The sequence below is a fragment of the Bacillus sp. B4EP4a genome (genome assembly GCF_006680105.1).
Lineage (GTDB): Bacteria > Bacillota > Bacilli > Bacillales > DSM-1321 > Peribacillus > Peribacillus simplex_E.
This window is the reverse complement of record NZ_VHIK01000067.1, coordinates 57,672-114,308: the sequence shown is the minus strand read 5'-3', so window position 1 is coordinate 114,308 and position 56,637 is coordinate 57,672. Positions and strand designations below refer to the sequence as shown.

Here is a 56,637-nt window from a genome sequence, read left to right as displayed (position 1 = left end):
TCATTCTGGTCGTTTAATAATGTTCCGTCTAAATCTATCGCAATGAAACTCATGCTATATAGCCCCTTTTCTCATTCAATCTATAAAATTCTCTTTCTAGCTTTTTTACCTGCTATCAATAAAAATCCAATCAAAAAAGAGAGAGAACTCCCTCATCCATCTCGATATGTCCTTTTATGGATTGACTATGCTTGAATCCAATTGATCTCCTCTAATTTTGAATGATTTCTCCATTCCTCTGGAAATGGTTGCTCGCAGACAATCACATCGACTTTTTCTAGAGGACAAACTTTACTAAATGTGTCGACACCAATTTTAGAGTAATCCGTTAGCAATAAAACTTGCTTTGATACCTCGACCATCTTGCGTGAAACTAATGTTTCATGTAAATGATAATTACTAACCCCACTTTGAATGGAAACACCACCAGCTGAAATGAACGCTTTATCAATATTAAATTGATTTAACATTTGTTCAGTGAGACCGCCGCTTATAGATTGATGCTTTGGATCAATTTGTCCTCCTAGTAATAGAATTTGTCCTGTAAACTTATTTTGATTGAGCAATTCGGTTAACATAGACGACACAGGAAGAGAATTGGTTAATATCGTAATGTCTATTTTATTTTCGATACACTGCGCAAATTCAAGCATGGTTGTCCCTACATCAATGGCAATCACATCTCCGTTAGAAATGAGTTCTACTGCTTTTTTCCCAACCTTGATTTTCGCTTCTTGATTCACCGTTGTACGCTGTGTAAATGGAGGCTCCTCGAATTCAAAGACTGTTTTAATCGCTCCACCGTAAACCCTCTTTAAAAGTCCTTTTTCCTCTAATATCATCAAATCGCGTCGAATCGTTTCCTCTGAAACATTAAATTGATCAACTAATTCCACAACTTTTACTTTTCCCATTTTGTTAAGTTCTTTTAAAATTTCATTCTTTCTTTCTTCTGGCAAAACAGACATATTACTTCCCCCGTGATCATTAATAATTTATAAAATAATGCATTCTTTCTTCGGTATAAGAATATTAACGCGTGCTCCTTGCTCAAACATTTCCCCTCGGTGGTGAAGATAGTCTACAAGGAAAGCGGACTCATCTGTTTCTACTTCATATCTTAAAACATTCCCTGTCATAGAAACATCTTTAATAAACCCTTTAATTCCCCAGTTCTCTTGTAAATCCAAGCTATCCTCACCCGCAGAAACTAATTGTAAAACTTCAGGACGAATGGCGACCTCATTCCCTTTTAATTCTGTGCTGCGAACAAGTTTATGGAAAACTTCCATATTACAAACATTATAATTTCCGATAAATTTTGCAACAAATGTATTGATTGGAGAAGTATAAATTTCTGATGGAGAACCGGATTGTACAACTTTTCCTTTATTCATGACAAAAATTCGATCAGACATCGTCATTGCTTCTTCCTGATCATGAGTAACAAAAATAGTTGTAATATCTAATTCTTTCTGTATTCTCTTTAATTCTTTTTGTAAACTTTTTCTAATTTTAGCATCCAATGCGCTTAACGGTTCATCCAAAAGCAGTACTTTCGGCTCCATGACAAGCGCACGGGCAAGAGCAACCCTCTGCTGTTGTCCACCAGATAATTGATGAGGATACGATTCTTCTTTTCCTATTAAATCAACCATATCAATCATATTTTTCACTTTTGATTTAATATTTTTTACCTTCTTCATTTTAAGGCCGTAAGCGATATTGTCAAAAACGCTCATATTTGGGAAAAGCGCATAAGACTGAAATACCATACCGACTTCACGCTGACGCGGTGATAAATTAGTAATATCTTTTCCATCAATTAAGATTCTTCCTACATCAACACCTTCAAGCCCCGCAATGGAACGTAATAATGTACTTTTCCCGCATCCGCTTTGCCCAAGAAGTGTAGCAAATTCTCCTTTTTTTAATGTTAAAGAAATGTCATTTAGAACGACTTGATTTTCATACCCCTTAGTCACTTGATCGATGGTTACATAGCTCATTACTTTTCACCTTCTATAGCAGTATTTTTATTACAGTGTTGTTTTTTAAAAAATGAAAGAATTCGCTTCTTATTTGACACGACAGGATTTTTTTCGTTTCTAAACGTAAGTTTTAATACAATCCCCGTTAATAGTAAAATCATTGAATAATAAGTAATAACAATTGCACTTGTTAAGTGACCACTGCTGTTTAGTTTGTCGGCAAGATAAATTTGAATGGTTTCAAATCGGCCCCCGACAAGCAAATTAGCAAAAGCAAACTCACTAAATAAAAGAGCGACTGATAATAAGGTAGACACTAAAATACCAGATATAATATTTGGAAACACCACTGTGCGAAACGACTGGAATTTTGTAGCACCCAGTAATTCAGCTGCATCAACAAGCTGCACGGCATTAATCGTACGAAGACTGCTACGAATACCTTGATACATAAATGGCAGAATCGTTATGAAATAGGCACCGATTAAAATCCAAGGTGTACCGGCAATTTGAATCGGTCCATCTGAATATACCTTGATTAATCCTACAGCTCCAACAATGGGAGGAATTCCATAAGGAAGCATAGCTGCTGCTTGAAGTAATCCTTCCCATTTACTGAAATATACCGTGATGATAAAGATAGTCGGAAGCATAATAACAACACTAAGACCTACAGACATGACAATTAAAAACAGCGTTCGTCGAAAAGCATCATAAAACCGTTCATCTTGAAATAATTCAATATACCAATCCATTGTATAACTCTCAGGTAAAATGGTATGATCCCATTTACCGGCAATCGAGAATAAAAATGTTCCTACAAGCGGAATTAATAAATATATAACTAGTAACCCAACAATCACTTTATGAAAAGTCAATGAAGATTTCATCGTAAATCCCTCCTAATGCGGCGCATCATTCGTTCATTGAACCACATCGCCCCTATCATTGTCGCTGCTAGAAGAACTCCCATCGCACTACCTAGCTGCGGCTTTAATGCAACGTCACTAGCAACTAGAGAGGCAATTTGCAATGACAATAAGTTATAGTTGCTGCCTACTAATGCATAGGCAGTAGCGTAAGCTCCCATCGAATTAGCAAACAAAATACTGAAAGTACCTACAATACTAGGTAAAAGAACTGGAATCCCAATGTGAAGCCAAAATGATAATGTTGATCCTCCTAATAATGAAGAAGCTTCTTTCCATTGTTTCTTAATTCCTTGATAAGACGGGTAGATGAGCATAATAGCAAGCGGAATTTGAAAATATATATAAACAAGAATGAGGCCTGTCCATGAATATAAATTAAAATCCGCAAACACATCCCCACCAATCTTTGAAAAAAGCAACGTAAACAACCCATTGTTTCCAAGTAAAATAATAAATGAAAATGAAAGGGGAATACCCTCAAAGTTCGACGTCATATTAGCAATCATCAGTAAGCGATTTTGTATTTTTTGTGAGAACTTTGTAATCGAATAGGCTGCAATGACTGCTATAATCACAGAGGTTACAGCAGAAAATAAAGAAATGACAAGGCTATTTTGAATGGCTTGTAAGTAAAATTTACTTTTAAATATGGTGATATATTGATCAATCGTAACTTGAATTCCATCGTCTGCATAAAAACTATTTTTAATCATAGCCACTAATGGTCCTATTTCAAATCCAATCACAAACAAAATAAATGGCAGTAAAAGAGCTAATAAGTAAATTTTTTGTTTTTTTATTTTTCGCAAGACTTCTCGCTCCTCTTTGTTCTCTAACAATTTAGAAAAATTCGGGAATTGATTTAACAGTACGTTCGTTAAACCAATTCCCGTCAACCTTCATTCTTCATTTTAATGTTGAATAGTGTATCTTTTTTAAAGGGTATTTTTTCCTTTCAGACCTGGAAATTGATATGAAATCATTTTATTGGACGGCTCAATATTTAAAAGTTACAAACGAGCGGTGCAAAAGCTAATTGCGGAACTACTTCGCTGTAAACACCAGGCTCAACTTTTGGACTCATGATAAAGAGCGGTACATCACGCTCACCATCAGTTATGCCGCCATGGTTGCCATATTCACTCATGCCATGATCAGATGTAATTAAAATGTGGTAACCTTCTTTGATCCAAATTGGCAAAAGTTGTGCCAACAAGCTTCCCATTTTTAAGATTTGTTCACGATATTCTTTCGATTCCGAACCGAAAATTTCTCCTTTTACATCTACACCGAGCGGATGAATATATAAAAAGTGTGGGTCATACTTTCTGCGCAAAGCTTCTGCATCCATTAACACATGGCTGTCTGGATAGTCATCATCCCAATAAAATTTTCCATATTGAATCGGCTTAGATTCATCCTCTTGCTCACGATCTTCAATAAAATGGAATGGCGCGCGATTATAAAGTTCGCTTACCCAGTAATAAGATACCGTTCCGTTTCTTAAGCCGTTTTCTTTCGTAAGATGAAAGAGACTTTTCTCAGTAGATAGGCGAACGGCTTGATTGGACGTAATGCCGTTCACTGATGCCGGTGTACCCGTTAGTAACACCTCATATAATGGACGGGAAAGACTTGGGAGTTCCGACTTTACTTTGTAAAGTGCTGCCTGATTTGTTTCAACTAGATGTTGAATAAATCCAAGAGCCTCACATGCTTTATCATATCTCATACCATCAACAACAATTGCTATTACTTTATTTGACATGGACTAACACATCTTCTTGCCAAAGCTGCGGTAAATTTTTAGCCGTTTCTTCCCAAGCTTTGTAATCTTCAATTGGTTTTGCATTTTTGTACTGTTCTTCTGGAACCATTTTTTCAGCTACTTCTTTCGGTAGTTCTACATCGCGAATTGGACGGGCAAATCCTTTAGCTAAGTTAATTTGTCCTTCATCGCTTAAGATATATTCTCTAGTTGCCATCGCCGCATGCGGATGCTTTGCATTTTTGTTAATAATAGTTGCGTAGCCGCTTACGACTGAACCTTCACTTGGAATGGCGACGTCAAATTGATCGCGGTTAATTTGGTCAGCGTAACCAAGAGCATTGAAATCCCAAACAAGGGCAACTTCCACTTCCCCTTTTTCGATGTTAGCCGGCTTGGCATCAGTTAAGCTAAGGCGGCCTTGCTTGGCAAGCTTAGCAAAAAAGTCAATTCCTGGTTGGAGATTTGTTTCATCACCACCGTAAGCCTTAGCGGCAGCAAGAACGGCCATTTGGTTCTGTGTACCACGCTGAACATCTCCAACTGTTACTTTATAATCTCCTTTTAATATGTCATCCCATGATTTTGGCGGGTTATCTACTAATTCTTTATTAGTTAAGAATGCAATCGTTCCTTGGTAGCCAACAACCCAATCTCCATTGTCATCCTTTGCCCAGTCAGGTACCTCGTCCCAATAGGAAGTTTTATATGGCATCGTTAATTCTTTTTGTTCCGCGATGGGCCCAAAGGAAACCCCTACATCGCCGATATCAGCTGTTGCATTCTCTCCTTCAGATTCCATTTTGGCAATCTCTTCGGCACTGGATAAATCTGTATCATTGTGTTCCAATGTATATTTTTTCATCACTTCATTCCACGTTTCTCCCCAGTTAGCCCATGAATCAGGCATACCGACACTATTAATTGTCCCCTCTTCTTTTGCCTTTGTTTCAATTTCTTTCAGGGTTAACGAACTTGGATCCTTAACAACTGGAGCAGCCTCCTCTTTAGTAGCTCCACAAGCAGCTAATCCTAGTACACTCACTCCTAACATCACAGCTTGAATAGACTTGTAACAATTCTTCTTGAATGTGTAATTCATAAAAAGTGCCTCCATTTAATGTGGAATTTTTAATGTTTATTACTGTTTGTTACGGCTTAATCATAATCATTCAATATAAATCCCACATTAATCCAACGTTAAGATTTTGTAAATCAGTTCTTTATTTGTTCAATTCATCATCAGCTTTTATGTTCATACAATTGAAAAGGATAGCCTTTTAATAGTTTCGCGGGATTTGGTAGGTTGACATTTTGCATCGTATCGACGGCAAGCTCCTTTGCTTGTTTTTTATTCAATGAGGTAGTACCTTCCTTTGTTTAAGTTCAAAATTATTGTCCTTTACAAAGGGGGACCTAAAGTTAACTGAATGGTAGTTGGCATACGATATGTAACCTCGTCCCAGTGAGCCCAAAAAGTTAGACACTTTATTTAAATAAGCACAGCTTTGAGGGCATGAACCCGGAAATCTACCGGGCTCATGCCTTTTAATCTCTTCAGTTACCTAATCCCGCCATTTGCGAAAAAATGGTATATTATAGTTTATGACTTCAATGGTTTAAGACAAGGAGTGATGAAGTATCCGTAAACGATGGATCATTTCAGCAATTGTTGGATTATTGCTTATTTGTTTAAGTGTAATCGCCTTCAATTATTTCGGGAGCGATAAAACTGAAAAAGGGAAAAAAGCGGAAGCCAAGGAGTCCAAAATTCCTGAGGTGCAGGAATATGGCGGGACCCATCTAAAAAAAGTCGGCGATAAGGTTCGCCAAAAAAATTGGGGAACCTTCACATTGCTAGAAACGAAGTACATTAATGAGTCATTTGAATTGGCACCCATGGTCATCACAATCAAGGATATCCGTAGGATTCAATTGTCTTCACTCACAGATGAAGTAAAGGCGGAGCTCAAATCCTATACGGGATTGAGTTTTGAAGAGGCCTATTCGATATATTATAAAGAGAATTTATCCATGGAGGAAATCGATCAAAAGGCTGCGTTGTCTAAAACGGATATTGATGAAGAGGTTTCCTATCTAGAGATAACTTATTCCGTGGAAAATAAAGATTCGAAGGAACTTCAGTTCTTCAGCATGGAAAATGTTACTTTCAATGATGATCTTACATATGATGTGCTTCTGAAACTTTCATCCATTCCGGAGATACTTTTATGGGGACAAAAAAAGTAAGCCGATCAGATTACCAACCAGGAGAAACAAGAAAAGGCACAATTGGCTTATTGGTTGATCCCGAGGAAAACTTCGATCGGCTCGATTCCTTTTCATTCACTACCGATGATATAGCGGATGGTGAGTCTCATGAATTTTTGGTGGAGGGGACTTCATTTGAAATTCCGCTAAAAGGAAAGTAGTTTTATAGTCTATAAAAATATGATGGAAACCCTAAATAAGGGGAACCTCGAAAAAAGGCTTCACTTATTTAGGGTTTCCTATGAGTTCCCTAACGATAAATGAAATGCTTATCTCTCCCCGACAGTAGGGTTCTGTGTTACTTCCTCCATTAATATTCTGCGCAATATTTTCCCTACAGCTGATTTTGGCAGTTGTTCCCTGAACTCAAAACTTCGCGGCACTTTGTATCTGGCCAATCGTTGCACGCAAAACTCCCTGATTTCCTGCTCCGGGACTGACTTTCCTTTCTTTAAGACGATGGCCGCTTTTACCGTTTCCCCACGGTATGAATCCGGAACCCCATATACACATGTCTCTTTTACGGCTGGATGCTGGTAAATAATATCTTCAACTTCGATTGGATAAACATTATAACCGCTTGCAATGATCATATCTTTCTTCCTGCCTACGATATAAAAATATCCGTCTTCATCCATCGTCGCGATATCCCCAGTGTAAAGCCATCCATCCCGCAAAGCCGTTGCTGTTTCCTTTGAATTCTTCCAATATCCCTTCATTACTTGCGGACCTTTAATAATCAGTTCGCCTCTTTCACCTGCTGGCAATTCATCAATGCCTGTTTTTAGGTCGACGATTTTAGCGTCGGTATTTGGGTATGGAATTCCGATACTTCCTGGTTTTTTCAGTCCTATGACTGGATTGCGGTGGGTAGTGGGTGAAGTTTCTGACATTCCAAACCCTTCCAATATTGTAACCCGTAATTTTTTTTCGAACTGATGAATGATTTCTATCGGGAGCGGGGCTGAACCACAACTGCAGTACTTAAAGCAGCTTAAATCGTCCGCCGTTAAATCCGGGTGATTCAGTAAAGCAATATACATGGTCGGGACACCTGGAAAAATGGTTGGCCGATGTTTTCGAATCAAATCCACCACCTTGTTTATTTCAAATTTCTCTAATGTGATAAAAGTCGATCCGGCATATATGGCACTATTCAATCGTCCATTACCAAACACATGGAATAATGGGGTCAATCCAAGCATCCGTTCCCCAGGCCTTTGGAGTTGAAGGGCATTTGCCGTAAAGGCAAAGTCTTGATAAACATTCGAGATCAAATTAAAGTGCGTGAGCATGACCCCTTTTGATTTCCCTGTAGTCCCCCCTGTATATTGAAGTACAGCCACAGCTTCCTTCGGATCGATGGCCAGAGCAGGAAGTTCCTTACCTTTCCTTGATAAATCCGTTCCCGTTTCCATTAATTGGTCGAATGGTATGAACGTTAACCTATCAGAAAAACTTGTTAGCAATAATTTTTCCCGTTGTTCCTCACGCCCAATGAACCAATTTGCTTCGGAATCCTGTAATATATAATCCAATTCACTCGACTGATACAGCGGGTTCACTTGAACGACCACACCTCCCAAACGATGAATGGCATAATAGGCAATGATATATTCTAGACAATTTGGCAGCATGATTGCTATACGATCGTCTTTTTGAAATCCACGGTTGTCTAAATTCACAGCAAAACGATCTGAGGCATCCTTTAATTCCATATATGTCATTTCCCGATCCCTGTCTATTACGGCTTTGCAGTTTGGGTAAAGTCGGGCTGAACGTTCAAGGAGTCCATATAATGACAATACTGGAATGTCAATTTCAGCAGGAGTTTCTTTCGGATAAAATCCATGCCAAGTTCTAGTCAATTTTTTTCACACCTCATTCTTTTCTATTAAAATGGAGCATAGTCATTTGTCAGCCAACTTAATCATCCTTGCCTCATTTATCACGAATGATTTTAAAAATTCCTGTGCCCTTTGCAATTGTGTTGCCTTCAGTATCTTTTATTTCTCCTTCAGTAAAGGCAATTTTGTATCCTTTTTGAAGGACTTTTGCTTCCGCAAATAGTTCGCCGCTCGATATGCTGGCTAAATAATGTACAGTTAAGCTTGTCGTCACGACTTTGGATTTGGTAACGGAACGAGTCACCATTCCTAGAATGGTATCCAGCATGGTAGCATGAATACCGCCGTGCAGTGTTCCATTAACATTAAGCAAATGTTCTTCTATGTTCAACTTTATAGTAACATTCCCCTCTTCAAATCGAATGATTTCAAAACCTATATGTGAAAAGAATGCACTACTTTCGAATTGATTCCGAATATCTTCCACTTCAACAGGCAATCTTCCTCCCCCTCACTTTGGCACGATTCAACTTATATACGGAAAGGAGCAGAAACGTATAGGGTTTCCACTCCTTAATCGTTGGCCTATACGGCTTCAATCATGATAGCCATTCCCTGTCCGCCGCCAACACAAAGTGTAGCAACACCATATCTTTCTTTCCTGCGAATCAGTTCATATATTAGCGTTGTCACGATCCGTGCGCCCGTCGATCCGACTGGGTGTCCAAGAGCGATCGCTCCCCCATTTACATTAACTTTGTTTTCATCTAGCGATAAATCCCTGATTACTGCCAATGCCTGTGAAGCGAACGCTTCATTTAATTCGAAAAGCCCAATGTCCTCTACTTTTTTCCCGGTGCGCTCCATAAGTTTTTCGACGGCTGGTACTGGACCAATTCCCATCACTTCAGGCGAAACTCCCGCAGTCGCCCAATCTACAATCTTTGCGAGTGGTTGTATTTGTAAACGTTTCGCTTCACTAGCTTTCATTAATACCACTGCAGCAGCCCCGTCATTACGGCCACAAGCATTCCCTGCAGTGACGGTTCCGTTTTCCATGAATGCCGGTTTTAAGCTTGCAAGTTTTTCCATTGTGGTTTCCGGACGTGGATATTCATCCGTTTCAATGGTAACCGTACTCTTCCTGTCAGAGACTTGAACAGGAACGATCTCATCTTTGAACTTTCCTTGTTCTATCGCTTGCGCCGCTCTTCGTTGACTTTCCACTGAAAAGGCATCTTGTTCTTCCCTGGAAATGCTGAATCGTTGTGCGACATTTTCAGCGGTGATTCCCATCCCCAAACTTTTTCCGTAAATTTCTTGAGGCTGCTGTCCTGCTTCAGTATTAGAATCCACTAGCTTGGTCCTGTCTCCCCCAAAACGGGCACTTCTTAAATAAAGCGGTGCGCGGCTCATGCTTTCCGTACCGCCGGCAACGACTATATTTGCTTGACCTGAGCTTATCTGCTGTGCTGCTGAGGTGATGGCCTGCATTCCAGATGCACATAACCGGTTTACCGTAAAAGCCGGTGCAGAATCGGGAATCCCTGAGCGCAGAGCTGCCACTCTCGCGACATTCGAGGATTCGGTCGTTTGCCTAACTTCCCCGAAAATGACTTCATCCACTTGTTCTGCTACAATATTCGCTCGCTTGATCGCTTCTTTGATGGCTATGCTCGCCAAATGACCGGAACTAATCTCTTTAAATGCTCCACCGTACCTTCCAATCGGTGTTCGAACAGCACTAACGATTACGATATCTTCTCCCATTTCGTTCCTCCCCCTTGAAATTCCAGATTCATAGGCAAAAGACTACCTGCCCGAATCAAACAGTAAGAAATTAACACTCTTCCAAGACATTCCTTGCTATGATTAAACGTTGGATTTCGTTCGTTCCTTCATAGATCTTCGTTATGCGGGCATCCCGATAAAAACGTTCAACTGGATATTCAGCCATATATCCCATTCCCCCATGAATCTGGACCGCTTTATCCGCGACCCGATTAAAAACGTCTGAAGCGAACAGCTTTGCCATTGATGCTTCCTTGATCACTTTTTTTCCTTCATCAATCTTTTGTGCCGCCATCATCGTCAATGCTCTTGCGGCTTCCGTTTCGGTTGCCATATCAGCAAGCATCCATTGAATCGCTTGGTTGTCCGCTATTGGTTTGCCGAATTGAATGCGCTCTTTTGCATATTTGGCTGATAATTCAATCAATTTACCACTTGATCCCACTGATCTTGCAGCCAAACCTACACGCCCTTCACCTAAAATTTTCAGGGCAGAGATATATCCCATTCCAACTTCGCCGATAACATTTTCTTCAGGTATGATACAATCCTCGAAAATTACTTGTGAGGTATATGATCCCCTTAACCCCATTTTTTTGTCCTTTTTGCCGACAATTAAACCGGGAAAATCTCTTTCTACTAAAAAAGCTGTAATCCCTCCCTTTGCTCCTTTATCTTTATCCGTTATAGCAAATACGGTATAAACATCAGCTATCGGCCCATTCGTGATGAAATGTTTCGTCCCGTTCATCACCCAGTAATCACCCTTCTTTTCTGCACTTGTTGCCAAATTGGTTGCATCAGATCCCGCTCCTGGTTCAGATAAAGCAAAGGCGCCAATTTTCGTGCCTGCTGCCATTTCAGGTAAATATTTATTTTTCAAATGTTCGGATGCAAGCTTAACAAGACCTGTACTGCCAATCCCGGTGTGGGCACTTATTAATGAAACAAATCCATTATGGGTCCTTCCTAACTGCTCTAATACGGTAGCCTTTCCAACAGCATTCAAGCCAATTCCACCGAATTGTTCGGGAATGCTTATTCCGAATAAGCCAAGGTCTTTTGCTTTTTCCACCAAATGCTCCGGGATAGCATCTTCTTCTTCTATTTGTATCGCGTACGGCTCCACTTCCCTTTCAACAAAATTACGGATCATTTCCTTCATTTGCTGCATTTCCTTGGTTAAAGTGATTGTCATCAGTTTATTCCTCCTTAGGTATGTTCATAAGTAACCATTTATAAGTTTTCTTCATAGGGCATATAGGGCTGTTATCATCTAATCATTCAATGGAATTCATTGTATTCTGGTAAATTAGAGTCTTCACTCTTACAAAATCAGGCTTCACGTTCAATTATCGTAGCAATTCCCTGCCCGCCTCCAATGCAAGCCGTAATTAGAGCAAACCTTCCGGCAGAACGCTTCAATTCATAAACCGCTTTCGTAATGAGGATGGCACCCGTCGCACCTAGTGGATGTCCATGTGCAATGGCTCCCCCGTTCACATTCACTCTTGCGGGATTCATATCAAGCTCCCTATTACAAGCAATGACTTGAGCGGCGAAGGCTTCATTAATTTCAATGATGTCCATTTCATTTAAGGAAAGCCCTGATTTTTCCATTACCTTTCTTATAGCGGGAACAGGTCCTATTCCCATATAATTTGGATCTACCCCTGCAACAGCCTGTGCCCTGATCTTCGCCAAAGGTTTAATCCCCAATTCCACCGCTTTTTCCCTAGACATTATGACCAGGGCCGATGCGGCATCATTCAATCCCGAACTATTGCCCGCAGTCACGGAACCGCCTTCTAAAAACGCAGGTGCTAATTTGGCTAGCCCTTCTTTCGTTATTTGCGGACGTGGATGTTCATCCAATTTAAATTCAATATCGTCGCCTTTTCTGACGGGAATGTGAATAGGCGCAATTTGCTCATTGAAACGGCCCTCTTCCACGGCTCTGGCCATATTTTTTTGGCTTTGTAGTGCGAATTCATCTTGTTCTTCCCTGCTGACCTCATATTTTTCCGCTAAGTTTTCAGCCGTGATTCCTATCGGGGGATCGCCAATCTCTTTTGGGGACAACCGGGATTTTCTGAACTGCGGTGGCTTTGCATTGTATGCTTTTTCCGGGCGATCCATCAAGTATGGCGCCCTGCTCATGCTCTCGACCCCACCGGCGATATAGACATCGCCTTCGCCTGCCCGGATCGCTTGTGCAGCCAAGTTGACAGCATTTATTCCCGAGCCGCATTGACGGTCGACAGTCAGTCCGGGAAGATGAATCGAGAGGCCTGTTTCCAGCGTCGTTAACCTGGCAATGTTTCCACCTCCGCTTAACACATTCCCCATGATTACATCATCTATCATTAGGGGTTCGACATTCGCTCGTTTTATGGCTTCTTTCATCACTTCTGCTCCAAATGCGTGTGCGGGAACCGATGCAAGTGCACCTCCCTGTTTTCCAATTGCTGTTCGAACTGCAGAAACTATGACGGCATCTCTATTCATTTCCCATCCGCTCCTTTTCCTTTTTTCACACCCAGTTGATGGCATTCCTTCATTTCACTAGTTTCATTGAATGTAAGCAGTTGTCCCCTTGCTTATGAGAACTTAAGATCAAAGTTATCCGAACTTTTATTTTTATGTTTCCCTTTTGATTTGGCTGGTTTAACGAATATCGCAAACAGGATGCCAAAAGCCAGGACAAGGATGGCCATGAACAATATCGATAAGTTATATCCCAATAATTCATTTCCTCCTGCTAAACTTATGATATAGCCAGTTAATAGAGGTGCAATAATGCCTGCTATATTTCCTGATGATGTTAGGATGCTTGTCATCAATCCCCCCCGCTCTTGCATTTCATTAATCATGATCGTTGGTCCGATCGGTAAAATTGCATATGTAAGGCCCTTTGCTAAACACATGGCGACTATCACCCAGATTGGATTTTGAAATAGCATGATTGAGGAAAAGAACAATGCACCAAGAATCATAGCGCCCGCGACGACAAATACCCTCGATGACCGCCAATTCTGATTCTTCTTGAATAAATGATCAGACACCATCGAAACACCCATATAAATACATACGGAAACGACTCCGATTATCGCAACACTGGTTCCCATTTGACCTGGAGTCATTTTTACGGCTTCCACTAAATAAATCGGGAGCCAAACGGAAAACCAAACAACTAAAATATACGTTGAAAAATATGCAAGCGTAGTAAACAAAGCAGTAGGTGATGCGAGTAGCAGCAAAAAGTCTTTCACTTTAATTTTTTCTAGTTTCACTTTCTTTTTCTTTTGTATGTTTTCATATACTTCAACTGGATTTTCCTTTGTTAAAAATTGAAAGAGGAAGAACCAAACAAGGCTTGCGCCGCCAAGGGCGGCAAAGGCAGCTTTCCAGCCGAATATCGTAATTAAAGAAACGAGGATCGGTGCCACGATCATTGCACCAACGGTTCCTCCGCCAACCACTACCGAATTAGCAAAGCCTTTCAGTTTCGGCGGAAACCACTTATCGGCATGACTGTAAGCGATTGGGCTATAAGGCCCTTCGAATGCGCCCAGTAAAATCCTGTATAGAATCAATAATGGAAGAGCGGTGATGGCTAAAACGCCGAATTGCAAAACAGTCCATGTCAGCATGATGAACCCAAGCACTTTTTTAGCCCCCAGCCGATCAGCCCATGCTGCCCCAAAAATCCCTGTTACTGGGTAGAGCCAATAATAACTGCTTCCAACAAGACCCCACTCCGCATAGCTAAGATTGAATTCTTTCATGATGGGAACAGCTGCGAGACCCACGATCGATTTATCTGCAAAATTGATGACGGCTCCAAAGAATAATAGAATGAGAACAACCCAACGCATATAATTCCCTCCCCTGCTTCATTTTTGTTCACACACTGATCTACCCATCCAACTTAGGTTTCATAAATGAAACCACATTCCCTTCTTTCAATCCTTTTCCAATTCTTCTTTAACTAACAATCTTTTTAATAGTTTACCCACTGTATTCCGCGGAAGTTCTTTTCTCAATTCAAATACTTTTGGTACTTTATAAGGAGTCAATTGGGAATAACAATATCCTTCTATTTCTTCAAGATCCACGGAAGCGCTTTCTTTAGGTACGATGAATGCTTTCACAATTTCGCCTTTTTCTTTATGGGGGATGCCCACCACAGCTGCCTCTTTTATTGCCGGATGTTCATATAGAACACCTTCTACCTCCTGCGGATAAATATTGAATCCGCCGACGATGATCATTTCTTTTTTCCTGCCGACTATATAGAAATATCCTTCATCATCCATCACCGCAAGATCGCCAGTATATAGCCAGTCATTCTGTAAGGCCTTTTTGGTTTCTGCTTCGTTATTCCAATAACCCTTCATGATTTGCGGGCCTTTTATGAGCAACTCCCCGACGCATGTGTTAGGCACTTCATTATTTTCATCGTCAATGATCATACAGTCCGTGCCTGGAAAAGGGATGCCAATGCTTCCGATTTTCCTTTTTCCAAATGGCGGATTACGATGAGTGGAAGGAGAAGCTTCAGACAAACCGAAACCCTCTCCGATTTTGGCACCTGTCAGCTCCTCAAATCGCTTGATTACTTCAACCGGCAGAGGCGCCGATCCACAAGAACAACTTTTTAAACAATTCAGTCCATAGTTTTCAATTCCAGGATGATTGACGAAAGCATTATACATCTTTGGAACTCCTGGAAAGAAAGTCGGACGGTACTTTTTTATTTTTGCAAGTACATCTTGAAGTTCGAATTTTGGAAATAAGAGGATGGCAGCTCCAATATAGATACCTAGATTCATCGCACTTGTCATGGCATAAACATGGTAAAGAGGCGTAGCTGCCAAAACGATTTCTTCACCAGGTTTCAGGGAATCCCCATACATTTCAAAACTCTGCACGACATTGGAGGTTAAATTATAGTGAGTAAGCATGACACCCTTCATCTTCCCAGTTGTGCCGCCAGTATATTGGATGACTGCAGTATCTTCATACGGGTTTATCATTTCGGGCTTCTTAATGGCATCTCCGGTTTGAATCATCGTTTGAAGGGAACAGGAGCCATTTTGATCATTTTCCATATCAATGTAAACATCAAATTCATATATCGCTTTCGTTTCTTCGATTGTATTTGCGGCCGTTTGGTCAAATACAATATTCTTGGTATCTGAGTCTATTAAAATTTGCAAAAGTTCCCGCGGTTTATACAGGGGATTAATCTGTACAACTATCAGACCCAGTGCCTGTGCGGCGTAATAACTGATTATGAAATAAGGGTGGTTGGCCATCATCAGACCAATACGTTCACCTTTAACAAAGCCCATTTCTCTCCATTTACCTGCAAGTTTGTCTACCTGCATTTTTAGATTCTTATAATCCATTGAATGGTCTTCATAAATGATGGCTGTATGGTGTGGAAACTTACTTGCTGTTATATCAAGCAGCGAATAGACCGATATTTCCGGCAGCTTCATAGATTTCATTCTTTCAACATACCATTGCTCCCATGGTTTATTTATTGTTTTTCGCACCATTATCCCTCCGCACATAAACGAATTTCTTATCGTGCATGTTTGATTTATACTTATAGTTATTATGCAACTTGCATGCCAAGTCCCATTTTTGTGTAAAATCGCTTAGTATTAAGACCAGTCAATTCATTAATGAATTTTATTCAGTTATAATGCCTATCTTTAGAGGATTCATCGAAATGCCAATAATTCATTTTTGAATTTTTGATTGGTTTTCTAGCGATTGTGAAACTAGGCTTTTACCATATTATAGATTATACCTACTCACAAATCGTGATTTTGATTTTATCCATGGGTTTTATAAAATTTGAATAGCCCATCCAGCAACGGATGGGCCTATTGCAACATTTATTGAAAATTGGCTTACTAGTGAAGTATATAAAAATCTATTGCTCTACTCCATTCCTGGATTTTTAGCTTTTGCGCATTGGTAGACTGATTTTTCCGCTGTATCCAAGAATCTTCCAAGCCACATAACTAGTTCAATCGATCGGACCATCCTGTAAAGATCTAGATATCTCGTTCTTTAAGACCATTATCCAATATGGCTTGAAGTTGTCGTCCTTCATTTTGATCTTTGCTGCTTATTCGTATGTATCCAAATTTACGAACATCCATTTTTTACACCTCATTCTATTTCTTTCTACTATTCTACTAAAAACGTTCGTAAAAGTGTATGTAAAACAATGAACGTTCGTAAAGTGTTTTTAAACTTTAACGAACGTTAAAATAAGAGGATTTTATCGAAAATAGAACCGTTCGTAAAAGTGTACTTTTACGAACGGGATTTAAAATGATTATTTTGAGTAGAAAGAAGAGATTTTGCAGGAGTAGAATGATAGTTCGAAAAACATGTTGAGTAATTAAAATCAGTTTGAATATCAATAATGACAAATTGGTCTGGCGATTTTGAAACGCCCAATGTACGAAACTGGAACATTCTAATCATCCTCTACCTATATCACTTACAAACAGTAAATACCAACTATTAATAAACAATACAATGAACACATCGAGGTAGTTTAAAATTTGTTACAGAATTTCATTCTCCCCCCTCTTTGTTGTTGCCCGTTGAGTAGAAATAAAATTTAATACATGTCGTTTTCCAGGTGCTGCCTGAATAGCTCCTTTTACGGAAGCAGTTAGTGCTCCACTTGCATTTGCAAAAGTAAGTAATCGTTGATGATTTTCACTCACTCTTTCACATAGATTTTCATTAGATACTTCAAGTGACACTAGTTCGGATAAGAAACCTCCGATAAATGCATCACCTGCCCCAGTTGTATCCGAAACAATTACTTTAAATCCTTTGTCTTCATATTCCTCTCCATTTTTCAAATAAATATTTGCGCCATCGCTTCCTTTTGTATATACGACTACTTTCACGTTACCGACAAAAAGGGATTTAATCGCTTCTTTTTCCTTATTAATATTTGTTATAAAATATAATTCTTCATCGGATACTTTTACAATATCAGCTAGAGGCAAGAAGTTTAGTATCGTACGCCGACAGCTTTCTTCATCAGGCCATAAAGGAAGCCTGACATTAGGGTCAAAACTTACAATTCCACCTATTTTATTAAATCTGTCTATCACTTTTATATGAGTTTGTTTCATTGGACTTTCAACTAAATCCACTGAGCAAAAGTGAAGAAGATCTCCTTGATTAAACCACTCTGACTTCACCTCATCTGGTGAAAGTAATAAATCAGCTGTATTCTTTCGATAAAAATTAAAACTTCTTTCTCCGAAATTATCTACAGATACAAATGCTAATCCAGTTTCACCTTCATCGCTTCGAATTATATAGGAAGTGTCTACATCATTTCCTTGAAGCACGTCCATTAAATAATCACCAAAATTATCATTAGCTATCTTGGTTAGCATGACGGAATTCCCACCATATTTTGCAATTGCAATCGCAACGTTCATAGGAGCTCCACCGGCAACACGTTCAAAACCAGTAACCTCTTTTAAAGATTTTTCTTTTTGAATAGGAATAAAATCAATTAATGTCTCGCCAATACAAAAAACTTTTTTCAATGTATTCACCCCTAAACAAGGAACAAGTGGTCTAGACACTTGTTCCTTGTTATTTTATTTCCAGATGTCTTTTAGGTTCCAATAAGTTATTTCCTTGACTTGTACATCACCATTCTCAGTAAATAACTCAATACCTAATCTATCTTCATTCGGATAGATACGACTTGTCATGGTCGTTTGTCCATCATTCGCAAAGATTTCAATGGAAGATCGATCAATAAATACACGTAGGGAAAGCTCTTTATTTGTCTCAAGTATTGTGTTCCTAACACCATCTTCCACTTTTCCTGACTTGGAGCAATCAAGTGTTAGCTGTTGTTTATCTAAGTGATACGTTAATACTGTTTCTTCTTGGTTAACTCCACGAATCTTTAGACCTACAGATTGAGCACTACAATTAGTTAAGTCAAACACAGCTTTCACTTCAAGTAAATCATCTTTCGTTTCTACCAAATAGCTTTCAGAAATGGATTGATTTGTACACTCATTGTGTTCAGAATCACGTAATAAGGTTAATTCCTCAACAGGATTCATTAAAATCTTGTTATGATCCCCTAGCGTTATTTCACGTGGTAATGTTAAGGCTCCACACCATCCATCTGCTTTTGTTGGCATGTTTGACTCCCACATATCCATCCAACCAATTGCAATTCGACGACCTTTATCATCTAATAGTGTTTGAACTGCATAAAAGTCATGTCCATTATCTAGTTCAGTAAATGATCCATGAACAAACGCGTTTGTTTCATAATTATAATCTCCAACCAAATAACCTGTTTGGAATAGATTATTATATAAATCTCCATTTGATTTAATACCTTGAGGAGAGATCATTAGAATATATTTTCCATCTAATTCAAAGAAGTCTGGACATTCCCACATATATCCAAGTGAGCCATCACTTTGTGCAAGAACGCCAATGTATTCCCAATTCAGTAGATCAGGAGAACGGTATAAAATAACTCTTCCGACATTCTCCTTCGTTGAATTTCCTAAAACCATGTACCAGGCATCATTGTGCTTCCACACCTTTGGATCACGGAAGTGATGTGCACTATCTACTGGTGGTTTAGCAATAACCGGATTTTCTCCAACTTTCTCAAATGTTATGCCATCCGTACTGACCGCAATATTTTGATTTTGATAGAAGAGATCTTTTTCCTTATCTGTATAGTGATGTCCTGTATAGATTAGGGTTAGTTCACCATTATTATCAACGGCACTTCCTGAGAAACATCCATCTGTATCACATGCATCCCCAGGAGCTAAAGCAACAGGCAAATGCTCCCAATGAATGAGATCTTTACTTTTTACATGGCCCCAATGCATAGGCCCCCAATTTGCATCATATGGATGGAATTGATAAAATGCATGATATTCCCCCTTATATTGTGCGAAACCGTTCGGGTCATTAATCCAGTTAGCTGGAGCCATGATATGGTAACCTAATCGATAACGATTATTTATTTTTTTCTTTGCATTCTTCAGTGCCTCTTCAGCCTGTTTAATTCTATTAATTGTTAACATCCTAACATCCTCCTATATTATCTTTCGTAACCTTTCCACATTGCCATTTAAGCCTTTGCTTTTTTTAGAACCTTTTAAAGTAAAGATTGAAATAATGGTAAAACAAAAAACCATGATTCCCATGATGAGATAGGTATGACGAAATCCTACACTGTCATATAATCCACCTGCAATTGGTGAAAGAATAGATGCACCTACCTGAGAGGCAAATTGGAAACCAACTAGATAAAGCACAGAAGATAGACGGGTATCAAAATTCGCTGCTAAATATTTAAAAATAGCAATTAGCATAATAGGCAATTCTAGAGCATGAATTAATTTCATCGAAGAAATTCCGATTGGCCCAACAACTATTCCAGAACCGATGATTCGGAAGGCCATTAAAAATCCTGCTAGAATTAAACTATTCTTTACACCAAACTTATTTACGATAAACGGAGCAAGAAACATCATTCCAGCCTCTAAAAATACTTGGAACGAGTTTAGATATCCAAATACTTGATTGCCTAACGATTCAGTCGGAAATAAAGATGCGTAATAAAGAGGGAATTGCTGATCATAAACACTGTAGACGCATGTCACCCCAATAATGTACATCATGAAAAACCAGAAATCTTTTAATAAAAAAAGTTGTCCAACGTCTTTTAATTTAATAGAATCGGCTCTATTTACCTCTTGATCCGTCATTTCTATTTTCACAGACATAATAATGGCCACTAATATGATTGCTGAAACAGATGCAACCCAGAAATTGATATTTGGATTAATATTAAACAGCTGTCCTGCAAAAAATGTAGCTGCCGCCCACCCTAGAGAGCCCCACATTCTCGATTTTCCATACTCGAAATCATATTTACGGCTAATCTTCTCAATATATGATTCAATCGCTCCAATACCAGCTAGAAAAGCAACTGCTAAATAAATTCCTCCAACAATCGCGCCCCAAAAGACATTGTATTTTAATAATGGTCCATAGATGAAAATATAAAATGGTCCTACAAATACGATTAGCAAACTAATGAAAGATAATATTTTTTTCTTTAAACCTATTTTGTCAGATATATAACCATATAGTGGCTGCATACATAAGGCGAAGATAGCGTTTACAGAAAAGATAATACCTGTAGCTGACCCACTTAAATTTATTTCTTGTCCTAACCAAATGGAAAATAAAGAGTAACTAGAAGACCAAGTGAAAAAGAAAAAGAAAAAATACGCACTTAACATCCAATACAGATTTTTTGAAACTTTCAATTTAATTGCTCCTTTTACTAGACATGTGAAAAGAAATGAATAACTAGTTAACGAAATGAAAAAGAAGAAATAGAAATATGAATTTAAGTCCATACATGGTTGTTAATGATGATACACTCTCTATTTAATGCCTGTACCTGAACCGCCAATCCCCTCTAAAATATAACGTTGAGCCACAATATAGATAATAATCAATGGAACGGTGGATATCGTCAGTACAGCCATGACTTGGTTAGTATAAACCGGATCTGTACTATTAATTGCTGTAATCGCTACTTGGATAGGAAATTTCGACTTGTCTGTCAAGACCATCAGAGGCCAGATATAATCATTCCAACTTCCGATGAAAGCCAATGTCCCAACAGTGGCAACGGCTGGTTTAGACATCGGTAGCATGACCCGCCAGAATACTTGCCATGTATTTGCCCCATCCAATTTAGCCGATTCAATAATCTCTGTTGGAATAGCCATAAAAAAGTTTCGGAACAAATAGATATTGAATGCCCCTGCCAACGCTGGCAAAATAACCGCAAGACGTGTATCCACTAATCCAATGCTATGAATAATGGTAAATTGAGAGATTAAGATGGTTTCAAATGGCACGATCAAAATAGCCAATAAAAGACCAAACAGCACTTTTTTTCCACTAAAATTAAGTTTAGCAAATGCATAGCCCGCCATCCCATTGATAATTATGGAACCAACTGCTACACACAAACCATAAAACAAACTGTTGCCGATATAACCTAGTAAATGAAATCGTAACAGAACTTGCTTGTAGGATACAAACCAGTCTGATGGATGAAATGATGGCAGGAAAGCCTTAATGTTACTCATATCGTTATAAATTTCCGCTTCTGGTTTCATCGAGGATGCGACCATCCAAAACAGCGGAAAAATAAATAGCACTGCGAGCAAAACCAGGCAAATGTATTCTAAAATCGTTAGAGGCCCGAATTTCCGTCTCATCAGTCTTCATCCTCCTTCACCAGTTTACGTTGCGTAATCGTAACCAATCCGATAATCGTTCCAAACAAGAGAGCAATTGAACTGGCATAACCAACCATGCGGTCCGTAAAACCAGTTTGATAAATATAATAGACAACCGTCATGGTGGAATTCACTGGTCCGCCTTGCGTCATAACCATTGGTTGAACCAACAGCTTGAATGCGCCAATTAATGTGGTAATAAATATAAAAATTGAAGTTGGTTTCAACAAAGGTAACGTAATGTAAATAAATCGTTGCCATTTATTCATTCCGTCTAACTGTGCCGCCTCATAGACATCACCAGGGATATTCTGCAGTCCTGCTAGAAAAATCAGCATCTGAAAGCCGGCTCCTTGCCAAGCCGAAACCACAACAATTGTAAATATCGCCTGCTTAGGACTTGTCAAAAACGGTTGCGCTGAAATGCCGAAGTATGTGAGTACATTGTTAATAATCCCTTCATTTGGATTCAACAAATACAACCATAGAACAGAGATAACGACAAGTGACATGACAACTGGACTAAAGTAAGCTACTTTAAAAAACGTGTTTGCTTTACGTTGTTTATTTAACAGGAGGGCCAGCCCAAGAGCTGCCCCTATCTGTAACGGAATAACCCAAACTACAAATTCCAGTGTGTTCACCAAGCTTTTCAGAAAAATTGGGTCCTGGAATAGATTAATGAAATTGTCCAATCCGACAAATGTGCGCATATCGGGTGTTAATAAATAATAATCCGTAAACGCATAATAGACTGACATAATAGATGGAATAACAAGGAACATCGATAAAAGTAACAACGCCGGCCCCAAAAATGTATATGCAACTACATTTTCTTTCCACCGAATTTTATTCTTGATTCTTCCCTCTGGTCTCAGAAATGTATAGACATTCCTATTTTCTTTCCATCCAATTTTACTCATAGTTCCTCCTTCTAATTGGCCTTATCTATAGCTGATTGCATTTCTTTCGCATGTGTATCCAATACTTTTTGGATATCTTTATTTTGATCATAGAAGCTGATGTCATCGATTGTTTGTTGGAAAGCACGCGTGACTTGCGGATAAGCCGGTGTAACGGGACGTGCGTGTCCTGTTTCTTTCAATTGTTTCAGGAAGACATTCATTTGATCTGAGAACTCTTTTGCCATCACTTTTTCAGAAGAGTATCGGACTGGCAGTGCTGCAATCGTACGGCTCAGTTCCACATTCGAATCTTTGTTTGTCATCCAGTCAACTAATTTTGCAGCCCATTCTTTATTTTCGGACGTTTGTGTCATCGCAAATTGCCAACTACCTGAAGGAGAAACTAGTTTCTTTGTCTTTGGTGATACTGGATATGGCATAACGCCATAATCTACCTTTTGGTAGTTTGTTTTCATATCAGTTACTGTCCATACTCCACTAAACTTCATTGAATATTTTTCCGTTTCAAACGCTTGTTTGACTGGCGTTCGTGTCGTATAACCTTCTTTCAACATTGTTTGAATAAAAGTCATTGCTTCAACAGTAGTTTTTTTATTGAAGACACCTTCTGCTTTCTTTCCATCTTTCGAGATGATATCTCCATCAGCTGACCAGACAAACGGAGTTAGCGCATACGTCAACATTTCGTCTTTCGACTGTAATTGCATATCAATAGCTGGTTTGTCGTATTTATCTTTCAACGTTTTACAAAGAGCAAGGAATTGGTCCCATGTCCATGGATTATCAACTGTTGGCAGCGTATTCAAATCTACGCCCGCCTCTTGTAACATTCTTTTATTGTAGTAAATCCCAACAGATGATTCACTAACACCAATTGCATACAGCTTGTCTTTATAAGTTCCTTGTTGCTTAATACTTGGCAGCAAATCCTCTTGATCTTTTATATACTCATCCAATGGTGCAATGACACCAGATTTCGCGTAAGCAGCTGTATTTGGTCCGTCCAAAGTAATAACATCCGGCAAAGTGCTGGTTGTAAGGGCCGCGTTTACTTTGTCTTCATAACCACCGCCATTTCCGCTACGTGGAATAAATTCAATTTTAGCTTTGATATTGTCAGAAGAATACTTCTTATTGAAGGCTTCTACCCGTTTTTTATACACTTTTCCTTCTTCATTCTCATCAGATATATGTACCCACATCGTAATCGTCTTTTTACCATCACTATTTACGCTTTCGCTTTTGCTGCAGCCCACCGCAGCAAACATCAGTAATAAAGATATACTTACTAGTAGCCATTTCTTCATACCTTTCACTTCCCCCTCATATGTCTTTCGTCTTAAAAAAACTTATAAAAGCGCTTTCAATTGTAGTTTATGTCAACCGGTTACATATGTCAACCGATTGACAGGTATTTTTTTGAAAAATCAGACATTACCTTTCATGTAATTTGTCTCTAACTCTTGCACATATTAGTACTTTTCTCTAAAATAAGTGCGTGATCCGACTAATCTGAAATTATTTTATTATAGGGTTTTCCTAGTAGGTGACAGATTATGATATGCTATTAAACAGTTTATTAATGGATTTTTCATTTTTATCACCTTCGCTCTTTATACAATATTGATGCCAATGTTTAATATCTCTGTGAACCAACTGAAAAAATCTCAGTATCCAATCAATGGACCAAAACATGAAAACTTTATTCAAATGAGTAGTTAAAAAAGTTAAATAAAATGGATGTTTCTTAATAAGGTAGGAGGACATGAAATGAAGCCTAACATTCACGATGTGGCAAAAATAGCAGGTGTTTCATCAACAACAGTTTCCCGTGTATTAAATAACCGCGGTTACATAAGTGAAAAAACAAAAGAAAAAGTTTATAAAGCGATGGAAGAGATTAATTATTTTCCAAACGATTTAGCCCGTTCTCTATTCAATAAACGAACTAATATAATAGGACTAATTATCCCAAATTCAAGTAACCCATTTTTCGGTGAACTTACCTTTCATATTGAAAGCATCTGTGCTTCATTAGGCTATAAATTGTTACTTTGTAACAGCTTAAACCGTATAGATAAAGAAGAAAAATATTTAGAAATGCTCATACGTAATCAGGTAGATGGAGTAGTCGTTGTGACATATAACCGAGGTATACTAAATTATGAGAAGCAGAATCTTTCTGTCGTAGCAATTGACCACTACTTATCGAAAAACATCCCTGTTGTTGGCTCTGACAATTATAGCGGAGGAAAAAAAGCTACAGAATTATTAATAATGAAAGGTTGTCAGTTTATTGTTCATATAAATGGACCAATTGAGCTGCAAACACCAGCAAACTTAAGAAGAAAAGCGTATGAGGATGTTATGAAGGAACATGGTAGACTTCCAATTACATATGAAGTTTCACCTCGTCAAAGTCATCAAGAAGTAATCTCTAAGCTTTTTGATGAACATCCAGAAGTAGATGGGATCTTTGCAAGTGATGATTTAATCGCGGCATCTGTTATAGCTGAATCTAAAAAACGCGGAAAAGATATACCAACGCAATTAAAAGTTGTCGGTTATGATGGAACAGAAGCCGTTCAAGTTTTACTGCCAGAATTGACAACCATACAACAACCAATTGATTTAATTGCCAAGACAGCAATTGATATTTTATTAAAACAAATTGAAGGTGAATTTAACAATTTTCCGTTTGAGACATATCTGCCTGTTAAACTTTTAGAAGGTGGAACGACTTAATTTATTGTATTTGTATGATGGTTTTTGGAGGTGTCAAAACCGGTTTTGGTGCAAATACAAAGACGAATAGAAAAAAATTGTAGATTCACTCTAAATAGCTAGTTATAAAAAAGAAACTGTATTACTTGAAGGGAGTCAGTTCACGTATTTTGTCTGAAAAAGTGTACTTTTTCGAACGGGATAGACAGATCAAATTAATATTTTAACCCGTTAACGTTTTGAGTCTATTCTTAGCCTCGCCCTTTTTATATAGGAGTGGAGTTAGTATAGTTTCATGAACACATTTTAGTTAAGTCCTTACAATGATTTTTGAGAGGATGTGTCCGTCTTGTATAGGTAAAAAATATAATAATGAGTTCAAGTAGACTATAGTAGATCTTTATCACTCGGGTAATTCAGTTAAGAATTAAGCGGCTAATATGGCGGTTAAAGAATTTACTCCTATCGTTTTGGGGAAGAGTCCATGACTCCAAAGAAATGGAAAGCGGAAAATAAAATTGCTCCAACAGGCAAAGGCCGAGGGGCTAGGAAAAAACTATGAATAAAGAGGAAAAGAAAAATAGAGGATGGGCAGCATTATTATTAAGTTAATTTTGAATGTAATGGCTTTTGTGTTAACCACATTTTCAGGTTAAAACGGTAGAGCAAACAAGGCTGCACCAGATTTTTTTCGTTTCGGGCAGCCTTGTTTGTTTATTCCCGACAGCCGGTAGTCGTCTGCCCGGCTTGTATAATAACAACACTGTTTGCAATAGGGTCTCAACGCTTCAATATGTGACATGATAAGTTCTAGTAGATATGTGAGTAGGTGAGATTGGCACACAAACATCACTATCATGTTCTCTCACTAAATTATAGAAGATAAAGCGTATTTCCTTCAGGGCCGAGCGGCAAATGTCCATCTGCAAGCAATTCTACAATAAATGAAAATGGGTTTTCTTCACCGGCAAGTTCGGCTGTACAAGCAAGAACGCTTATATACATGGCATGTCCAACGAGGAACTTGATTGCTTTTTCATCCCTAAATACGTTGAATGCTTGTTTATATGCTCCATGAAAAACGGCCTCCGGCACTTTGTCCACGATATCGGCAAGCAGTTTTTCATTTCCAGCGGCATCGATCTTTTCCTTAAGTTGATCCGGTAATTCTTTCAGAACTTCCCAAAGTGTACTGCTTTCAAACGAAAGTTGGCTGACTGTTTCTAAAACCTGCGCTGCCGAAAGCCACTTTATTTTATATTCACTGACGCCAATTGCACTCATAAACTGCTCTACTTTTTTCTCTGCTTCATTACACTTTACCCCTGCCTGTGAATACCAGTCTATGGATGTAAGTCGCTCAATCATTTCATTGGCAGACCGTGCGTCTGTACCGTACTTTTCTTCATTGATTATTCCGGCTAAAGCCATTTTAATCCGCTCCTTTCATATCTTCCGTTTTATCAGCCGACTGGGATTTCCCTGCCGACCAATGTCTGTTAATATTTTGTTGTCAGTTCTGGAGGACCAAATTTCGGTCCATATGGGCCTTCATCGAGCCAGCGTCCCAGTCTTGGAACTATGGATACGAGGGATGCTGCAAGTTCACGCTTTAGGTTCATTTCAGGGGCATCCCCTTGAAGGTGATGCAATGCAGTGGTTGACCCGTCTCGGTTCCACTTTGCGGCAATCCGTCTTTCAGTCGCTGCTGCATCAATTGCTTCTTTTCGCTCCGCTTCAGAATTAGATTGAAGCGCTTTCTCAATCCCCCTTACAGAAATAATTGTGCATCCGGTATTCCGGAGTTCAATCCACGGGCACCAAAATGACCTACTCATATACAATTGGTCATCACTTTCATTAACTTCTTGCTAATTTTTAATTCCCTTAATACCCACACACACATCGTTTCTTTGTTTTGATTACTTTTCTAAAGTCCTTGGTTGCTATTACATTTTTTGAACCACTTTTCCGGAATCTTTTATCATCTCAATTTCACTATTTCAATCACCATTCTTCATGCTCCAACATATAATACCTCAAAGGAAAACCGGGGGTATCAACATGCAAGACAATCAACATGGATCGCAAATGAATGAGGTTGAAAAGTTTGATGAATGGGTAAAAAGTTTTTTTCTGGATCCGGAAACTTGTGCGTTGGATCATCAACTTTTTTCAATTGATATATACGAAAGTGACGATGAGTATATGGTGGAAGCGGTTTTGGAAAATCATGATGTGAAAGATATAAAAGTTTGCCTATGTGATAATGAGCTATCGATCATCGTTTACGATACTGATAAGCCAATTCTTGAAAAAAAAGAAGATACACTGCCCACACAGAGAAAGATCCCTTTCCCCTTTTCGATTTGCTCTCGAAGAATTACCGCTGAATTCTCGAATCCGATATTGGTGATTCGCATCCATAAGTTTTCCCCCGGAAAAACAGCTGAAGATATTAACATTGAGTAGTTCATTCATAAAAATAAAAAGAATGGCCTAGGGAATCACTTCTCCCTTAGCCATTCTTTTTTCTTGATTATCCAGCAAAATAAAAGGACGTTCGACTTCCGTTTTGTGTCGAAATGACTTGCAGCTGTGCATCAATTCTTTCTTTCAATTCCGGCACATGGGAAATTATTCCGACTAATCTCCCGGTGCTTTGTATATCCATTAATGCTTCAATCGCATGATCAAGAGATTCAGGGTCGAGCGTACCGAAACCTTCATCGATGAACATCGTTTCAAGTGAAATACCGCCAGCGTTCTGCTGGACAACATCCGCAAGACCCAAAGCAAGTGCAAGGGAAGCCTTAAAGCTCTCGCCTCCCGAAAGGGTTTTGACATGTCTCTCATGTCCTGTATATTGGTCATACACAGATAATTCCAGACCGCTCTGGATATTCCTGCGTGTAGGATCAAGCTTTCGCAACAGCTGATATCTGCCGCTTGTCATTTTCAGCAGCCTTGAATTGGCTTCTTTTAAGATATCATCTAAAAAGGCTGCCAGTACATATCGTTCAAACGTTATTTTGAAGGAATTTTGACCTTTGGAAATCTCTGACAGATGACCGACTATACTGTACCTTTCATCTAAACTTTTCTGATCTTCCCTGATTTGCGCCAATTTCCTTTCGATTTCTTCGTTATTCCGAATTTCAGCCTGTAATTCATTCTGATTTTGGCGTAACGACTCCAATTCTCCATCTATGAAATCGAAAGTATTTTTCAATCCTTCAAGATCTGGTTTGGCCACATCTTTTAATTTCATTTCCAAATCATGAAACAGACTTAAAATACTTTGCCAATTTTGATTATACTGTTGTACTTGGTCCTCCAAATTTCCAAGAGCCGCTTCCGATTTTTTTGCTGCCGTATATTCTTTATAATTGGAAAAGCCTTGATTGGTCATATCCGTAATTAACTTTTCCCGCTCCTCTTTCAATTCTGCATTTAAGGCCTCTATATTTCCACTTAGGGATTCTTTTTTTGCAATGATGGCCGATTCTCTTTCCTTCACCAGTTGGAGGTTTTTTTGTGCATCATCAAATGCCGATTGTAAGCGTTTCTGTGTATTTACAGCCATTTGATAAGCTTCATTATATTCTTCCTCAGTCCGTATTCCGTCTGGCAGGGAATCGGTTAATCCAGTTAGTTTTGTAGAGTTTTCAATATACCTCGTTTTCCCTTGGTCCTCTTTTCTCTCTAAAGAGATCATATTATCCTTAAGCTGGGATGCTTTCTCTTTTAAATCCTGCAACCTTTTTTCCAGATCATTGAGTACAGACTTTTTCCGCATCAATTCTTTTAGCTGCTCTTGAAGCACTTTTCCTTTTTGTACAAACTGTAGCAAATGCCCATCAATATTTTCACACCTAAACTCCGACATGTCATTTTGTATGTCACTAAGCTTTTCTTGTGAAGACTCTGCCAGTGCATCATATTTGGATTTCGCTTGATAATATTCACTTTCCGCTTGGCTTTTTTTTTGTTCTGCAGTTTTCAGCTTGTTTTCTTGCTCTTTCAGTTCCAAATCCGTCGGCATATGCTCATGCAATTGCGCTGGTTTTGGATGACTTTGCGAACCGCACACAGGACAATTTTCTCCAGAATGCAGCATGGAAGCAAGCATACCCGCTTGGCCAGTTCTCCAGTTTCGATTCAGGGTTTCCAGTTTTTCCTTCTCCTGAATTTGTATTCTTTGTAACTCTTGGAACCTATTATTCTTTTCATCCAGAACTCGTTTCGTATTCTGGATTTCATAAAGAACTTCTTGAAGCTTTTTAATCTTAGATAGCGATTGATTATTTCTTTCTGCTTCAATTTCCTGATCACGATAAAGAACAGCCGCTTTTTCCGCTTCTGTTTTTTCTTGAGCGACTTTCTCTGTTTCCGCTTCAATCGACAGATGTTCCGAAACCGTTTTTTCACGAAGTCGTTTGCTAGTTTCCCACTCTTTTTCATCTAAAGTAACCTGTGCTTTTAAGCTTGCAAAAGTCATGACAGCCTCTTTTACCTGCTCAAGCTGATGAACAGTTCGGACTGCCTGCTCTCTTTGATTATCCTTCGACTTTTCCTTATCATAGGAATCCTGCTTCTCAATGCGCTCAATCCGTAACTTCTCGGACTGCTCACTTAACTTTTGAAGTTCGGCATTCGCATCTTGTACTTGTTTGCCAATTCGCAAATAGTATTGTTCCTGCTTTTCAAGCGAAGCCGCTTTGTGTGCCATTTTTATTTGGACTTTCACTAATTCCATTTCTGGCAGCTTTGCTTCAAGGGCCTCCTTTTCATTCCGCAGTTTTTCTTTTTCCGAAAATCGATTTAATAAATCGACAGCTTTTGAAAGTTCTTGATTTACTTGATCACGAGCTTTCTGCTTTTCCTGTATTTGTTTATTTATATACTCACTTTTTTCTGCCGCTTGCAAAATGACTTCCTGTAAAAGCGGTAAGACCTGTTGTTCACTAGGCTCTTCCCCTTGTATTTGTGCCTGTAATTCTTCATTATTGCCAGGCTGGATGCCTTTCATTAATTCAATTCGCCGCTGAGCACTTTTTTCACTTTCCTTTTTTAGGATGGAAGCCTCTTCTTTTAATTTTTCTTCTATTCGTTTATAAAGTTCAGTATGAAATAATTTCTGGAGAATCTGTTCTTTATCCTTGCTGTCGGAAGTTAACAGTTTTCGAAATTCATTCTGTGGAATCATCAGGATTTGCCGGAATTGATTAGCGTCAAGTCCAATGAGTACTTTGATTTTTTCTTCAACTTCCCGTACATTTGCTCCCAGCAATTTTTTTCCTTCGGCCAATATCTCATATAATTCAGCCTTTGCTCCAACAGTTATTGTTCCTTCACCTGCTTTTTTCTTGCGTTCCTGCTGCGGGGACCGGGTCACCAAATACGTTTTTCCACGCAGTGTAAATTGCAACGAGACTTCCGTCAATATATCATCTTCGGCAAACTGACTTCGTAAATCTTGCCCGCTTCGATCTTCACCACTGGCTTTTCCATATATCGCAAAACTAATACCATCAAATATCGTTGTTTTCCCTGCGCCTGTCTTTCCAGAAATGACAAACATCGTCCGTTCTCCAAGGGAATTAAAGTCAATGGTTTCCCTTCCTGCATATGGTCCGAATGCCTGCATCGTTAATATATCCGGTCTCATTTCAAAGCCTCCTCTTTCTTAACAGCCTCAATTACCGAAACCATCAAATCCTGCTTTTGAGAATCAAAGTCCCGATCTGTCATTTCTTGATAAAACGTTTCAAACAAGTCCAATTCTGATTTCCGTTCATCTTTTACAGAGGAGAAAGATTTTTTTCTTCTAAGGTCGGTCAAATCCCATTTACGCTCTAGATGTAGTACGTTCGGATAAATCTGGCGCAAGCGGTTAATAGGATCAATGAGTGCCCCCTCATCATTTAGTGTTATTTTCAAATAGTCATCCCTTTTTTGCGATTGATAGAATGCCGGATCGAGTAACTCTTCCATAACTCCAGATATCTCCCTCATATCGAACTTGGGTGCCAAAGAACGATAGCGTATATGAAAGCTTCCATCTTCTTGCATATCGACAATGGAAAGCGACTTATTTTGCTTGGCCTCGGAAAAAGAATATTTTAATAGTGATCCAGAGTAAAACACCTTAGGATGACGTATTGCGTCTGGACTATGTAAATGCCCAAGTGCCGTATAATCGAACGCATCGAATAAGTCGGATGAAACACAGCCGGAGCCACCTACAGACAAGACCCTTTCCGAATCGCTCGTTTTTCCGCCTAATACAAAAGCATGTCCTACGAAGACATTCGGCTCATCCTTATTGAAATTCTCGGCAATCGTTCCGGTAATCCGCTTCATCGCTTCTTGATGGGAATGGATACTATCATCTTCAAAAAGATGGCGGACCGTCCCAGGTTCTGCATATGGAACACAATAAAAGTTCACGCCTTTGATACGGACCGGCTCACATGTTTTTGTTAATTTCCCATGAATGTATAACTGACTATGACGATACCATGATGAACCGAATGCGAGTCTTTCCGCAGAATCATGGTTTCCCGATATCGCAACGATCGGAGTATTCATTTTCACATTAATCGTATAAAGGATTTCATCAAGAAGCTCCACTGCTTCAGTCGGCGGAACAGAACGATCATATAGATCACCGGCAATCACAACCGCATCCGGTTTTTCCTCTTCGACAATTTCTATGAATTGCAAGAGTGCATGCCTTTGGTCATCTGTCATATGCACCCCGTGAACGATTTTCCCTAAATGCCAATCAGCCGTATGGATAAATTTCATAGTTTCACTCCGTCCTAATTTTTACATACTATTATTATATCAAAAATTTTACGAATAGCATGGTTTGGGTACAAACGTTCTAATTTTTACCACACTGCCCCATTCTTTTGAAAGATTCAGAATAAAAAAAGCAAACTCCAAAAGAGTCTGCTTTTTTCATCATTAGCTGAATAAGTGTTCATATGGAACCATATTCACCTTTCTTTCAGCTAATTTTTTTTGTAAAAATTTATGGTCACGTTTTGGTGTGGCAATGATATAGCCGCGTATCACTAAATCTTCCGTAATATAGCCCGCTTTTTCCTTTAACGCCAACTCTCCGATTTTCCCTGCGATTTTATGACGTGCAACATCACGAAAAAGTTCTGGCACAGGGCTCACTAAATCTTCCAGTAATTCCTTTTGCTGCTTTGACCATAAGTGCTTTGTTTGTTCCAAATAGTATTCTTCCCAATCCATATCGGATTTCCCATCTTCTTTCGGAAATCTTTTCAGGAACTTCCGAAACATGAAAAAGCCACCTATGCTCATCAATATAATTAAAAGGGCTACCCAAAATAGAATAAACCATAAAAACCATCCACTAAGCAAAGTACCACCTCATATGTATAGAATGATCGTCACTATTATTATAGACAGTAACCCATATCTTTACAAGACTGGCAATGTAATCATTCCTGACCGTTCACTTCCAGCAAGACAAGTGAAAATTCCCCCACCGCATTTTCTTCATATAAATTCGTGACCGAAGTTGCGTAGTTAAAGATCTCTGCTCGAAACTCCTCGTTTGACTGTGGAATCTTTACGTCAAATACCATTTGATAAAGCAGTGTTGTAATATCATGATATTCACTATGTGTAACCCTGAAATTGAAACTGACTTTTCTGATTCCCTTTCCTTCAGAATCCTTTACAGTTTCAGAAAGAAAGTCAGTGACACGCAGTGGAACATCGTTTAAAACGACCTTGTCTACCATTAACAACATCTCCTTAATAAATTGGTTAAAGACATGTTATCACTAGAAACTTTCAGCTTCCAATTATTTAACCTCGAAAAAATAAAAAAACGTGCACAAGTTACCTTGGCACGTTTCTTTAAATCAATTTCCCTTTTTAACGATTATACGCCATTTAGCGTCATCGATTTGCTCAAACTCCGTAATTTCATGACCTTCGGTAGCAGCCCAACGCGGAATGCTCTCCGTTGCTTGTGTGCAATCGAAATTAATGATCAATTCTTCTCCTATTGCCATGTTCACTATCGCTTCTTTAGCTTCCACTAAAGGGAATGGGCATACCATCCCAGTCGTTTCCAATACCTTCGCCATATATATTACACTCCCCAATAGATAATTTTCATCACAATCTTATGCAGCTTTTGAAATAGCCGCTGTTTTCTTTTGCTTACGGATAATCGTGAAATAAGTTGCTACCCATGTACCTAATAGGAAAAAGACAATGGCAATCCAACCCTGCCAAGCAAATAGCGCCGAGTTCACCAAACCATTTCCGATAGTGCATCCCCCGGCAACACTCGCACCGAATCCCATGATTACACCGCCAATTGCATTGTTACGTAACGTTTTCATATCAGGCAAACGCCAACGGAATTCCCCGCTTCCTTTGGCAGCAATAAAAGCGCCGAGGAAAATACCCAATACTAAAAACGTACCCCAGTCAATTAACGCATCATCTCCTGTTATAAGGAAAGTTAGAATGTTCGCGGAAGGCGCTGTAATCCCAAGTCCGAACATCCTGCCTGTCATTGCGCTTAGCGGCCATGCCATGATTGCAATAAGGCCGACCAATAATGCTGTAACAAAGGGATGCCACCGTTTCTCGAATAAGATGTGGGCCAATCCCGTTTTTTTCGGTTTCATTTTAAAAATTGGAAGTTTCGGTTTTCTCAATTCACGAATCACCAATAGGCCAACCAAAAGTGTCACAATAATAACAAGCACCCATGGCGAAACATTTAATGTTTCATGAATATACGTATCACTTGTACGATAAGATAACAGATTATCTCCAGCCACTTTCCATACACCATATTTCGTCATTGCTGCCCCTAGCATATAACCAAAAAGAGCAACCCAACTTCCGATCATACCCTCTCCGGCACGATACCATGTTCCAGTGGCGCAACCTCCTGCCAGAACCATACCAATGCCAAAAATAAAGCCACCCACGATTGTTCCCAACCATGGAAAACCATCATTTCCAAACTGAATGACCCCTGTATCATTCAATGCATAAACACCAATACTTTGTATTGCTATTACAATAAATGTAGCTAAGAACATCCGTCCATCTTTAGCTAAAATCAAATCACGATATGCACCAACAACACAGAAACGGCCTCTTTGAAGCACAAATCCCAGCAGTAAACCACAAATAATTCCGAACATAATCATTTGTAACATGAACCGTTTCCTCCTTAAGTAAAATATTATAATACCAATATAATATAATCCGGATAAAATTACTAGGTTTTCGTATGAACTTTTTTACCCTCATGAAAAGTTTCCAAGCAACGAAAAACCTGAGTCATTTATCGACTCAGGTTTATTGATTGTTTCTTTGATTAAATCCTTCAGTACATGTATTACACCATGCTACTTCTGCCGAAACTGGCTGCTTTAACTTTCTTATATTGATAAAGCATGGCAATTCTCCACGGAACGATCATCGCAAAAGCAAGTAAGAAGAACATCCCACTCAACACACCGATTTCAATCGTGCTTCCCAGCATCAGTTTTGCCACCAGTCGAATCACCATGAGACCAATCAATATGAATATGAATGCTTTAGAGCGCAGAATATAAATTTTTTCATCTCTAACCTCAAATTTAGATGTTTTTATCAATAAGATGGAAAATAACATCCCTGCAACAAGAGCCTCCAACAATTCGTATCGAGTCACCCGGAACATCGGGAAAATGAACATCAAAGCACCTGTACTCATAAACAGCGGCGGTAAAATGATTTTCTTTTCATTCACTGGTTTTTTCGTTTCCTTCATCCGTAACATGAAAACACCCATAGCCATCACAATCGCTATACCTGTTGATATATATATCATCTCTTAACCATCCCTTTAAACTAAAAATAGGTAAGTACCATTAAAAATTATATATGACTTCAATTTATAAACAAAGTATATATTACCTATTTGAGATAAACAAGGAGAGTGTTATTAATCAAGCGCCGTTTTTATGTCATCCAATACCATGCCCTCGTCAGAATGCTTGACGTTAAAATATTGCGCCCCAGCTTCTATAGCCTCGACAACCATTTTTTGCTGACCCATGGCAGAGCACATTAGCCTGAAATTCCTTCTTAATTTCTCTAGCGGTATCCAGCACGCTCATGATTGGCATGGGAATATCCATCATTACAGGTCAGGATTCCAATTTCGATATCATCCAATGGCTTCTAGTCCATTCCCGCCCTCACTGACCACTACATGTCCTGCTTTAGGTAAAATATTTGAAAGTGTCATTCTCATAAACTTTGCATCTTCAACGATAAATATTCGGGCCATAGCCGTTCTTCCTCACACAACAGCATGAAAAATCCTATCATTTAAATAGAAAAAAAAAATTAAAAAATCACATCATAAAACCTAATTAAGGACAATTCATTTTGAATTTTATTGAAAAAATAGCTTATTATGGACTAAAACCCGGTAAAGCCACCGAATAGTCTAGACAGGACTGCGATTATTTTGGTCATCCAATCAAAAAACAAAATCACACCCATTACAATCATTAAATATCCGCCAATCTTCATGATGTATTGGCTGTACTTTTTGATCCATGTCAATTTTCCGACAAAGAAGGATAATATGAAAAACGGTATGGCAAATCCTAAAATATAGGCAGTCATATAGCTCATGGCTGCACTAGGATTAGTTGCACCTAGTGAAATGACAGCACCTAATAGCGGACCCGCACAAGGGGTCCATCCAGCCGCAAAGGCAAGTCCGATAAGAATGGAACCTATATATCCGCTAGGTCGGTTCTTAAATTCAAAACGACTGTCTTTCATAAAAGATTTCGGCTGAAAGATTCCTACAATGAATAAACCAAAAATGATAATCAGGATGGCTCCAATCTGACGAATTAATTCTTTATAATTCGAGAAAAAAGAACCTAGGTATGATGTGCTAAACCCTATTGCAATAAAAACCAGAGAAAACCCAAGAAGGAAGAATAAAGTATGCAGCATGCTTCTTCTTTGGAGCATGGCGTTCTCGGATTTGATTTCACCAACACTCATACCAGTGATATAAGATAAAAAGGCCGGATATAGCGGTAAGCAGCATGGCGAAATAAAACTCAGAAATCCCGCCCCAAAAGCTAAAAAAATATTAATATCATCCAAATAAGCTCACTCCTATGTATGTCAACCTATAAACATTGTAACAAATAAGATAAAAAAATACATTTATGGAACTGTGAATATTTCATGACAACCAATTGCTTAAACTTGATGGGGCGACGGATTAAGTTAACTTATTTGAATTCATTAGTCCAAGCCGATATAATTGTTATATTCATACATATTTTACAACGAACACATAAATTAAGGGTACCTTGAAAAAATGTTGGGGCCAGAAAGGAAATATAATGGCTAAAAAGAATGAATTTCTCGAACAGATTGAATTAAAGAGAAATGAACTTATCAAGATTGTCGCTAAAGATGGTTTAAACTCGCATGTTGCCGTTGAATATAGCCAGCAACTCGATCAATTATTAAATAAATATAATGAACTTTTTTATAAAACCGGTTCAGGTTTTTAACTCAGTTCATCTCCCATAGATAACCGCATATGTTATTATATGAATTATTTGCTGCCAAACTCCTCTTTTTACATTCATTCTCATTTGAATACTTAGGCATGACCATTGCTATATAAAAACAGGCAAGCACTATGTGCGCTGCCTGTTTTTTCATTTAAAATAATGCATATGACACGTTCCAATATCAACATCGGATGTCAGTGCATATTTTGTCACAACAAGAACAATGGGAGATCCAGCTAAGATGGAAGAATTGGCCGGATCAGCGATAATAAGACTTCCTACCCCAGTGGCACCCGGTGTGTACGTTGTTAATTCCTCCATTTGCAGCACCCCACTAATAAACACCTCTTATGAACTGTTTTAGGAACTTAATGCAGGCAGAATAGTCGCAGGATCACCAGTATCTGAGAAAAAGCTTGCTGGATCAATAGAAAGCGTGGTTGGGCCAGTCGATGCGGCAGTCACCTCATAAAATATTCGGGTGACCAGAATCAGGTAATCCCGGATTCATCAAGGGTATCCTATAAGAAGGTATTCATAAATGGCATTTTAATCACGAGTAAAAGTACGAAATTCACAAGTAAATCAGTGAATTTCACGAGTAAGATAGATGTAGCAGGGGGTCATTCGTTTGAAGACCCTAATTGTGACTGTTACACCCAAAATATTCATGATGAAGTCTACCTACAGAACGATAAAGGAATGTGTTACGGTTTCTGAAGGCAGTACCATCTCAAAAAGCAAAAATTCCTCCCATCCAGATTTTCATGCAGTACGCTGTAATTGTAGTAGCTGACAGTGAACATTCCTCCTCTTTTTCTGAATCGGGCTCATCTCCCTTTAGTACAGAACCTCGTTCCTTTTTCTCCACGGCAATCATTCAAATTAAAATGAGAAAATTATATTTGACAAATCGCTCAATAAATATTATCTTTAATTAAAGATAAATTAATTCGAGATAACACCCTTACTTTTTTTAATATAAATCTCGAATTAAAAATATCTAAATTAAAAATAAATTCCAGGAGGAATCATAAATGATTGGTATAGGTTTATTAGTTATACGTGTGGTAATCGGTTTATCGTTTGTTGGACATGGAGCTCAAAAATTATTTGGATGGTTTGGCGGACATGGCTTGAAAGGTACAGGAGGCTGGTTTGATTCGATTGGCATGAAGCCAGGAGTTACCATGGCCCTATTTGCAGGTCTATCAGAGCTTATTGGCGGAGCTTTATTTGCTTTAGGTCTCCTTACACCCTTTGCAGGTATATTAATTGCACTTACAATGATCGTTGCGATCGTTAAAGTCCATGGAGAAAATGGCTACTGGGCAACTCAAAATGGTTATGAATATAATCTTGCCGTTCTTGCAGTGGCGATTGGCGTTGCGTTAACCGGAGCTGGCCCATACTCACTTGATTCTTTTCTGTTTTAAGGAAAGTTTCGGTTTTATAATCCCTACATTATGAAAAACACGGAGTTGGATAAAACCACTCCGTGTTTTTTCTTTTTCCTTAGAAAGAACCAGGACATATTTTCTCCAGATTCTAATCTTTGGTACGAATGTATAAGGATCAGACTCCCAACAAGTGATTTTCGATTTAAATTCCCCTTAAAATCAACTACATATACTATTTTCCCTAGGTACTAGTCTACAGTTCATATCAATTATTATCAGAGTCTTCTCTTACAGTTTTTTGTCTTCTATTCATTATTGGACATGGCAGTGTTTGGAGTAGCTGCTGGTTCTGTGAAAGCATTTATTCTTAAGAAAAGAAGCAGCAAGAATTTTTACTGAAACAGTAATAGCCGATTAATAGCATGGGGAGCACCTGCTCTTACTGTTAGTGCTGTTTATGCAATAAACTATGCTATTGTATATTTTGAAATTGGAACTAGGGTAGCTATATACCACGGAATCGATTATAAACCTAAAAATGAAAGGATAAACTTTTAATTGTTTAAAATTATTAAATTTTATCATTTAGAAATAATAAACTTCGTTTTAGATTAGTATATTTTTTTATTAGATTCTATGTAGTGTTTTCCGGATGGCAGTACACATTATTTTTTTAAATATACTTCTACTTTGGTTACCATTTTGTTTTTAATCTGCTCTCTATAATACGACAGAAAAAGACAAAAAAATAATCTAACCTATAAAGACCTCGTCGTATAGATGAACTGTGCCCCAATTTACGGACAATATAAAAAAAGTGCCTAAGAAGCAAATAAGTGGTCCCGGTATTGTCATTTTCTCAAAGCCCCCTTTGGCTCTTTTGGGCGTGGAGGCTTTCCTAGTTAGTCCTCTAAAGCTGTGATTCTGGAAGAGTGATTTCCTCCTTCCTTTTCCAAGCATTCCGTAAAGAAAGCCCCTTTCCTCGCCAAAATTTCCGATTGTATCTGACCTTAAGACTTAATTGCTGGTAATGAAAATACCTAAGTCTTTCCCCTTTGTCATTTTCCGAAAAAGCTTGGAAATAGAATACTCAGTTATTCATTCTTTTCAAGGATTGAATTTGAAAATACTCCACTCATCTAAATGATCCTTCCATAAACATAAAAACCTCGGACAAGGAACACTTTTATATGTGTGTCCGTTGTCCGGGGTTATTTTTTCCAAGTATATTCATTCCATAATGGTTTTGAACACCATTATGCATTTTTTATTTCACTAATATATGACGTCTATTTATTCAATCCCTGGAAACCATCCTGGAGAGTGGATGATCGCTTGCCATAATGGGTCTGGAATATCAAGTTGCTGCTGATTATCCTTGTTTATTTTTGTCACGATTTCTGCTTCCCTGCCTTGTTCCACTTTTTGTACCCATTCAGGATCGATTATGATTTCACGGCCTAATGCGATTAACGGAACCCCCGATTGCAGTGCTTTGATCGCATCATCCGCTGTATATATGGAACCAACACCAATGACAGGTACTTGATCTCCAATACGTTCTTTTATAATTTCTATCCGAGGTCTGTCAACCTCGGCTCCCCTTCTTGCTTTCGACCAGAAATCCATTAATGATACATGAAGATAATCAAGATCTTTTGTTACAAGCCCATCAATTAATGCAAGTGTATCATCCATGGTGATTCCTGGTGTTTCAGGCTCCTCCGGTGAAAAACGATATCCTACGATGAACGGATCCTTTGCATGTTCAGCAACAGCCTTTTTCACTTCATCCACAACCGCTAATGGAAAAGCCAGACGCTTTTCAAGGGAACCGCCCCACTTGTCTTCACGCCGGTTTGAATGAGGCGAAAAGAATTGCTGAAGCAAGTAACCATTTGCACCGTGAATCTCGACACCGTCAAATCCCGCTTCAATGGCCCGTCGTGTGGTTTCACCAAAGTCGAGAATGATCGATTCTATTTCCTTTTCAGCTAGTGGACGCGGAACTGCTTTCCCTTCGCCTTCCGATGGGATATTGCTTGCACTGACTACATCGCCATTTACTAATTCCGGTGGAACCTCACGTCCGCCATGAAAAATCTGAAGAATTGCCTTTGCACCTTTTTCTTTAATCGCTGATGCCAAACGACTTAAACTAGGTATCAATTCATCCTGATCTCCGCCAAATTCCCCATGAAAACCTTTGCCATTAGCCGTCACGTAAGTACATGCCGTTATAACCATGCCGACCCCACTTGACCTACGTTCATAATAGTTAACTTCGGCGTCGGTTACAGTCCCGTCAGGATTAGAAGAGAAATTTGTCATAGGCGCCATCACCAATCGATTTTTCACTTCTAATTTCTTTCCTATATTGAACGATTCAAATAATGGTGTATATTTAGAATTCATTTAGTAATCCTCCATTTGGTTCCCCACCATGTTGGTTGGTATAAGTCCTTAATTCACAATATACATCCGCATATTATGATAATGATTCTGCATGTTTTGTGATTAATGCCGAAATGGCTTCTTTTGGCTGGAAGCCAATAGCTTGATCTACCTTTTCTCCATCTTTGAATAGAATTAGAGCTGGAATTCCCATCACTCCATATTCGCTTGTCGTATCTGAATTTTCATCCACATTAAGTTTTACGATTTTAACCCGATCACCCATTTCAACATCAATTTCATTAAGCACTGGGGCAATCATTTTACACGGACCGCACCACGGTGCCCAAAAATCAACCAATACTAAACCTTCCTTGATTTCACTAGCAAAATTATCATCTGTTACATGTTCTATTGTCATGATCATTTCCTCCTTGTATTATCCGAAATATTTATGGTCTTTACTCATCATCTATTTAAATCAAGTTTAGCGATTCTATTACCCGGGATAAGAAACTCTGATTTCCGCGCATTTATTTTCGGATGGATTTTGATGGATTCCAATTTACCGGATAACTCCATAAACCATGTTTCATCTTTAGAAAGTAACGCTAAATCAATTAAGGCCAAAAGATGATTTTCGTTACTGATTTCTAGATCCGGCAGTTTTTCAGTCCATTTACTCGGAATCCAAATCGATTTCCCAACCGCTTTTTCATTGTCACTTTCCACCACATTCACTTTAACGATTTCTCGACTATCACTTACCGTTTCAATGAAACCATGGATAAGTTCCCCATCTCTTGATTTTCCCTGTACCCAATCCCCATTTTTGAACTGATCGTTTTCAACCATTTCCATAACACCCCTTTTATGTTCATTTGATATTCAAACTATAGTTATTAACTGTAATAATAAAATATACATTTAGTGCAAAGAAAAAACTAAATCAATATCACGGACATTGTTTAATTTTTTCCAAAAAAGTGCTGAGAGTTATATCTTCTAAATATTTTTCAAAATATAATTCAGCTTCATCGAATATTTGATTCATGACTATCTGGGTATTGGAAGATATGACACATTTTTTCTCCGGATCACCTGTACACCACTTTGGTTTCAATGTCCCATGTGAAACAGTTATATAAATATCTGCCAAACTTACCTCTTCAGGGTTACAGTCTAGAATATAGCCTCCGCCAACACCTTCTTTAGTTTTAACAAATCCTTTTTTTCTTAAGCAGCTCATCATCTTTCGAATCCTTGCCGGGTTTGTACAAACGTTTTCTGCGATAGACTCACTGCTTGCCATATGATCTGGTAAATAAGCTAAATAGACCAAACTATGCACAGCTATTGTAAAATCACTATTCACTTTTCGCATCCTCCTCAAGAAGATTACTGTAATAATAATATTTACAGTTGATAAAGTCAAGTCAAAAAACTCAACAGCTTCCTCAACTGTGTTGATTAATTTATTGTTTTAATGAAATCCCCCCTGAACAAAGGAAAGAGGGAATGATTTTTAGAGAGATATTTCCTTGTTGAGAAAGATTCAATGCTGTATATGCCGATATTAGATTAACCTAGATTGCTCACTTTTACCCTGAGGATGATAATAACCTTTTGAAACCTTATGATCACCTATTAACCCAAAAGAAGTTAAATACCCCTATACCAAAACTTCAGATGATATTATCGTAAAAGTTACAACTTCAGACATTTGCGGTTCTGACTTGAGCTTGATTCATTAAAAGATTCCAAATAACCCACGGATTATGTGTTTTTAGCCATAAGCCAATGGGGGCTGTCGAGGAAGTAGGTCCTGGTGTAAAAAATTCCCTAAATAAAAAATAAGCACTCGACCAATTCAGATTAATTGCTCTTCTATTTATAAAGTTCATTCAAATCAAAAACACCCGATTACTTGGATGCTTACCTTTAATCAATTTTATATATTAACTAACTCTCTATTGTCTAAGTGCTTAAATAAAAAAGATTAAGAGAAAAGATTTTTATTTTTTACATTCACATTTAGATTTCCTTCCAAAACAAAAACCACCTTTACTGAATCATTCATTCAGAAAAAGTGGCTTAAGAAACAAAAATGAAAGATAAACCAAAATTTTATATAAAATCGGTGGAAGAATACAGTCTAAATGGATCAACCAGTTCGATATTATATAAAATTTTGCATCCAATCTTCCAAGAACATTGATATATCAAAGTTTCATGCTATCTTATTTTGTTTGTTGTTTATTCATGGCGCTCATCATTTGATTAATTTTCTTTTGGGATGGTTTCATACCCATTTGCATCATCATCATTTTCAACATCTGTTCGTTAATTGGCGGATTTTTCTTTAAGTAATCCATCATGTATTTACGAGCGATGAAAAATCCCAGCACTACTCCAGCAATCAATGCCAGTACGCCAACTAGAATGTAAACCCACATACTATTTCCTCCTTCATGTTGTCTAACATCAGTGTACTAGACCAAAGGTTATTATACAATACCCGCTACCGAAAAGTCCCCCATTTAGACAAATTTTCTTTCTTTTATCGGTTTTAACCAACCGTATTTTTCATGTTCGAAATCAATGGCCAGAAAACTCGCTTCATATTTTCGAATACTTTCAAAGAAAGCGGTCTCCGCTTCATAATCTCCTTCAGCTTTAAGAGTAATGGACTCATTTTGAATGATTAAAACGGCTTTACTTGTTCCGTTTGTTTTTTCTAAATAGTATTTTCCATTTTGAGTCCAATAATTCATCTTTTTTTGCAAACGTTGTTCAATAGCTACCTGCAACTGGTTAATCGGGACTGTTTTGGTGACATATTCGATTTGTTTTTGCAAAATACTCTTCAGTCTGCCCCTTGCTTGAATATACTCCAAAAACAAATTGAAAAATAGCTTTTCTCTTCCATAATAATGATGGGCAAATTCATCTTCGATTAAATAAATTTGATAGGTTCTCATCAGCCAATGCCTCCTAGCTCTCCTATTTTGGTCACGAAAACATCTAACCACCAGGACCCTCTCCACTATTTTCCACTATTGATGACTTTCCCCTTTAACTGACACATTTAAACGAAATTTATTTATTCTCATTATATATTGACAAACTAAAAAGATATGTTGTTTGTTGGAGAAATTTTCTTCTTTTTTTGTCGAATGGAAGATATCCTTTAGAATAGGAACACATTCAATATAATATAGGATTGTATTTGGTAAAAAAACTGACACCAATCCAATTGGTGTCAGTCCCCATTACTATTATTTAAGCATTTCCTTAACTCGAGCAACTACATTTTCTACAGTGAAACCGAATTCCTCCATGATTTTACCGCCTGGTGCAGAAGCTCCAAAATGATTGATGGCCAATATTTCACCCTCATCACCTGCATAACGATCCCAGCCAAATGGTGAAGCCACTTCGATAGCTAGACGTTTTTTCACTGCCGGATTGATTACGCTTTGTTTATATTCTTTAGATTGAGTTTCAAAACGATCCCATGATGGCATGCTGATTACCGAAACATCAATTCCTTCGTTCGCTAAAACTTTCTGTGCTTCCACAGCCAAGTTCACTTCGGAACCAGTCGCAAGAAGTAATGCATCGGCTACTTCTTTCTTAGAAGCAGAGATGATGTAAGCACCTTTTGAAACACCTTCATACGCAGTTTCGGAAGTGTCTTTTATTGTTGGCAAGCCTTGACGAGTCAGTACAAGAGCAGTTGGTTGATTTGTAGACTCCATTGCCACTTTCCAGGCTGCTGCCGTTTCATTGCCATCAGCTGGACGTATTACCCCTAGGTTAGGCATTGCGCGCAATGATGCTAATTGTTCGATTGGCTCATGAGTCGGTCCGTCTTCCCCTACAGCAATGCTGTCATGAGTGAACACATAGTTTACAGGCAGTCCCATTAGTGCTGCCATTCTTATGGCAGGACGTAGATAATCAGAGAATACAAAGAATGTTCCTCCGTATACTTTTAATCCACCATGAAGTGCCATTCCATTTAAAGCCGCACCCATAGCGAATTCACGTACACCGAACCATATATTACGGCCACTGTAATTACCAGGTAATAGATCTGTCTCACCTTTTATGGCAGTATTATTCGATCCGGCTAAATCTGCAGAACCCCCAATGAAGCTAGGGACCTTTTTGGCAATCGCATTTAGTACTTCCCCACTTGAGGCACGGGAAGCTAATGTCTTACCTTCTTCATAGACTGGAATTTCCTGATCCCATTCAGCAGGCAGTTCACCTTTGATGGCAAGCTCCAATTGCTCTGCTAACTCAGGATGTGCTTCTTTGTAATTTTTAAACAATTCATTCCAAGCCTCTTCTTTTTGAGCGCCTGCATCAACTACAGCTTCATTGAAGTGTGAATACACTTCTTCCGGAACATAGAAGTCCTCTTCGAATGTCCATTTATATGCTTCTTTTGTCAATTTCAGCTCATCTGCACCAAGCGGAGCGCCGTGAACAGCAGATTTACCTGAACGGTTTGGTGAACCGTAACCAATAACTGTTTTCACTTCGATTAATGTTGGGCGTGCATCATCGGTTTTCGCTTCTTCAATCGCTTTAGCAATTTCCTGAAGATCGTTCCCATCCTCAACGCGGATATATTGCCATCCATAAGATTTGAACCGGTCTGCTACGCTTTCACTAAATGATTGACTTAAGTCTCCGTCAAGGGAAATATCATTAGAATCATATAAAACAACAAGTCTTCCGAGTTGTAGATGTCCAGCTAATGAAGCGGCTTCTGCAGAAACACCTTCCATTAAATCCCCATCTCCACAAATACTATATGTATAATGATCGACTACATTATAAGAATCGCGGTTATAGCTTTCTGCCAAGTGACGTTCTGCCATTGCCATTCCGACTGCCATAGCGATACCTTGTCCAAGCGGCCCAGTAGTTGCATCTACACCAGCCGTATGTCCGTATTCAGGATGTCCTGGAGTTTTACTGCCCCATTGGCGGAAGCTTTTCAAATCATCGATAGATAAGCCATAGCCCGATAGATGAAGAAGGCTGTATAACAACATAGACCCATGACCAGCTGAGAGAACAAAGCGGTCTCTATTAAACCAATCTGGATTTTTCGGGTTATGGTTCATATATTCTGTCCATAGTTTATACGCCATCGGCGCCGCACCCATTGGCATACCTGGATGGCCAGAATTAGCCTTTTCAATTGCATCAATCGATAATGTACGAATCGTATTAATAGAAAGTGCATCTAATTTATCTAACATATCGTAAAAACATCCCTTCCTGTAATGTACCTCTTTATATTATAGTGACAAGCTTAATATCACAACTAAAATCACTATTTACTGCCCCAATATTACAATTTTCTAGAAATAAGAGAAGTCCCCTATTTAGATTAAACTAAATAGGAGAATACATACATGAATGCACTCTCATTTTACTCCAAAATGCTAATAGAATCCTCAAATGGAATGTTCCATCAGAAGAATCCAAGCTTTATTAATGTAAGTTTCTTTTTTCTTTTATATTTTTTATCTTTTGAGGAGTGACATCATTACCTTCTGGATCCACGACTTTCACATGCTCCAACGTATTGGTCATGGACTTTCTGAATGTTTCCAAATACTCACTTCTCAATTGGGTTTGCTCTTTTGCCTCAACTTCCGTCAAACCTTCAGTCTTTGCCTTTTTAGAAAGTTCATTAATACGGGCTAATTTTTCTTTTGATAACATAATTTCGCTCCTTCATAATCTGCGGATATTGTCATGGTATTAAAAAAATAGCGAAATTACAAGTTCTATGATTGACTTTCCAGTGTATTCAGTTGATGTTCGAGGAAACGCCTGTTCACCGTAGCCTTAGATACATTGTATCCAAAGCCCCTTAAAGTTGCTGCGATTTCTGCAAATGTCAATCCATTGGCCCGAAGTTTAATAATTTCCTCTATAGGAATCTCCTTACGGTCCCTTCCAGTGGAATTCCTTTGATTCTGAAGATTTTTTTGAGGACGATACCCTTTTTCAACGGCCCTTATCATCCCGCGCTTTATTTTAAGATTATGTAGTTTCCTTTGATATTCTTCTACAATTCCGACTATCTGGATGACCATCGCATCCGAATCAGATAGCTCAAGTTCCCCATCGTGTGAGAGCGTATAAATTTTCACATCTTCTTTAAGGATGACATGGAAAAGGGCTATTTTGGCATTTCCTCTTCCCAGTCTTGTTTCGTCCTGGATTAATAGTACTTCAGCTTCTTTGGTTTTAAAAAGTTCGAGCATGTCAAAAATGCCATCCCTATTCAACTCATAACCACTTGCCTGTTCTTTTATTATGGAAATGACTTCAACATCCATCTTTTCTGCCAATTTGACTAATTCATCTTCTTGCCTTGCCAATGATGTTTCCTGTGACTCTTTTTCTGTGCTGACCCTACAATAGATTACCGCTTTCATAATACCCTACCTTCACTGCTTACTGCTCACTGGCCAAATTCTGGACAAGTTCTTCCCCTTTAACTGGAATGACGATGACTTGACCAGGTTTAATCGAATCCGCCCTGACTCCATTATGCTCTTCTATCCAACCAATGAATTCTTTTTTTGTCAAATTTGCTTCTTCATATTCTTCGGCAATTTCCCATAGGGTGTCACCTTCACTTACTTCTATAGAAAGGAAATCATTTTTTTGATCATTGTTCAATGTACAAGAGAATAAAATTGAAAAGATGAATACTGATCCCGCTAATAGAATCGTATAAATATAATTTTTGTATAATTTTTTCATAAATATCCCTCCAAAGCGAATGTTCGTTCGTATGTTATGATCAAATTATAATACGAACGTTTGTTTCAGTCAACAACAAAATTCGAACTTATGTTTGTATAGAGTTGGGGGCCATGCTATAATATAGCAAAGAACATTGGGGAAGAGGTGCACAAATGACTAAACTATCAAAACGGCAGCAAGATATTCTTGATTTCATTAAAGAAGAGGTTCGCCAAAAAGGGTATCCACCTTCCGTACGGGAGATTGGCGAAGCAGTGGGACTTGCATCAAGTTCAACAGTACACGGACATTTATCCCGCCTGGAAAGTAAAGGCCTGATTAGACGTGACCCAACCAAGCCAAGGGCCATTGAAATAATGAATTCGGAGGAATCGAACAATATTCCCAAAGCCAATGTCGTGAACGTGCCGTTACTTGGAAAAGTAACAGCGGGCATGCCCATAACGGCCATCGAGAACATAGAAGAATACTTTCCGCTTCCCGAAAGCATGGTTCCACATGATGACCATGTATTCATGCTGGAAATCATGGGTGAAAGTATGATCGAAGCTGGAATTCATGATGGAGACTATGTCATCGTCAAACAACAAAGCAATGCCAATAATGGAGATATCGTCGTGGCCATGACGGAAGATGATGAAGCCACTGTAAAACGATTCTTTAAGGAACCGGATTACATAAGGCTTCAGCCTGAGAACTCAAATATGGAACCAATTATTTTACGAGATGTTTCGATACTTGGAAAAGTAATAGGCTTATATAGACAAATACACTAAAAGCGCTAACCGCGCTTTTTTTGTTTGTTTAATTTATGTCCTGAATTCTCTCAATATGCATATGGAAGAGTAGGTTTTGATATATTTTTTTAATAGAATCTATTTTCATGGGAATATCACATCTTTTATAACGGATGTAAGTACTTTGGCAAGAAGTTCATTCAAATAAAAAAGGAGAGCGTTAAAAAATACCGCTCCCAGTTAAAATTCATTTCACTCTTCATCTTTGGTTCACTTTAATAAGGTTAAGATCGACCAGGTCATTCCACTTTTGAATCTGCACTTGTGTAGAACCATATGCTTTTGCAAGCGCAGAGATGGAATCCCCCTTTTTGACAATATGATAAACCTCCTCATTGCTTGCATCATATATAGTTAAATCGCTTGTTTCGATAAGGTTCACCAGCTTTTCTGTATATTTCGGATCCGAGGCATACCCCGCATCGATTATTGCTTTGAGTGCTTTTTTGTAATCTTTTTCTCCAATGACAGATGTATATAGGCTTCTATTCCATGACGTCCCCTTTACGTATAGATTGGCAAGATCTCGAAGACTTTCTTCCCAAGATGGGTATTTTCTGAATTTGTTCCATACTTGAACGGGCACATAGTTGACGTATTCTATTGTTTGGATAATGACAGACTCACCCTTAAAGTCACCTTTTGTACCGAATATATTTTTTCCTTGATTTGCTAATAAGCTTGTCCCATATCCACTCTCCAAGCAAGCTTAAGCAATGACAACAGAAGGTAAAATATTAAATTCCTTTTGAATTTTCTGGGCATAAGGAGCAATTTCCTTAATAAATGTTTCCTTGCTCAATAGAACCTCCCATTAATAGGTATTCCTTTATTTTTTACTGTTTATTTTCATTCATATCGTATTCTTAACCATGAGAAAGGTTACAGCTTGTCCATCAAAAATGAGTCCGATATTTCGTTCATTATTTTTACTATAGATAAACATACTTATGTTGGCTCGCTCCGTGTATTATTAAACCATTCCCGCTGCCAACCAGAAAAAGCCGTCAATCCATATATTTATATGGATTGATGGCTTTAAAATTGAACTCTGAAAATCTTCAAAACCTGGTTGCATAACCTTTTATTTATTAGTTTTAAATATGAATTTATTTATTATTGTATAAAGCCTTGATAAAAAGTGAAAATTAATATTGAAAACTACAATTTAAGGTGGTGAAATTATGGACTTCCCAACCATCCATACAAACTTTTGGGATGCGGTAATAGCCATTCCGATCATCATGATTCTTACTCAACTTATTAAGGTCATTTTTCATATTCATCCAAAATTCATCCCTACCATCGCTTTGGGTCTTGGCTTATTCATTTCCATTTTCATCAGTCATCGTAATCACTTGGTTGCAGGGATTTTCATGGGCTGGTTTTATGGCTATGCAAGCATTGGCAATTATGCTGCACTTAAAACTGGTATTTTGTCTTATAGAGGCACTTATCATAAGACAGATTAAACCCTTTGTCTCTCGCTGCAATTCATCAATCTCTATATTGCAAGGAGCCCGACTTGCTTCTATCCCCATCGAACATCCGTTAAATTAATATCTATATTAACAATTACGACCTGAATGTTTCCTTTGGCTGAATCACCAACTCCCATGTTAACCATACCATTAAACATTACCCCAAAAATACCTTTTCAATTAAGAAAAGGTATTCATTTAGTAAAAAAAAGGAGGTTCGGAATGCTCTTATCCCGAACCATGATTTTAATGGATGAAACCCTACCTGATTGAAGAAATTCACGACGCTCATGCCGGAAAACTGACTTTTCTTCGAATTTGATACCTTCTCAATAAGAGAAGGCATTTCACTATTTCTCGATATAGACCGAACGAACCAGCGTCCGGGTTCTTTCACTGCCATTCACATTTTTTTCCTTGACGTCAATTGTTACATTATATACACCTGACTTAGGCACTTCTGGAAGGGTACCAGTAAAATTTTCGGTCTCCATTACCTTAATAGAGCTTTTCCTACTAATTTCATTACCGGTTTCATCTACTAAATGAACCAAAAATGTTGTGCTGATTGGCGTTTTTTTATCATTCATTGGATTCTTTATTAAAAATTTTGCATCTTTTTGCTTAACTTTTCCGGCCATACTTAATGTAATGGGATTCTTTTCGTTAAATTGTGCTGTGAACAGGTAGGCGTCTTTTGGCGATTTAGTCTTCATTCGCACTTTCCAGTCACCGATTTCGAGGTTGTTTCTATTGAATGTTTGGATGGTTGCACCATTAAAAAAGGAAGTTTCATTTTTGGCTGAATCAACCTTTAAGGAAGGTGAATATTTTTTATTGGATGGAGAAATCAATTCAACCTCGACATCATCTGAGGCTGTATATATGGTTATATTACCCGGGGCTGATTCATTTACATGGAAACTTTGTTCAATCCAAACATTTTGTTTCAGGACATCACCCAGAACAGTTTGAGCGAGTGCGGTTGTAATGACATCATCTTCAACTCGTTCTTTATAATTGACATTAAAGCCAGGAATCCCAGTGGTGGAAGTACTCCTTAAATAGGGTTCAATTCTTGAAAATACAGCTGAACCGACTCGGATATTGTCGTGATCAAAGTTGGGATCCGTAAATAAATGTGTTGCGTAGGGTATTTTTGTACTCCATACATTTACTAGACCATCATTTTCGCCATATGAAGATAAATATTGTCCACCCATTGATAAAGCTGAAAGAACCGGGCCTCTGTTCATACCTGCCACAGTGAAATACATGTTTTTACGAGAGTTAACATGGTTATCCGTGACAGAACGAAATTCCGCCATTTTACCAACTTGTAAAGAATAAGTTCCATCATCTTTTTGACCTAATAGGGAACCAAGCCAGCCCGCATACCAGCTATAAGCCAAATCAGCAAGGTAAGAACCATGATGAGGGGAAGCTAAAGTGATGACCCTTCCAACATATTGGTGTGCTCCATAGTGTACTAGAGCCGCTTGGGTGTCTGCCCCCCCTTTGCTGTGAGCTATAATATTTACTTTTTCGCCCCCGAAATGGTTATTGATTTCAGAAAGCATTTGCGCTAAAAGCCTTCCATTAGCATATTGGCTCACTGATCCATTTCCAGCTGAATCATGAAGCTGAACAAAAACCGTTTGGTAGCCTGCTTCATACGCCTTAGTATACATATCATTGATCCCATGATATTCCGTTTCACCGTACCAGCTGGTTGAACTGCTGTTTCTCCCTTGAACAAACACGATTGGTGGTTTCTCTTTGTCAAGATTAGGAGGAATGCTTCCAAGAAACCAATCCCCTGGACTGAAAGTTTCGGAGGGCGGCTTCAATTTCCCTGCTGAGGAAATGTCTGGCTTAGCCATAATTAATATGGTTAGAATGAGGACAAGAAAAACGACATAATTGATTACATTCCTTTTCAATTGTTATCTCCTCCAATATCCTATGGTATTTTTTCGAACTCATCCTATTATCAACGCCCTCCTTCCCAGGACTTCCATAGTCTTCATTATTATATAATTGTACTTTTGCATACCATTACCTGCCACCTTCATAAAGATGGGATAAAAAAACTAGAAGAAGTTCATTAAAAATGGAGATAAAGTATGAAGATTCGCTTTCAATTCATTTAGGTATGCAGTCTTTTTCATTTTATGAAGACGTACTTACGGAGGAAATCGGGATGCTTCAAGTTCACAAAAATGAGAACAAGCCCTTATCCTGCAAAGGATAAGGGCTTGTTCATCCATATTAACTTTTCCTTCGAATTTGCCATTGTCCAAATGCTCCTATTCATGGTGTTTTGAAAATCCGACCTATACATTCAGTAAATAAAAATGTTTCACAGCAATTGGCTGTCATTCATTGGGATCTCAGTATCAATCGTCTATTTTATATAAAATATCAGCATACAGCCCTTTTATTAAGGAACACCCCAGAAGTTTGGATTTTTACTCCTTTAAATTCTCCCTCCTACATACGCGTATTTCATCCTGAGAACAGGATCAATAATTTCAGTGATAAGCCAATTTGACAACACCGTCGTGTACGATAATATCCTCAATGACCTCTCCACGAATTTCCTTCCAATCTTAAATGTGCTAACGGCAGCCGCTCCTACTGCAACTTCCCTTTCCACTTTCTTCACCTTCTTTCCATCATTCCTTGAATCTTGTCCCATGGAAGTTAGGATTGTAATTGATTAGACTTTACATTCCGAAAGGCCACTCTGTTGAAGAAACGCTGGTACACTTGAACTTTCAACTACATTTGAAGTGTAGGTGAGGGTCAAAAAAAATGATCTCGTCGATTGAGAATCCTACACAATCAGCAAATAAATAAGCCTTATCGATTCGCAAAGGAATCTTATATTGCTCATAGTCAATGTAAGTCCTCTTGGCCATTTTCAGCACTTTAGCCATTTCATCTTGAGTTAATCCTTTATACTTCCTCGCTTGTTTAAGTGTGAACTTAACGTTTGTCATATCTTGTCACCACCTGTCTAAAAAAATAATATCACACTTGAAGTATAGTTTCCAACAATTTTTCGCAAAATTCACGCACTTTAAGTTTACTCACTTTCACTCATAGTGTATATTCAAGTAAGAGGTGAAGAAATATGCACATTGGTGAACGGATTAAAATGTTAAGAAAAGAAAGAAAAATGACACAAGAAGATTTGGCAAATATATTAAAAGTGGCCCCAACGGCAGTATCGGCCTGGGAATCCGGACGGAATAAACCTTTAATGGATAAATTGAGCATGATGTCCACATGCTTTGAAATACCGCTATCCCACCTCATTGAAGGAGCACCTGTCGTTAGAAATAATCCTGGAATGGAATTCCTAAATGAAAAGAATGTAAGATTAATTGGTGTTTACGGAAATATCCCTGCTGGAGATCCTAATTTTACCAATGAATATATTGAAGCCTATATGCCGACATTAAATTCGATGCTAAAATCGAATAAAGAATATTTTTTCCTTAGAGTGAATGGCAATAGCATGAACAAAGAATTCAGAGACGGATCATTGATTCTCGTTGAAAAAACAACCTACGTCGGAAACGGAAAAATTGGTGTGGTTTTAGTAAATGGTCACGATGCTACAGTCAAAAAAGTGAATATCAATGAAGAAAACATCACACTCACTCCCTGCAGCACGGATCCTTTTTATGAAGAAAAAACCTATAACATCAAAAATGATAGAGTCCGTATTTTAGGAAAAGTGGTTCAAGCCATTAAAATATACGATTAATATCCAACTCGAGGATTTCTTTACACAAAGGAAAATAAAGGAATAATGAGCAACAATACATAGATTCAATTTATTTTATTTGCTGATATATTTTAGGTACAAGCCATTATGGTTTGTGCTTTTTAGTATTGTTCTTTTTATATTTCATTACAAAGAATCCATTTAAATTTTGTGTCAGCCTATAATAAAGCATAGCTTACATTAGTTAAGAAGTGGAATAACCAACATATACAATTCCCACAGAACCAGTTTTCTTAGACCATTTACTGATGGATTAAAAAAACGATCACTATCGTAATATTGAATCACCTGCAATTGTCAATCGGCGATTTAAAATATCCTATCCGTTTTCCCCAGATTACTTTGTCATTGAGTGAATGCATTTGGAAACTATATGCGTCCCAGGACGCATTTTTCAGTAAATTTCCCTTTCATGCAAAAAGAATGAAATTATCTATATTGTGCAATCACATTATCTTATTTTTATTATTCGATTCACATCTTCATATAAGAATCTTATAATTGGAGAATAAGCATTTGCCTCTGTAGCTCTAGAAGGGAAGAGCGCCGGAAAACATTGTAGCCACCGGGTCGCAAGGTAAGGGTTTCAGAAGCACCGAAAAGCAAATACGCTGAGGCAGGTGGAATTCCTGCCGGTGAAAATCCGTAGGGAAGCGTGTTCTCCCCTAGCCTATGCTTACGAAAGGAGTGCGGGTTCGAATCCCGTCAGAGGCTTGTTTCCTGAAAAATGCGATTATATATAATCCCAGTAAGTGACCCCCATTTGCACAACTCCACTTTTGCCTTCTGTGCAAATTCATTATTTTCCCCTTTCACTCCCTCCACTATTATCCAAGTAATGGATCAAATCAAGACAGTAGAATGTACATGATCATTTCATTACATACATATTCTTGAACCTGGAAAAGCCCCTCTCTTTTTGAGAAGGGCTTCCTGCGTGGAGTGCTTCTGGAAGTTATAAATAATTTAACCAGTCAATTATTAATTATTCATTTAACCCGCAACTTCTGGTTTACTGTAATGGTGTACTGACTGTCAAGTCCGTTCCAATCTTTAATTTGCTGAACCGTACTGCCATAAGCGGTGCTTAAGGAGTATACGGTATCCCCACTAACAACAGTGTGGTATACAGCTGTACTTTTCTTTGTAAGATTGAAGCATTTAACTAAACCGTTTACATGTCCGCGAGCCAGTGATTCGATAAAGGAAGCCGTTTTCAATTTGGCTGCGTCATTGACATTATCGATAAATCCATTTTCAGACAGGAGTGCAGGCATGTCCGTTTCACGGAGTACATGTAAATCCCCTGTTTTTTGTCCTCTGTCTTGGATGTTGATAAGCTTCATAACCTCTGAATGAATATGATCTTGATACGTTTTCGAGATTTGGTTATTGGACGTATAGATGTAATCCTCGTACCCAGTTCCGCCGCCGGCATTAATGTGGATGGAGAGATAAAAGTCAGCTCCCCACGCGTTCGCTGCATTCGTACGATCGTTTAAGGAGGGGTACGTATCTTGGGTCCTGCTCATTTTCACATAAACGTTATTATATTCTATTAATAAGATGTCTTTTATTCGAGTTGCAATGGATAAAGTTAAATCCTTTTCTCTTAATCCATTCCCCACCGAGCCTGGAAGGTGTTTTTTGGCATATAATATTACGACATTCGCCCAATGGACGAAAATTTTTTGAAAAAGTTATCTTCTATTTTTTCACTTTGGCATCAGGAATTATTGGAGATAAGCCATAAAAATAGTGTTGGAAGGAGATAGAGAGATTTAAGAAAAAGTCAACATTAACAATAATGCTCTAACAAAAAGCTTACAATTTATTGGTGATGGTTTATTTTATTTATTGCTTCTGCACAAACTTTGATTGAGTCAATCACTATGGTGGGTTCTGATAATTGTGGAAAATGTCCACTTTTTTCAGCGATAATGTGTTTGCTGTTTGTTGACAACGAAAGTAATTCCAATTGATTTTCAAGTCGTTTTTTTCGAATTTCCTCTGGCATCATTCGATTTTCTTGTCCACCAGTAATTACAAATACAGGTATTTCGGGAAATGTATCAGTTTGCTGGATTTGATCCACAGTTTTTTCCACAAAATTAACTTCATTGAATTGTTTATGTGAAGACATGGAATCAAACACCTTGAACATCTTATTAATGGTTTTTACTGCCTTAACTTGATATTCATTAAGGCTAATATCTTTCGTAGTACTGGATTCTAAAAAAACAATTCCCGCTACTTCATTTGGGTAAAGTCGGGAATATAAATTAGCATATAAGCCGCCTAGGGAATGTCCCACCAATAAATATGGAGGTTCAAAACCCACGATTGTTAATGTTTCACGTAAAGTGTTAACAATATTTATCCCGTCTTGGCTTTCCTTCGGTTTATCGCTGCCAGCAACACCAAAACGATTATAGGAAAATACTGATGAAGATTCCGAAATTGCCGGTAGGATTTTAATCCAACCCTCTATCGGTCCAGAACCACCGTTAATCAAAACTATATTTGGCTTGCCGTTTCCACTAATATTATATAGTAACGTCCCTTTTGATGTATCTACTTTATATTTTTTAATTTTCAATTTCCACACCTCACTTGTTTAAATTACTTTACGTGTGTAACAAGCTGTTGGTTTCATTTATTGAAATTGCAGTCAAATGAGGCCTTTGAATTTTTCACGAAAGTTATAGGA

Annotated in this window: 54 protein-coding genes and 3 pseudogenes; 10 read left to right on the top strand and 47 right to left on the bottom strand. The window is 38.3% G+C overall.

The features are described 5' to 3' along the window. Positions 1–195: hypothetical protein (locus FNK51_RS26990; RefSeq protein ID WP_220127006.1), on the top strand; the 195-nt coding region annotated here is incomplete at its 5' end. On the opposite strand, the gene FNK51_RS25120 is transcribed toward FNK51_RS26990, so the two are convergent. The 6 genes from FNK51_RS25120 to FNK51_RS25095 all read right to left on the bottom strand — a co-directional run bounded on the left by FNK51_RS25120 (position 186) and on the right by FNK51_RS25095 (position 5,793). After that, positions 186–968 carry a DeoR/GlpR family DNA-binding transcription regulator gene (locus tag FNK51_RS25120; protein ID WP_141995087.1) on the bottom strand — a complete coding sequence of 261 codons (783 nt, stop codon included), beginning with the start codon at positions 966–968 and terminating at the stop codon, positions 186–188. The two genes, FNK51_RS26990 and FNK51_RS25120, sit on opposite strands and share 10 nt — an antisense overlap. Before the next feature lie 27 nt (positions 969–995). Then, positions 996–2,009: an ABC transporter ATP-binding protein gene (locus FNK51_RS25115; RefSeq protein WP_141995086.1), complete on the bottom strand. Its 1,014-nt coding sequence runs from the start codon at positions 2,007–2,009 to the stop codon at positions 996–998. Continuing rightward, positions 2,009–2,881 (bottom strand): ABC transporter permease, encoded by an 873-nt coding sequence (locus FNK51_RS25110; protein ID WP_053346231.1) that lies wholly within the window; start codon positions 2,879–2,881, stop codon positions 2,009–2,011. Before FNK51_RS25110 ends, FNK51_RS25115 begins: the two co-directional genes overlap by 1 nt. After that, entirely contained in the window at positions 2,878–3,819 is a 942-nt protein-coding gene (locus FNK51_RS25105) for an ABC transporter permease (protein ID WP_286178881.1), read from the bottom strand. Before FNK51_RS25105 ends, FNK51_RS25110 begins: the two co-directional genes overlap by 4 nt. Positions 3,820–3,926: 107 nt before the next feature. Beyond that, positions 3,927–4,691, bottom strand: a complete 765-nt coding sequence (locus FNK51_RS25100; protein ID WP_141995084.1) for an alkaline phosphatase family protein — start codon at positions 4,689–4,691, stop codon at positions 3,927–3,929. Beyond that, positions 4,681–5,793, bottom strand: coding sequence for an ABC transporter substrate-binding protein (locus FNK51_RS25095; protein ID WP_141995083.1), 1,113 nt, complete (start codon positions 5,791–5,793; stop codon positions 4,681–4,683). The genes FNK51_RS25100 and FNK51_RS25095 overlap by 11 nt, the downstream gene beginning before the upstream one ends. A gap of 578 nt (positions 5,794–6,371) precedes the next feature. Between FNK51_RS25095 and FNK51_RS25085 the strand changes: the two genes are divergently transcribed. Both FNK51_RS25085 and FNK51_RS25080 read left to right on the top strand, forming a co-directional pair. Beyond that, positions 6,372–6,941, top strand: coding sequence for a hypothetical protein (locus FNK51_RS25085; protein WP_141995082.1), 570 nt, complete (start codon positions 6,372–6,374; stop codon positions 6,939–6,941). Further along, positions 6,923–7,123 carry a hypothetical protein gene (locus FNK51_RS25080; RefSeq protein ID WP_141995081.1) on the top strand — a complete coding sequence of 67 codons (201 nt, stop codon included), beginning with the start codon at positions 6,923–6,925 and terminating at the stop codon, positions 7,121–7,123. Before FNK51_RS25085 ends, FNK51_RS25080 begins: the two co-directional genes overlap by 19 nt. 108 nt (positions 7,124–7,231) lie before the next feature. Here the strand turns inward: FNK51_RS25080 and FNK51_RS25075 are convergent, their stop codons facing one another. The 14 genes and pseudogenes from FNK51_RS25075 to FNK51_RS25010 form a co-directional block, all read right to left on the bottom strand. Next, positions 7,232–8,830, bottom strand: a complete 1,599-nt coding sequence (locus FNK51_RS25075; RefSeq protein ID WP_141995080.1) for a long-chain-fatty-acid--CoA ligase — start codon at positions 8,828–8,830, stop codon at positions 7,232–7,234. Positions 8,831–8,903: 73 nt separating this feature from the next. After that, a complete protein-coding gene (locus tag FNK51_RS25070) occupies positions 8,904–9,308 on the bottom strand; it encodes a PaaI family thioesterase (protein ID WP_098373178.1) in 405 nt (134 codons plus the stop codon). 86 nt (positions 9,309–9,394) lie between these two features. Beyond that, complete coding sequence (locus FNK51_RS25065; RefSeq protein ID WP_141995079.1) at positions 9,395–10,579, bottom strand: thiolase family protein; 1,185 nt, start codon at positions 10,577–10,579, stop codon at positions 9,395–9,397. Positions 10,580–10,649: 70 nt separating this feature from the next. Further along, a complete protein-coding gene (locus tag FNK51_RS25060) occupies positions 10,650–11,798 on the bottom strand; it encodes an acyl-CoA dehydrogenase family protein (RefSeq protein ID WP_141995078.1) in 1,149 nt (382 codons plus the stop codon). A 137-nt stretch (positions 11,799–11,935) separates the two neighbouring features. Then, positions 11,936–13,108: a thiolase family protein gene (locus FNK51_RS25055; RefSeq protein WP_141995077.1), complete on the bottom strand. Its 1,173-nt coding sequence runs from the start codon at positions 13,106–13,108 to the stop codon at positions 11,936–11,938. A 92-nt stretch (positions 13,109–13,200) separates the two neighbouring features. Further along, the gene (locus FNK51_RS25050; RefSeq protein WP_141995076.1) at positions 13,201–14,478 is read right to left on the bottom strand and encodes an MFS transporter; all 1,278 of its coding nucleotides are present in this window, start codon (positions 14,476–14,478) and stop codon (positions 13,201–13,203) included. Positions 14,479–14,565: 87 nt separating this feature from the next. Then, positions 14,566–16,164, bottom strand: a complete 1,599-nt coding sequence (locus tag FNK51_RS25045; protein ID WP_286178880.1) for a long-chain-fatty-acid--CoA ligase — start codon at positions 16,162–16,164, stop codon at positions 14,566–14,568. A gap of 513 nt (positions 16,165–16,677) precedes the next feature. Continuing rightward, positions 16,678–16,782, bottom strand: a pseudogene (locus FNK51_RS25040) (recombinase family protein); the annotation flags it as partial. Between the two features lie 414 nt (positions 16,783–17,196). Next, positions 17,197–18,207 (bottom strand): carbohydrate kinase family protein, encoded by a 1,011-nt coding sequence (locus FNK51_RS25035; RefSeq protein ID WP_141995074.1) that lies wholly within the window; start codon positions 18,205–18,207, stop codon positions 17,197–17,199. 54 nt (positions 18,208–18,261) lie between these two features. Beyond that, positions 18,262–19,725, bottom strand: a complete 1,464-nt coding sequence (locus FNK51_RS25030; protein ID WP_141995088.1) for a glycoside hydrolase family 32 protein — start codon at positions 19,723–19,725, stop codon at positions 18,262–18,264. A 21-nt stretch (positions 19,726–19,746) separates the two neighbouring features. Further along, a complete protein-coding gene (locus FNK51_RS25025) occupies positions 19,747–20,988 on the bottom strand; it encodes an MFS transporter (RefSeq protein WP_141995073.1) in 1,242 nt (413 codons plus the stop codon). A gap of 120 nt (positions 20,989–21,108) precedes the next feature. Beyond that, the gene (locus FNK51_RS25020; RefSeq protein WP_141995072.1) at positions 21,109–21,957 is read right to left on the bottom strand and encodes a carbohydrate ABC transporter permease; all 849 of its coding nucleotides are present in this window, start codon (positions 21,955–21,957) and stop codon (positions 21,109–21,111) included. Beyond that, positions 21,957–22,901: a carbohydrate ABC transporter permease gene (locus tag FNK51_RS25015; protein WP_141995071.1), complete on the bottom strand. Its 945-nt coding sequence runs from the start codon at positions 22,899–22,901 to the stop codon at positions 21,957–21,959. The genes FNK51_RS25020 and FNK51_RS25015 overlap by 1 nt, the downstream gene beginning before the upstream one ends. Before the next feature lie 11 nt (positions 22,902–22,912). Next, positions 22,913–24,211 carry an ABC transporter substrate-binding protein gene (locus tag FNK51_RS25010; protein ID WP_141995070.1) on the bottom strand — a complete coding sequence of 433 codons (1,299 nt, stop codon included), beginning with the start codon at positions 24,209–24,211 and terminating at the stop codon, positions 22,913–22,915. Between the two features lie 463 nt (positions 24,212–24,674). On the opposite strand from FNK51_RS25010, the gene FNK51_RS25005 reads away from it, so the two are divergent. After that, positions 24,675–25,649, top strand: coding sequence for a LacI family DNA-binding transcriptional regulator (locus FNK51_RS25005; RefSeq protein ID WP_141995069.1), 975 nt, complete (start codon positions 24,675–24,677; stop codon positions 25,647–25,649). A gap of 852 nt (positions 25,650–26,501) precedes the next feature. On the opposite strand, the gene FNK51_RS25000 is transcribed toward FNK51_RS25005, so the two are convergent. Both FNK51_RS25000 and FNK51_RS24995 read right to left on the bottom strand, forming a co-directional pair. Next, on the bottom strand, positions 26,502–27,059 hold the full coding sequence (locus tag FNK51_RS25000) for a hypothetical protein (RefSeq protein WP_141995068.1): 558 nt from the start codon (positions 27,057–27,059) through the stop codon (positions 26,502–26,504). A gap of 68 nt (positions 27,060–27,127) precedes the next feature. Continuing rightward, positions 27,128–27,453, bottom strand: a pseudogene (locus tag FNK51_RS24995) (monooxygenase); the annotation flags it as partial. Between the two features lie 239 nt (positions 27,454–27,692). On the opposite strand from FNK51_RS24995, the gene FNK51_RS24990 reads away from it, so the two are divergent. Beyond that, positions 27,693–28,100: an Hsp20/alpha crystallin family protein gene (locus FNK51_RS24990; protein WP_098372933.1), complete on the top strand. Its 408-nt coding sequence runs from the start codon at positions 27,693–27,695 to the stop codon at positions 28,098–28,100. A gap of 67 nt (positions 28,101–28,167) precedes the next feature. On the opposite strand, the gene FNK51_RS24985 is transcribed toward FNK51_RS24990, so the two are convergent. From FNK51_RS24985 to FNK51_RS24945, 9 genes and pseudogenes are all read right to left on the bottom strand, one after another. Then, positions 28,168–31,299, bottom strand: a complete 3,132-nt coding sequence (locus FNK51_RS24985; protein ID WP_141995067.1) for an AAA family ATPase — start codon at positions 31,297–31,299, stop codon at positions 28,168–28,170. Beyond that, positions 31,296–32,441 carry an exonuclease SbcCD subunit D gene (locus FNK51_RS24980; RefSeq protein ID WP_141995066.1) on the bottom strand — a complete coding sequence of 382 codons (1,146 nt, stop codon included), beginning with the start codon at positions 32,439–32,441 and terminating at the stop codon, positions 31,296–31,298. The genes FNK51_RS24985 and FNK51_RS24980 overlap by 4 nt, the downstream gene beginning before the upstream one ends. 162 nt (positions 32,442–32,603) lie before the next feature. Further along, positions 32,604–33,032: a DUF2621 domain-containing protein gene (locus FNK51_RS24975; protein WP_141995065.1), complete on the bottom strand. Its 429-nt coding sequence runs from the start codon at positions 33,030–33,032 to the stop codon at positions 32,604–32,606. 80 nt (positions 33,033–33,112) lie between these two features. Continuing rightward, a complete protein-coding gene (locus FNK51_RS24970; protein ID WP_141995064.1) occupies positions 33,113–33,418 on the bottom strand; it encodes a DUF3219 family protein in 306 nt (101 codons plus the stop codon). A 123-nt stretch (positions 33,419–33,541) separates the two neighbouring features. Beyond that, complete coding sequence (locus FNK51_RS24965) at positions 33,542–33,769, bottom strand: sulfurtransferase TusA family protein (protein ID WP_141995063.1); 228 nt, start codon at positions 33,767–33,769, stop codon at positions 33,542–33,544. Between the two features lie 39 nt (positions 33,770–33,808). After that, positions 33,809–34,864: a YeeE/YedE family protein gene (locus FNK51_RS24960; protein ID WP_179891156.1), complete on the bottom strand. Its 1,056-nt coding sequence runs from the start codon at positions 34,862–34,864 to the stop codon at positions 33,809–33,811. A 182-nt stretch (positions 34,865–35,046) separates the two neighbouring features. Further along, the gene (locus FNK51_RS24955; protein ID WP_141995062.1) at positions 35,047–35,523 is read right to left on the bottom strand and encodes a CcdC family protein; all 477 of its coding nucleotides are present in this window, start codon (positions 35,521–35,523) and stop codon (positions 35,047–35,049) included. Positions 35,524–35,637: 114 nt separating this feature from the next. Further along, a pseudogene (locus FNK51_RS24950) lies at positions 35,638–35,985 on the bottom strand (response regulator). Between the two features lie 134 nt (positions 35,986–36,119). Then, on the bottom strand, positions 36,120–36,827 hold the full coding sequence (locus FNK51_RS24945; RefSeq protein WP_076368852.1) for a cytochrome c biogenesis CcdA family protein: 708 nt from the start codon (positions 36,825–36,827) through the stop codon (positions 36,120–36,122). A 245-nt stretch (positions 36,828–37,072) separates the two neighbouring features. On the opposite strand from FNK51_RS24945, the gene FNK51_RS24940 reads away from it, so the two are divergent. Next, positions 37,073–37,246 carry an aspartyl-phosphate phosphatase Spo0E family protein gene (locus tag FNK51_RS24940; protein ID WP_098372928.1) on the top strand — a complete coding sequence of 58 codons (174 nt, stop codon included), beginning with the start codon at positions 37,073–37,075 and terminating at the stop codon, positions 37,244–37,246. 150 nt (positions 37,247–37,396) lie between these two features. Here FNK51_RS24940 and FNK51_RS27440 read toward each other — a convergent pair whose 3' ends face one another. After that, positions 37,397–37,594 (bottom strand): DUF4183 domain-containing protein, encoded by a 198-nt coding sequence (locus tag FNK51_RS27440; protein WP_286178879.1) that lies wholly within the window; start codon positions 37,592–37,594, stop codon positions 37,397–37,399. A 692-nt stretch (positions 37,595–38,286) separates the two neighbouring features. On the opposite strand from FNK51_RS27440, the gene FNK51_RS24930 reads away from it, so the two are divergent. Next, the gene (locus tag FNK51_RS24930; protein ID WP_141995061.1) at positions 38,287–38,685 is read left to right on the top strand and encodes a DoxX family protein; all 399 of its coding nucleotides are present in this window, start codon (positions 38,287–38,289) and stop codon (positions 38,683–38,685) included. A 1,257-nt stretch (positions 38,686–39,942) separates the two neighbouring features. On the opposite strand, the gene FNK51_RS24925 is transcribed toward FNK51_RS24930, so the two are convergent. From FNK51_RS24925 to yneA, 10 genes are all read right to left on the bottom strand, one after another. Next, the gene (locus tag FNK51_RS24925) at positions 39,943–41,064 is read right to left on the bottom strand and encodes an NADH-dependent flavin oxidoreductase (RefSeq protein WP_141995060.1); all 1,122 of its coding nucleotides are present in this window, start codon (positions 41,062–41,064) and stop codon (positions 39,943–39,945) included. 73 nt (positions 41,065–41,137) lie between these two features. Next, positions 41,138–41,464 carry a thioredoxin gene (trxA, locus tag FNK51_RS24920; protein WP_141995059.1) on the bottom strand — a complete coding sequence of 109 codons (327 nt, stop codon included), beginning with the start codon at positions 41,462–41,464 and terminating at the stop codon, positions 41,138–41,140. A gap of 47 nt (positions 41,465–41,511) precedes the next feature. After that, on the bottom strand, positions 41,512–41,898 hold the full coding sequence (locus FNK51_RS24915) for an IDEAL domain-containing protein (protein WP_286178878.1): 387 nt from the start codon (positions 41,896–41,898) through the stop codon (positions 41,512–41,514). A gap of 100 nt (positions 41,899–41,998) precedes the next feature. Beyond that, positions 41,999–42,418, bottom strand: coding sequence for an RrF2 family transcriptional regulator (locus tag FNK51_RS24910; RefSeq protein WP_098372923.1), 420 nt, complete (start codon positions 42,416–42,418; stop codon positions 41,999–42,001). A gap of 865 nt (positions 42,419–43,283) precedes the next feature. Beyond that, positions 43,284–43,499, bottom strand: a complete 216-nt coding sequence (locus tag FNK51_RS24905; RefSeq protein ID WP_034312934.1) for a YneF family protein — start codon at positions 43,497–43,499, stop codon at positions 43,284–43,286. Positions 43,500–43,583: 84 nt separating this feature from the next. Next, entirely contained in the window at positions 43,584–44,024 is a 441-nt protein-coding gene (gene sirA / locus FNK51_RS24900) for a sporulation inhibitor of replication protein SirA (protein ID WP_076368842.1), read from the bottom strand. 297 nt (positions 44,025–44,321) lie between these two features. Continuing rightward, complete coding sequence (gene tkt, locus FNK51_RS24895; RefSeq protein ID WP_141995057.1) at positions 44,322–46,325, bottom strand: transketolase; 2,004 nt, start codon at positions 46,323–46,325, stop codon at positions 44,322–44,324. Between the two features lie 235 nt (positions 46,326–46,560). Further along, positions 46,561–46,794 carry a DUF896 domain-containing protein gene (locus tag FNK51_RS24890; RefSeq protein ID WP_141995056.1) on the bottom strand — a complete coding sequence of 78 codons (234 nt, stop codon included), beginning with the start codon at positions 46,792–46,794 and terminating at the stop codon, positions 46,561–46,563. Between the two features lie 65 nt (positions 46,795–46,859). Then, entirely contained in the window at positions 46,860–47,516 is a 657-nt protein-coding gene (locus FNK51_RS24885; protein ID WP_141995055.1) for a YneB family resolvase-like protein, read from the bottom strand. A 19-nt stretch (positions 47,517–47,535) separates the two neighbouring features. Further along, on the bottom strand, positions 47,536–47,847 hold the full coding sequence (gene yneA / locus FNK51_RS24880) for a cell division suppressor protein YneA (protein WP_098372920.1): 312 nt from the start codon (positions 47,845–47,847) through the stop codon (positions 47,536–47,538). 155 nt (positions 47,848–48,002) lie between these two features. On the opposite strand from yneA, the gene lexA reads away from it, so the two are divergent. Continuing rightward, entirely contained in the window at positions 48,003–48,626 is a 624-nt protein-coding gene (gene lexA / locus FNK51_RS24875; RefSeq protein WP_141995054.1) for a transcriptional repressor LexA, read from the top strand. A 220-nt stretch (positions 48,627–48,846) separates the two neighbouring features. Here the strand turns inward: lexA and FNK51_RS24870 are convergent, their stop codons facing one another. Next, entirely contained in the window at positions 48,847–49,350 is a 504-nt protein-coding gene (locus FNK51_RS24870; protein ID WP_141995053.1) for a glucosaminidase domain-containing protein, read from the bottom strand. A gap of 481 nt (positions 49,351–49,831) precedes the next feature. On the opposite strand from FNK51_RS24870, the gene FNK51_RS24865 reads away from it, so the two are divergent. Next, positions 49,832–50,119 carry a hypothetical protein gene (locus FNK51_RS24865; protein ID WP_141995052.1) on the top strand — a complete coding sequence of 96 codons (288 nt, stop codon included), beginning with the start codon at positions 49,832–49,834 and terminating at the stop codon, positions 50,117–50,119. Between the two features lie 359 nt (positions 50,120–50,478). Here FNK51_RS24865 and FNK51_RS24860 read toward each other — a convergent pair whose 3' ends face one another. Together FNK51_RS24860 and FNK51_RS24855 are read right to left on the bottom strand one after the other, a co-directional pair. Then, positions 50,479–52,011, bottom strand: coding sequence for an esterase/lipase family protein (locus tag FNK51_RS24860; RefSeq protein WP_286178883.1), 1,533 nt, complete (start codon positions 52,009–52,011; stop codon positions 50,479–50,481). A gap of 897 nt (positions 52,012–52,908) precedes the next feature. Further along, a complete protein-coding gene (locus tag FNK51_RS24855) occupies positions 52,909–53,133 on the bottom strand; it encodes a helix-turn-helix transcriptional regulator (RefSeq protein ID WP_141995050.1) in 225 nt (74 codons plus the stop codon). Positions 53,134–53,267: 134 nt separating this feature from the next. Between FNK51_RS24855 and FNK51_RS24850 the strand changes: the two genes are divergently transcribed. Then, entirely contained in the window at positions 53,268–53,906 is a 639-nt protein-coding gene (locus FNK51_RS24850) for a LexA family protein (protein ID WP_098372914.1), read from the top strand. Between the two features lie 1,010 nt (positions 53,907–54,916). On the opposite strand, the gene FNK51_RS24845 is transcribed toward FNK51_RS24850, so the two are convergent. Both FNK51_RS24845 and FNK51_RS24840 read right to left on the bottom strand, forming a co-directional pair. Then, positions 54,917–55,555, bottom strand: coding sequence for an N-acetylmuramoyl-L-alanine amidase (locus FNK51_RS24845; RefSeq protein WP_483296141.1), 639 nt, complete (start codon positions 55,553–55,555; stop codon positions 54,917–54,919). A gap of 203 nt (positions 55,556–55,758) precedes the next feature. Then, positions 55,759–56,535 carry an alpha/beta fold hydrolase gene (locus FNK51_RS24840; RefSeq protein WP_286178876.1) on the bottom strand — a complete coding sequence of 259 codons (777 nt, stop codon included), beginning with the start codon at positions 56,533–56,535 and terminating at the stop codon, positions 55,759–55,761. Positions 56,536–56,637 lie beyond the last annotated feature (102 nt).

Bases quoted from the DNA above. Each gene is read 5' to 3' on its own strand.
- FNK51_RS24990 (WP_098372933.1), top strand. From the start codon at position 27,693: ATGCAAGACAATCAACATGGATCGCAAATGAATGAGGTTGAAAAGTTT.
- FNK51_RS25020 (WP_141995072.1), bottom strand. From the start codon at position 21,957: ATGAGACGGAAATTCGGGCCTCTAACGATTTTAGAATACATTTGCCTG.
- tkt (WP_141995057.1), bottom strand. From the start codon at position 46,325: ATGTTAGATAAATTAGATGCACTTTCTATTAATACGATTCGTACATTA.
- yneA (WP_098372920.1), bottom strand. From the start codon at position 47,847: ATGAAAAAATTATACAAAAATTATATTTATACGATTCTATTAGCGGGA.
- lexA (WP_141995054.1), top strand. From the start codon at position 48,003: ATGACTAAACTATCAAAACGGCAGCAAGATATTCTTGATTTCATTAAA.
- trxA (WP_141995059.1), bottom strand. From the start codon at position 41,464: ATGACAATAGAACATGTAACAGATGATAATTTTGCTAGTGAAATCAAG.
- FNK51_RS25100 (WP_141995084.1), bottom strand. From the start codon at position 4,691: ATGTCAAATAAAGTAATAGCAATTGTTGTTGATGGTATGAGATATGAT.
- FNK51_RS24905 (WP_034312934.1), bottom strand. From the start codon at position 43,499: ATGTGGGTTTACATTCTAGTTGGCGTACTGGCATTGATTGCTGGAGTA.
- FNK51_RS25015 (WP_141995071.1), bottom strand. From the start codon at position 22,901: ATGAGTAAAATTGGATGGAAAGAAAATAGGAATGTCTATACATTTCTG.
- FNK51_RS24980 (WP_141995066.1), bottom strand. From the start codon at position 32,441: ATGAAATTTATCCATACGGCTGATTGGCATTTAGGGAAAATCGTTCAC.
- FNK51_RS24850 (WP_098372914.1), top strand. From the start codon at position 53,268: ATGCACATTGGTGAACGGATTAAAATGTTAAGAAAAGAAAGAAAAATG.
- sirA (WP_076368842.1), bottom strand. From the start codon at position 44,024: ATGAGAACCTATCAAATTTATTTAATCGAAGATGAATTTGCCCATCAT.
- FNK51_RS24855 (WP_141995050.1), bottom strand. From the start codon at position 53,133: ATGACAAACGTTAAGTTCACACTTAAACAAGCGAGGAAGTATAAAGGA.
- FNK51_RS25115 (WP_141995086.1), bottom strand. From the start codon at position 2,009: ATGAGCTATGTAACCATCGATCAAGTGACTAAGGGGTATGAAAATCAA.
- FNK51_RS25110 (WP_053346231.1), bottom strand. From the start codon at position 2,881: ATGAAATCTTCATTGACTTTTCATAAAGTGATTGTTGGGTTACTAGTT.
- FNK51_RS24925 (WP_141995060.1), bottom strand. From the start codon at position 41,064: ATGAATTCTAAATATACACCATTATTTGAATCGTTCAATATAGGAAAG.
- FNK51_RS24860 (WP_286178883.1), bottom strand. From the start codon at position 52,011: ATGGCTAAGCCAGACATTTCCTCAGCAGGGAAATTGAAGCCGCCCTCC.
- FNK51_RS25005 (WP_141995069.1), top strand. From the start codon at position 24,675: ATGAAGCCTAACATTCACGATGTGGCAAAAATAGCAGGTGTTTCATCA.
- FNK51_RS24965 (WP_141995063.1), bottom strand. From the start codon at position 33,769: ATGGCGAAGGTATTGGAAACGACTGGGATGGTATGCCCATTCCCTTTA.
- FNK51_RS24865 (WP_141995052.1), top strand. From the start codon at position 49,832: ATGGACTTCCCAACCATCCATACAAACTTTTGGGATGCGGTAATAGCC.
- FNK51_RS25120 (WP_141995087.1), bottom strand. From the start codon at position 968: ATGTCTGTTTTGCCAGAAGAAAGAAAGAATGAAATTTTAAAAGAACTT.
- FNK51_RS25050 (WP_141995076.1), bottom strand. From the start codon at position 14,478: ATGCGTTGGGTTGTTCTCATTCTATTATTCTTTGGAGCCGTCATCAAT.
- FNK51_RS24915 (WP_286178878.1), bottom strand. From the start codon at position 41,898: ATGGTTGAAAACGATCAGTTCAAAAATGGGGATTGGGTACAGGGAAAA.
- FNK51_RS25060 (WP_141995078.1), bottom strand. From the start codon at position 11,798: ATGACAATCACTTTAACCAAGGAAATGCAGCAAATGAAGGAAATGATC.
- FNK51_RS25010 (WP_141995070.1), bottom strand. From the start codon at position 24,211: ATGAAGAAATGGCTACTAGTAAGTATATCTTTATTACTGATGTTTGCT.
- FNK51_RS24940 (WP_098372928.1), top strand. From the start codon at position 37,073: ATGGCTAAAAAGAATGAATTTCTCGAACAGATTGAATTAAAGAGAAAT.
- FNK51_RS24930 (WP_141995061.1), top strand. From the start codon at position 38,287: ATGATTGGTATAGGTTTATTAGTTATACGTGTGGTAATCGGTTTATCG.
- FNK51_RS25000 (WP_141995068.1), bottom strand. From the start codon at position 27,059: ATGGCTTTAGCCGGAATAATCAATGAAGAAAAGTACGGTACAGACGCA.
- FNK51_RS24890 (WP_141995056.1), bottom strand. From the start codon at position 46,794: ATGTTATCAAAAGAAAAATTAGCCCGTATTAATGAACTTTCTAAAAAG.
- FNK51_RS24985 (WP_141995067.1), bottom strand. From the start codon at position 31,299: ATGAGACCGGATATATTAACGATGCAGGCATTCGGACCATATGCAGGA.
- FNK51_RS24885 (WP_141995055.1), bottom strand. From the start codon at position 47,516: ATGAAAGCGGTAATCTATTGTAGGGTCAGCACAGAAAAAGAGTCACAG.
- FNK51_RS25080 (WP_141995081.1), top strand. From the start codon at position 6,923: ATGGGGACAAAAAAAGTAAGCCGATCAGATTACCAACCAGGAGAAACA.
- FNK51_RS24955 (WP_141995062.1), bottom strand. From the start codon at position 35,523: ATGATATATATATCAACAGGTATAGCGATTGTGATGGCTATGGGTGTT.
- FNK51_RS25095 (WP_141995083.1), bottom strand. From the start codon at position 5,793: ATGAATTACACATTCAAGAAGAATTGTTACAAGTCTATTCAAGCTGTG.
- FNK51_RS25065 (WP_141995079.1), bottom strand. From the start codon at position 10,579: ATGGGAGAAGATATCGTAATCGTTAGTGCTGTTCGAACACCGATTGGA.
- FNK51_RS25055 (WP_141995077.1), bottom strand. From the start codon at position 13,108: ATGAATAGAGATGCCGTCATAGTTTCTGCAGTTCGAACAGCAATTGGA.
- FNK51_RS24960 (WP_179891156.1), bottom strand. From the start codon at position 34,864: ATGTTACAAATGATTATGTTCGGAATTATTTGTGGTTTACTGCTGGGA.
- FNK51_RS24970 (WP_141995064.1), bottom strand. From the start codon at position 33,418: ATGGTAGACAAGGTCGTTTTAAACGATGTTCCACTGCGTGTCACTGAC.